General features: G+C 65.3%; 51 protein-coding genes and 6 pseudogenes (1 of these 57 running past the window's edge). 27 read left to right on the forward strand and 30 right to left on the reverse strand.

The annotated features are described in order from the left end of the window. Together IPI67_23845 and IPI67_23850 are read right to left on the reverse strand one after the other, a co-directional pair. On the reverse strand, window positions 1-295 hold a 295-nt coding region (locus tag IPI67_23845; GenBank protein MBK7583218.1), incomplete at its 3' end, for a response regulator. After that, the gene (locus IPI67_23850; GenBank protein ID MBK7583219.1) at window positions 292-1755 is read right to left on the reverse strand and encodes a HAMP domain-containing protein; all 1464 of its coding nucleotides are present in this window, start codon (window positions 1753-1755) and stop codon (window positions 292-294) included. The genes IPI67_23850 and IPI67_23845, both read right to left, overlap by 4 nt. Before the next feature lie 168 nt (window positions 1756-1923). Here IPI67_23850 and IPI67_23855 point away from each other — a divergent pair, with 168 nt between their 5' ends. Continuing rightward, window positions 1924-2706: a hypothetical protein gene (locus IPI67_23855; GenBank protein MBK7583220.1), complete on the forward strand. Its 783-nt coding sequence runs from the start codon at window positions 1924-1926 to the stop codon at window positions 2704-2706. 25 nt (window positions 2707-2731) lie between these two features. On the opposite strand, the gene IPI67_23860 is transcribed toward IPI67_23855, so the two are convergent. After that, window positions 2732-3394, reverse strand: coding sequence for a hypothetical protein (locus IPI67_23860; GenBank protein MBK7583221.1), 663 nt, complete (start codon window positions 3392-3394; stop codon window positions 2732-2734). Window positions 3395-3653: 259 nt separating this feature from the next. Here IPI67_23860 and IPI67_23865 point away from each other — a divergent pair, with 259 nt between their 5' ends. After that, window positions 3654-4187, forward strand: coding sequence for a hypothetical protein (locus tag IPI67_23865; GenBank protein ID MBK7583222.1), 534 nt, complete (start codon window positions 3654-3656; stop codon window positions 4185-4187). On the opposite strand, the pseudogene IPI67_23870 reads toward IPI67_23865, so the two are convergent. From IPI67_23870 to IPI67_23885, 4 genes and pseudogenes are all read right to left on the reverse strand, one after another. After that, window positions 4181-7551, reverse strand: a pseudogene (locus IPI67_23870) (CusA/CzcA family heavy metal efflux RND transporter). The gene IPI67_23865 and the pseudogene IPI67_23870 overlap by 7 nt on opposite strands. Next, on the reverse strand, window positions 7532-7993 hold the full coding sequence (locus IPI67_23875) for a hypothetical protein (protein ID MBK7583223.1): 462 nt from the start codon (window positions 7991-7993) through the stop codon (window positions 7532-7534). Before IPI67_23875 ends, IPI67_23870 begins: the two are co-directional and overlap by 20 nt. After that, a complete protein-coding gene (locus IPI67_23880) occupies window positions 7933-8868 on the reverse strand; it encodes an efflux RND transporter periplasmic adaptor subunit (protein MBK7583224.1) in 936 nt (311 codons plus the stop codon). Before IPI67_23880 ends, IPI67_23875 begins: the two co-directional genes overlap by 61 nt. Window positions 8869-8884: 16 nt before the next feature. Continuing rightward, window positions 8885-10210, reverse strand: coding sequence for a TolC family protein (locus IPI67_23885; GenBank protein ID MBK7583225.1), 1326 nt, complete (start codon window positions 10208-10210; stop codon window positions 8885-8887). Between the two features lie 88 nt (window positions 10211-10298). Between IPI67_23885 and IPI67_23890 the strand changes: the two genes are divergently transcribed. Continuing rightward, the gene (locus IPI67_23890) at window positions 10299-11072 is read left to right on the forward strand and encodes a hypothetical protein (protein MBK7583226.1); all 774 of its coding nucleotides are present in this window, start codon (window positions 10299-10301) and stop codon (window positions 11070-11072) included. Window positions 11073-11088: 16 nt separating this feature from the next. Here IPI67_23890 and IPI67_23895 read toward each other — a convergent pair whose 3' ends face one another. Beyond that, entirely contained in the window at window positions 11089-11955 is an 867-nt protein-coding gene (locus tag IPI67_23895; protein ID MBK7583227.1) for a DUF882 domain-containing protein, read from the reverse strand. Between the two features lie 216 nt (window positions 11956-12171). On the opposite strand from IPI67_23895, the gene IPI67_23900 reads away from it, so the two are divergent. Next, window positions 12172-12627: a hypothetical protein gene (locus tag IPI67_23900; protein MBK7583228.1), complete on the forward strand. Its 456-nt coding sequence runs from the start codon at window positions 12172-12174 to the stop codon at window positions 12625-12627. 113 nt (window positions 12628-12740) lie between these two features. Here the strand turns inward: IPI67_23900 and IPI67_23905 are convergent, their stop codons facing one another. The 3 genes from IPI67_23905 to IPI67_23915 form a co-directional block, all read right to left on the reverse strand. After that, window positions 12741-13394, reverse strand: coding sequence for a hypothetical protein (locus tag IPI67_23905; protein MBK7583229.1), 654 nt, complete (start codon window positions 13392-13394; stop codon window positions 12741-12743). A gap of 71 nt (window positions 13395-13465) precedes the next feature. Continuing rightward, window positions 13466-13684, reverse strand: a complete 219-nt coding sequence (locus IPI67_23910; protein MBK7583230.1) for a hypothetical protein — start codon at window positions 13682-13684, stop codon at window positions 13466-13468. A 4-nt stretch (window positions 13685-13688) separates the two neighbouring features. Further along, window positions 13689-15473 carry a hypothetical protein gene (locus IPI67_23915; protein ID MBK7583231.1) on the reverse strand — a complete coding sequence of 595 codons (1785 nt, stop codon included), beginning with the start codon at window positions 15471-15473 and terminating at the stop codon, window positions 13689-13691. Window positions 15474-15706: 233 nt separating this feature from the next. On the opposite strand from IPI67_23915, the gene IPI67_23920 reads away from it, so the two are divergent. Further along, the gene (locus tag IPI67_23920) at window positions 15707-16240 is read left to right on the forward strand and encodes a hypothetical protein (GenBank protein ID MBK7583232.1); all 534 of its coding nucleotides are present in this window, start codon (window positions 15707-15709) and stop codon (window positions 16238-16240) included. A 140-nt stretch (window positions 16241-16380) separates the two neighbouring features. Further along, window positions 16381-16788, forward strand: a complete 408-nt coding sequence (locus IPI67_23925; protein ID MBK7583233.1) for a TRASH domain-containing protein — start codon at window positions 16381-16383, stop codon at window positions 16786-16788. 132 nt (window positions 16789-16920) lie between these two features. Here the strand turns inward: IPI67_23925 and IPI67_23930 are convergent, their stop codons facing one another. Together IPI67_23930 and IPI67_23935 are read right to left on the reverse strand one after the other, a co-directional pair. Then, entirely contained in the window at window positions 16921-17151 is a 231-nt protein-coding gene (locus IPI67_23930; protein ID MBK7583234.1) for a hypothetical protein, read from the reverse strand. A 482-nt stretch (window positions 17152-17633) separates the two neighbouring features. Then, window positions 17634-18923 (reverse strand): class I SAM-dependent methyltransferase, encoded by a 1290-nt coding sequence (locus tag IPI67_23935; GenBank protein ID MBK7583235.1) that lies wholly within the window; start codon window positions 18921-18923, stop codon window positions 17634-17636. 596 nt (window positions 18924-19519) lie between these two features. On the opposite strand from IPI67_23935, the pseudogene IPI67_23940 reads away from it, so the two are divergent. The 4 genes and pseudogenes from IPI67_23940 (at window position 19520) to IPI67_23955 (ending at window position 23299) form a co-directional block, all read left to right on the forward strand. Continuing rightward, window positions 19520-20883: pseudogene (locus IPI67_23940) on the forward strand (MBL fold metallo-hydrolase). 83 nt (window positions 20884-20966) lie between these two features. Then, entirely contained in the window at window positions 20967-21635 is a 669-nt protein-coding gene (locus IPI67_23945; GenBank protein MBK7583236.1) for a hypothetical protein, read from the forward strand. A gap of 156 nt (window positions 21636-21791) precedes the next feature. After that, a complete protein-coding gene (locus IPI67_23950; GenBank protein ID MBK7583237.1) occupies window positions 21792-22079 on the forward strand; it encodes a hypothetical protein in 288 nt (95 codons plus the stop codon). Between the two features lie 50 nt (window positions 22080-22129). Continuing rightward, a complete protein-coding gene (locus tag IPI67_23955; protein MBK7583238.1) occupies window positions 22130-23299 on the forward strand; it encodes a hypothetical protein in 1170 nt (389 codons plus the stop codon). Between the two features lie 462 nt (window positions 23300-23761). Here IPI67_23955 and IPI67_23960 read toward each other — a convergent pair whose 3' ends face one another. From IPI67_23960 to IPI67_23980, 5 genes and pseudogenes are all read right to left on the reverse strand, one after another. Continuing rightward, the gene (locus IPI67_23960; protein ID MBK7583239.1) at window positions 23762-24223 is read right to left on the reverse strand and encodes a TPM domain-containing protein; all 462 of its coding nucleotides are present in this window, start codon (window positions 24221-24223) and stop codon (window positions 23762-23764) included. A 4-nt stretch (window positions 24224-24227) separates the two neighbouring features. After that, entirely contained in the window at window positions 24228-24938 is a 711-nt protein-coding gene (locus tag IPI67_23965; protein ID MBK7583240.1) for a TPM domain-containing protein, read from the reverse strand. A 16-nt stretch (window positions 24939-24954) separates the two neighbouring features. Further along, window positions 24955-25560 (reverse strand): annotated as a pseudogene (locus IPI67_23970) (LemA family protein). Between the two features lie 35 nt (window positions 25561-25595). Continuing rightward, complete coding sequence (locus tag IPI67_23975) at window positions 25596-26060, reverse strand: universal stress protein (protein MBK7583241.1); 465 nt, start codon at window positions 26058-26060, stop codon at window positions 25596-25598. Further along, window positions 26056-26259 (reverse strand): universal stress protein, encoded by a 204-nt coding sequence (locus IPI67_23980; protein ID MBK7583242.1) that lies wholly within the window; start codon window positions 26257-26259, stop codon window positions 26056-26058. The genes IPI67_23975 and IPI67_23980 overlap by 5 nt, the downstream gene beginning before the upstream one ends. 1037 nt (window positions 26260-27296) lie before the next feature. On the opposite strand from IPI67_23980, the gene IPI67_23985 reads away from it, so the two are divergent. The 12 genes and pseudogenes from IPI67_23985 to IPI67_24040 all read left to right on the forward strand — a co-directional run bounded on the left by IPI67_23985 (window position 27297) and on the right by IPI67_24040 (window position 39980). Continuing rightward, on the forward strand, window positions 27297-27566 hold the full coding sequence (locus IPI67_23985) for a hypothetical protein (protein MBK7583243.1): 270 nt from the start codon (window positions 27297-27299) through the stop codon (window positions 27564-27566). Then, a complete protein-coding gene (locus IPI67_23990; protein MBK7583244.1) occupies window positions 27566-28189 on the forward strand; it encodes an isoprenylcysteine carboxylmethyltransferase family protein in 624 nt (207 codons plus the stop codon). The genes IPI67_23985 and IPI67_23990 overlap by 1 nt, the downstream gene beginning before the upstream one ends. A 211-nt stretch (window positions 28190-28400) precedes the next feature. After that, window positions 28401-29135 (forward strand): DUF998 domain-containing protein, encoded by a 735-nt coding sequence (locus IPI67_23995; protein ID MBK7583245.1) that lies wholly within the window; start codon window positions 28401-28403, stop codon window positions 29133-29135. 95 nt (window positions 29136-29230) lie between these two features. Further along, on the forward strand, window positions 29231-30475 hold the full coding sequence (locus IPI67_24000) for an MFS transporter (protein MBK7583246.1): 1245 nt from the start codon (window positions 29231-29233) through the stop codon (window positions 30473-30475). Beyond that, on the forward strand, window positions 30472-30624 hold the full coding sequence (locus tag IPI67_24005) for a hypothetical protein (GenBank protein MBK7583247.1): 153 nt from the start codon (window positions 30472-30474) through the stop codon (window positions 30622-30624). The genes IPI67_24000 and IPI67_24005 overlap by 4 nt, the downstream gene beginning before the upstream one ends. Further along, window positions 30621-32663 (forward strand): annotated as a pseudogene (locus IPI67_24010) (copper-translocating P-type ATPase). Before IPI67_24005 ends, IPI67_24010 begins: the two are co-directional and overlap by 4 nt. A gap of 535 nt (window positions 32664-33198) precedes the next feature. Further along, complete coding sequence (locus IPI67_24015) at window positions 33199-33720, forward strand: DUF4395 family protein (GenBank protein ID MBK7583248.1); 522 nt, start codon at window positions 33199-33201, stop codon at window positions 33718-33720. Between the two features lie 138 nt (window positions 33721-33858). Further along, window positions 33859-34053: a YHS domain-containing protein gene (locus IPI67_24020; protein ID MBK7583249.1), complete on the forward strand. Its 195-nt coding sequence runs from the start codon at window positions 33859-33861 to the stop codon at window positions 34051-34053. Window positions 34054-34179: 126 nt separating this feature from the next. Further along, a pseudogene (locus IPI67_24025) lies at window positions 34180-36542 on the forward strand (phosphoketolase family protein). A 321-nt stretch (window positions 36543-36863) separates the two neighbouring features. Beyond that, on the forward strand, window positions 36864-38096 hold the full coding sequence (locus tag IPI67_24030) for a glycosidase (protein ID MBK7583250.1): 1233 nt from the start codon (window positions 36864-36866) through the stop codon (window positions 38094-38096). 43 nt (window positions 38097-38139) lie between these two features. Then, window positions 38140-39302, forward strand: a pseudogene (locus tag IPI67_24035) (type II glyceraldehyde-3-phosphate dehydrogenase). Window positions 39303-39569: 267 nt separating this feature from the next. Next, window positions 39570-39980, forward strand: coding sequence for a hypothetical protein (locus IPI67_24040; protein ID MBK7583251.1), 411 nt, complete (start codon window positions 39570-39572; stop codon window positions 39978-39980). A gap of 95 nt (window positions 39981-40075) precedes the next feature. Here the strand turns inward: IPI67_24040 and IPI67_24045 are convergent, their stop codons facing one another. From IPI67_24045 to IPI67_24090, 10 genes are all read right to left on the reverse strand, one after another. Beyond that, window positions 40076-40297, reverse strand: a complete 222-nt coding sequence (locus IPI67_24045) for a hypothetical protein (GenBank protein ID MBK7583252.1) — start codon at window positions 40295-40297, stop codon at window positions 40076-40078. A gap of 61 nt (window positions 40298-40358) precedes the next feature. Further along, window positions 40359-40607, reverse strand: a complete 249-nt coding sequence (locus IPI67_24050) for a hypothetical protein (protein MBK7583253.1) — start codon at window positions 40605-40607, stop codon at window positions 40359-40361. Window positions 40608-40994: 387 nt separating this feature from the next. After that, window positions 40995-42203 carry a hypothetical protein gene (locus IPI67_24055; protein ID MBK7583254.1) on the reverse strand — a complete coding sequence of 403 codons (1209 nt, stop codon included), beginning with the start codon at window positions 42201-42203 and terminating at the stop codon, window positions 40995-40997. 106 nt (window positions 42204-42309) lie between these two features. Beyond that, window positions 42310-42534: a hypothetical protein gene (locus IPI67_24060; GenBank protein MBK7583255.1), complete on the reverse strand. Its 225-nt coding sequence runs from the start codon at window positions 42532-42534 to the stop codon at window positions 42310-42312. A gap of 99 nt (window positions 42535-42633) precedes the next feature. After that, window positions 42634-45912, reverse strand: coding sequence for an efflux RND transporter permease subunit (locus IPI67_24065; GenBank protein ID MBK7583256.1), 3279 nt, complete (start codon window positions 45910-45912; stop codon window positions 42634-42636). Between the two features lie 19 nt (window positions 45913-45931). Then, window positions 45932-47737, reverse strand: coding sequence for an efflux RND transporter periplasmic adaptor subunit (locus tag IPI67_24070; GenBank protein ID MBK7583257.1), 1806 nt, complete (start codon window positions 47735-47737; stop codon window positions 45932-45934). Then, window positions 47734-48714 carry a TolC family protein gene (locus IPI67_24075; protein ID MBK7583258.1) on the reverse strand — a complete coding sequence of 327 codons (981 nt, stop codon included), beginning with the start codon at window positions 48712-48714 and terminating at the stop codon, window positions 47734-47736. The genes IPI67_24070 and IPI67_24075 overlap by 4 nt, the downstream gene beginning before the upstream one ends. A 761-nt stretch (window positions 48715-49475) precedes the next feature. After that, window positions 49476-50750 carry a type II restriction endonuclease gene (locus IPI67_24080; protein MBK7583259.1) on the reverse strand — a complete coding sequence of 425 codons (1275 nt, stop codon included), beginning with the start codon at window positions 50748-50750 and terminating at the stop codon, window positions 49476-49478. Window positions 50751-50823: 73 nt separating this feature from the next. Continuing rightward, on the reverse strand, window positions 50824-51045 hold the full coding sequence (locus IPI67_24085; protein ID MBK7583260.1) for a hypothetical protein: 222 nt from the start codon (window positions 51043-51045) through the stop codon (window positions 50824-50826). 157 nt (window positions 51046-51202) lie between these two features. Continuing rightward, window positions 51203-51670 (reverse strand): hypothetical protein, encoded by a 468-nt coding sequence (locus IPI67_24090; protein ID MBK7583261.1) that lies wholly within the window; start codon window positions 51668-51670, stop codon window positions 51203-51205. A gap of 254 nt (window positions 51671-51924) precedes the next feature. Here IPI67_24090 and IPI67_24095 point away from each other — a divergent pair, with 254 nt between their 5' ends. Further along, window positions 51925-52578, forward strand: coding sequence for a hypothetical protein (locus IPI67_24095; protein ID MBK7583262.1), 654 nt, complete (start codon window positions 51925-51927; stop codon window positions 52576-52578). A 1-nt stretch (window position 52579) separates the two neighbouring features. Here the strand turns inward: IPI67_24095 and IPI67_24100 are convergent, their stop codons facing one another. Continuing rightward, a complete protein-coding gene (locus IPI67_24100) occupies window positions 52580-53482 on the reverse strand; it encodes a hypothetical protein (protein MBK7583263.1) in 903 nt (300 codons plus the stop codon). 501 nt (window positions 53483-53983) lie between these two features. On the opposite strand from IPI67_24100, the gene IPI67_24105 reads away from it, so the two are divergent. The 3 genes from IPI67_24105 to IPI67_24115 all read left to right on the forward strand — a co-directional run bounded on the left by IPI67_24105 (window position 53984) and on the right by IPI67_24115 (window position 56280). Then, window positions 53984-54280, forward strand: coding sequence for a hypothetical protein (locus IPI67_24105; GenBank protein MBK7583264.1), 297 nt, complete (start codon window positions 53984-53986; stop codon window positions 54278-54280). Between the two features lie 150 nt (window positions 54281-54430). Next, window positions 54431-55486, forward strand: coding sequence for a hypothetical protein (locus tag IPI67_24110; protein MBK7583265.1), 1056 nt, complete (start codon window positions 54431-54433; stop codon window positions 55484-55486). A gap of 128 nt (window positions 55487-55614) precedes the next feature. After that, window positions 55615-56280 (forward strand): YHS domain-containing protein, encoded by a 666-nt coding sequence (locus IPI67_24115; GenBank protein MBK7583266.1) that lies wholly within the window; start codon window positions 55615-55617, stop codon window positions 56278-56280. A gap of 230 nt (window positions 56281-56510) precedes the next feature. Here the strand turns inward: IPI67_24115 and IPI67_24120 are convergent, their stop codons facing one another. Then, window positions 56511-56864, reverse strand: a complete 354-nt coding sequence (locus tag IPI67_24120; protein MBK7583267.1) for a hypothetical protein — start codon at window positions 56862-56864, stop codon at window positions 56511-56513. Window positions 56865-57447: 583 nt separating this feature from the next. Here IPI67_24120 and IPI67_24125 point away from each other — a divergent pair. Then, window positions 57448-57671, forward strand: the 5' portion of a protein-coding gene (locus IPI67_24125; protein MBK7583268.1) for a hypothetical protein. Its footprint extends 31 nt past the window's final position; the window shows 224 of its 255 coding nt (coding positions 1-224); its start codon is at window positions 57448-57450; the stop codon falls past the right edge of the window.

The raw sequence follows: 57671 nt of genomic DNA on the forward strand, positions 1-57671 counted from the left end.
CGTAGGCCCCTTCTTTCATGGCCTCGACGGCCTTCTGTACCGAGCCGAACGCCGTCATCAGCACGACCTCGACCTCCGGCTTGGCGCGCTTCAGCTCGCGCAGGACGGTGAATCCGTCGGCGCCCGGCATGCGAATGTCGGTCACGACGACGTCGAACTCGTCGTTCAACGCCAAGGCCAAGGCACGCTCACCGTCGGAGGCAGTCACCAGCGCGAATCGATCTTGAAGAATGCGGCCGAACAGACTGAGGATCGTGTCCTTGTCGTCAGCCACCAGCACTCTCGGCTTGGTCATGCGAGGTCCCCTTCCGTCGGCGAGGCCTCCGGCAAATCGATGTGAACCCGAGTGCCGAGGCCGCGTTCGGATTCGATGGCGATGTCCCCGCCATGTGCGTGGATGATGGCCTGGGTAATCGCGAGGCCGAGCCCTGTGCCGCGGTCTTTGGTCGTGAAGAACGGCTCGAAGACTCGCTCACGGACCGCGTCGTCCATGCCCGGCCCGGCATCCCGGACGTCGAGGCAGACCCGGCCGTCGCGGTTCGACAACTGGACGTCGACACGGTCGGCGCCTGCCTCCCGCGCGTTGTTCAGGAGGTTGGCCAGCACCTCCCGCAGCTGGGTCTGATCGCCTCGTACGAGAGGCGCGCCCGCACACGCGAACTCGACGCCGGTGTGTCCGGCGGTGGATTCACTCAGGCGTTCGACCGACTCCTTGACCAGCAGGGAGAGATCCACCGGCACGCCATCGAAGCGCGGCGGTCGCGCAAGATCGAGCAGCTGCCGAACGATTCGTTGGCACTGCTGGGCCTCGTCCTCGACGATGCGCAGCTCCTCCCCGGCGAGGGCGGTCAGCTCCGAGTTTCTTCGAATGAGCTTCAAATAGCCCAGCATTACGCCCAGCGGGTTGTTGATCTCGTGAGCAACGCCGGCAGCGACCTGCCCTACTGCCGCCAGCTTCTGCGAACGGACCGCGTCGTCTTGGTGGCGCCGCACGTCCGCCGCCATCCGATTGAACGCCTCGGCGAGGTCGGTGAACTCGTCCCCGCCTTCAATCTGGATCCGGGTCGAGAGATCTCCCCTGGCGATGTTCGCGGCGCCTTCGTGCAGCCGCGCCAATCGGCCGCGGATGGACCGCAACATGACGTACCCCAGGACTCCAGCGACGGCGATGGCCAGGACAAAGCAACCAATGAACACGCTGCGCGCTCGATCGCGCATCCCGCGCTCGCGGGCTCGCGCCTCCATGCTGAACCGCTCGAGTTCCTCGTTCAGCCCCTCACTCACCGCGACCACCTTGACGACGATCCTCGTGATCTCGTCGTGCCCGCGCCGCACCGCGGCTGTGTCCTTTGAACCCACGGTGGGGACCACATCAGACTTGAAGATGCGGTTCATCTCTGTGACCAATCGCGCGATCTCGCGAGTTCTCTCTCGCTGATCGTCACCGCGCGCGAATTCCTGAAGTCGCAGCGTCGCGGCGCGAGTATTCTGCACTGCCACCTCGTAGTGGATGAGGTGCGAATGGTCCCGCGCGATGATGGTGTGGGCCTGGTGGATGTACTGTTCACGAATCATTGCGGCGACGGCGTGACCGGCGTGTTTTGTGTCCTCCAGCTCTGCCACCTCCGTCTCCGCTGCGCCGAGGTGCTCGAACGTGGAGAGCGCGACCCAGAGGGCGACCGCAAACAGGGCCAGCACGGCCACGGACGCGGCCGAGAGCCGCGCGGAGGTCCCCGAAACCGTTCCTCGAGTCACCACGCACCACGTTGTGCAACGCTCGTGCCGCCATCCGCGCGGAGAGAGGCGGCAGAAAGCCTCTCAAACCGTGACCGCCAGGGTCACCGTGTGACCGGGCAGGTCACGTTCGGAGCACCACCGGCGCGGCGTTCGCTGTTGGTACGGCACGTGCTCCCTGCCCAAGTCATGGCAGCCATGACCTCTTCCGGGCTCACTACCGCCGTTCTTTCTCGTGTCTACCGGCCGCTCACTCGGCGGGCAGCCAAGGAAATCCTCGAGGGCCGCGCATGGGATCTCGCCGGGCAGGCTAGACGCCGATGGCTGTCGTCCGACGTCGACGAGTTCCTCCGTGCAGCGTGGGAGCGCGTGGAGGAGCTGCTTCCCGGCGCAGAGCTCGAGCGGCTGCCCAACCTCGGTAATCGCCACAACGTCTTTTTGGCCGTGGTGACGACCGCGGCCTACCAAGCGCTGTGTGCTCAGGGGATGTCTCGAGACTACGCAGCCACGCTGATCGCGGACCTTGGTTTCAAGATCTACTCGCGCATGCTGGCAATGGCTGCGTTGAGACTTGACGGTCGGACGCTCGGAGCGCGCGCGCGCATGAGCCGCGCCCTCCGAGGTCTGCTCCGGTTCCCGTTCAGCGCGCCCGGCGCTCCGGGATACGCAGTCCGAGCTTGGGAGGACGCAGACGGGTTCCACACCCACTGGACACACTGTCCGCCCCAGTCCTTCGTGCGCCGGTTGATCGAACGCGACGGTGATCATGGGGGAGCTCGATGCGTTCTACCGGTCCTGGTGCCTCTACGACTGGCCGGGCGCCGACATCCTCGCCGCCGATGGGCTCGCCGGCCACTATTCGCGCCCGCACACGCTCTCGAGAGGCGACGCGGTCTGCGATATGTGCTGGAAAGCCTGACTCTCGGCGCATCGAGCTGCCAGCTGGTGGGTCGGCCATTGGGTCACCTGTGACTGAGTTGCTCACATTCCGCTGCCGTTACTTCTTCTGGTGCGCGTGAGCACGAACTCGGATTTGCTCTGCCTCCTTGGCATTGTTACTGGTCAAGACCACGCTCTTTCCGTCCTTCGAAACCGCCACTTCCAGGCCGGGAACGTAGGACGGGCAAGCACCCATGTGCTCGAAGTGCTGCGAGCGGCCGAACGCATGGTGGCATCGGATGTGATCCGCCACGGCCTGGGCGGAGGTCCCGTTCGCCAGCACCACGGCGGCGCCATTGGGCACGTCCTTCACTTCGGTGACGACCGAGAGCAGCGGACAGACCGCACGGGTGGCAGGGCGGAACCGCTTGCACTCCGCTTCCTCGAAGGATTCCAGCGCTTTTGCGGCGGCCAGGTGCTCCGCGGCGTGTTCGCGCTGTTCCTCGGCGTGCCCGAGGTGGATGGCCGTGGGGTTGTATTCGCTGTCTTCGTAGTCCGCCAGCGCAAGTCCCGAGTTCCCTGACGCCCGGATGGCGCCGGTGCGTGGCTCACTCGCGTTCGGGTCGTAGCGCGCTTCGTGTGCGCCGGCCTGGGACTCGTCGTGTTGCGCGTGCTCACGGTGCTCGGCGGCACTCATGTCGTCGGGGCGTGTGCCGGGATTGGACGCGCAGGCAGTGAGGATGAAGAGCACGAAGATGGATGAGCGGGTGATGTTCGACATGCTCTGCCGTCATTCAAGTGGCGTGCCAGGCGGACGGGTGGTTGGCATGGGCGTTGCCAGCGAACCCCCCATGCGTCTCGCTCAGCATGCTCCCCTCACACTCCTCTTCCTGGCCTGTGCTTGCTCACCAGCGCCCGAGCCGCAAGCTCCCCCGTCAGCCCGCTCCCGGCAAATCCAAGAGCACGAGCGGGCCTCCGTCGAATCCGAAAACGCTGCTACGTCGCATGCTGCCGAATTCGACCCGACGGCTGCGCTAAAGATGCGCGACTGCCCCAGCGCGCCTGGCGGGGTCTGCTGGGATTCCGTCTCGAACCCTACCGCCTGGCACGCTGCCGAGACCGAACGCCTGCGGCGATTGGCGCAGGAACACCGGGCGGCTGCGGAGGCACTTCGGACGGCGGAAGAACGAGCGTGCGACGGGATCCCAGTCGCGGATCGCGACGAGAGTCCTTTTGCCCATCGGGGTGACATTCTCCAAGTGGAACCGCTGTATCGAACGACCGCTGGGGCGGCGCGCAGCCTCGCCGGCGCCCGAGTGGTCTTCCGCCGAGTGCCGGGAATGACGGTGGAGTGGCTGCGGGTCCTCGTGGACTGCCACCTTGCGCGCAACGTCGCGGCCGGGCACGAGATGCCGGAGATGCCGAACTGCCCCCTCGTCCCGAAAGGGGTCAGTGCCCATGTCGAGTCCGTGCCGAGTGGCTTCGCCGTTTCCGTCAGCGTCGCCGACGAAGCGACGGCGAAGGAAGTGCTCCGAAGGGCCCAAGCACCCAGCGCGTCGCCCGACGCTCAGTGACTCTCACCTTCCTCGGGAAGCTCGGTCTCCTCGGGGGGCGCAGGTGCTTCTTCAGGGGGCGCCGGCGCTTCTTCGGGCTGCTCGGCAGGCGCAGGAGGTTGTTCTCGAGTGTCTGGCGCCGGCGCTTCTTCGGGCTGCTCGGCAGGCGCAGGAGGTTGTTCTCGAGTGTCTGGCGCCGGCGCTCCTTCGGGCTGCTCGGCGGGCGCAGGAGGTTGTTCTCGAGTGTCTGGCGCCGGTGGCGTAGCTGGCGCTGCGGCCGGCTCCGGTGGTTCGCGTCGGACACGCGTGATCAGTGAGTACACGACGGGAAGGACGAACAAGGTGAGGAGCGTCGTCGACACCATCCCGCCGATCATGGGTGCGGCGATGCGTTTCATGACGGAGGCGCCGGTGCCATGACTCCACATGATGGGCAGGAGACCAAAGGTGATGGCACAGACCGTCATCATCAACGGCCGAACCCGCGCAGCAGAACCGCGCAAAATGGCCTCACGAATGCCCTCCCGTGTGTCGGGCAGGTCACCCTCTTGGCCGGCGCGCAGCGCCTGTTTCATGTACAGAAGCATGACCACGCCGGTCTCGGCTGCGACCCCGGTGAGGGCGATGAACCCGACGCCGACGGCGACGCTGAGGTCGTAATGCAGCGTCCACAAGAGCCACAGACCACCGGCAGACGCCAGCGGCAGGCCCAGCATGATGAGCACCGACTCCTTGAGGGAACCGAAGTTGAGAAACAGCAAGAGAAAGACAATCAGCAGTGTAACGGGGACGATCACGCGCAGGCGGCTCGCAGCGCGCTGCATGTACTCGAATTGTCCACTCCAGATCAGACGATAGCCCGGGGCGAGCTGCACTTCCTTGTCGACGACCTTCTGGGCGCGGGCAACGTAGCCGCCGATGTCGCTGTCGGTGACGTCGACGTAGATCCACGCGCTCGGCCGCGCGCCTTCGGACTTGATGACCGGGGGCCCTTTCACGAACTTCAGGCTCGCGAGCTGTCCGAGCGGAACCGAATGCCCCATCGGTGATTGCACGAGCACGCTCTTCAGGCCCTCCATCGACTGCCTGAGCTCACGAGGGTATCGCACGTTGATCGGGTAACGCTCCAACCCTCCACAGTGTGCCCCACGTTCATGCCGCCGATGGCCGACGAGATCACGTTTTGGATCTCTGAGACGTGAATCCCATAGCGCGCGGCGGCGATGCGATTGATGTCGATGTCGAGAAAATAGCCCCCGGTGACGCGCTCCGCGTAGACGGAGGCGGTGCCCGGCACGTTTCGCAGCTTGGCCTCCACGTCCTCCGCGACCTTGGCCAGCACCTCCAGGTCGGGCCCCACGATCTTGATCCCAACCGGAGTCTTGATGCCGGTCGCGAGCATGTCGATCCGGGTCTTGATCGGCATCGTCCAAGCGTTCGTCACGCCCGGAAAACGGATCGCGGCGTCCAGCTCTTTGACGAGCTTTTCTGGAGTCATGCCTGGCCGCCACTGGTCCTCTGGTTTGAGCTGGATGATGCTCTCGACCATGCTGAGGGGCGCCGGATCGGTGGCGGTAGTGGCACGGCCCGCCTTGCCGAAGACGTGCTCGACCTCGGGGAAGCTCTTGATGATCTGGTTGGTCTGCTGAACGACCTGCTTGGCTTTGGTCGTCGAGATCCCCGGCATCATCGACGGCATGTAGACGAGATCGCCTTCGTAGAGCGGAGGCATGAACTCGCTGCCCAGTCGGGTGAGGGGCCACGCACTCCCGAGCAGGACCACGAGTGCCACGAGCAGCGTGGTCTTGGGGTGCCAGAGACACCAGCGCACCGACGGGCGGTAGAGGAATGACAGCGCGCGGTTGAGCGGGTTGGCCGACTCGGGCCGAATGCGCCCCCGCACCAGGGCGCCCATCAACACCGGCACGATCGTCACGCTCAGAACGGCCGCCGCCAGCATCGAGTACGTCTTGGTGTACGCCAGGGGCTTGAACAGGCGTCCTTCTTGCGCCTCGAGGGCGAACACCGGGAGGAAGCTGAAGGCGATGATCAAGAGCGAAAAGAACAAAGAGGGCCCGACCTCTTTCGCCGCTCGGGCCGCGATGTCCCAACGGCTCTCCCCCGGCGCAGCGCGCTCGATGTGCTTGTGCATGTTTTCGATCATCACGATGGCCGCGTCGACCATCGCGCCGATGGCGATGGCGATTCCACCCAGGCTCATGATGTCGGCCGTGATGCCCTGGGCGCGCATGATCGAGAACGCCAGCAGAATGCCGGCGGGGAGCGTGAAAATCGCCACGAAGGCGCTTCGGAAATGGAACAAGAACAAAATGCAGATCAGCCCGACCACCAGGCACTCCTCGAGGATCTTCTCCTGCAGTGTCCTGACGGCACGCTGAATGAGGCCGGAGCGATCGTAGGCAGGAACGAGCTTCACGCCTGCGGGCAACGTCTTCTGTAGTGCGTCGAGCTTGGTCTTCACGTTCTCGAGCACGCTCATCGCGTTCTCGCCGTAACGCATGATGACGATTCCGCCGACCACTTCCCCCTCGCCGTCCCAATCGGTGACGCCACGACGCAGCTCCGGGCCGATGGCGACACTCGCCACGTCCTCGATCCGCACGGGAACGTGGTCTGCACCAACGCTGAGCGGAATGCTACGCAGGTCGTCCAGCGTCTTCACGTAGCCCTTGCCGCGGACCATGTACTCGGTCTCGGCAAGCTCGATGACCCTGCCTCCGACGTCCTGGTTGCTCTGTTTGATGGCGGTGCGAACGGCGTCGATCGACAAGTTGAACGCTTCGAGCTTCTGCGGGTCGACCGTGACCTGATACTGACGCACGAAGCCGCCAACGCTCGCCACCTCGGCAATCCCCGGCACTTGCTGCAGCTCGTAGCGGATTTGCCAATCCTGGATCGAGCGGAGCTGCGCGAGGTCGTGGCGATCACTCTGCAATGTGTACTCGTAGATCCAGCCGACCCCGGTCGCGTCCGGCCCGAGCGCCGGGCTGACGTCACTCGGTAAGCGGTCCCGAACGTAGTTCAGGTACTCGAGCACACGGCTGCGCGCCCAGTACATGTCTGTCCCGTCCTCGAAGATGATGTAGACGAACGAGAGGCCGAAGAACGAGTAGCCGCGCACCACCTTGGCCTTCGGAACCGAGAGCATCGTGGTGGTCAGCGGGTAGGTGACCTGGTCCTCGACGACCTGCGGTGACTGCCCGGGATACTCGGTGAAGATCACCACTTGCACGTCGGAGAGGTCGGGGATCGCGTCCAGCGGAGTGGTCGATACCGCGTAGGCGCCACCGCCCAGTGCGATCAGCGTCAGGAGGACGACGAGAAAGCGATGTTTGACCGAGAGCTCAATGAGTCTTCCCAGCATCGTCGCTCGCTTTCATCGAGGGTCCGTCGTTGTGTGCGTCGCCCGCGTCGGCCGAGTCATGTCCGGCGTCGCTCATCGAGTGGGCCATCCCCTTCATATCCGGAGCAGCGGGTTTCACGTTGGAGCCGAGCATCTTCTTGACCGCCTCCTTGAGGCGACTCTCGCTGTCGAGGAGGAACTGCCCGCTCACGACCAGCTTCTCTCCTTCCTTCAGGCCCGAAAGGATCTCGTAATTCTCCTCACCTTGTGTGCCGAGTTCGACCTCTCGGCCCTCGAAACGGCCCGGACCGGTCATCACGAACGCAATGTTGCGCTCGCCGCTGCGGATGATGGCCTCGAGGGGAGCGAGCAGCGTGTTCTTGCTGGGAGCCGTGTGGATCCTCACCGTCGCGAACATGCCCGGCTTGAGCTCGACGTTCGGGTTCGGCAAGAGGAGCCGCACCTCGACGGTGCGCGACTTCTGATCGAGCGAGGGTAGACGTAATCGACCTTGGCCGACAGCACCTTGCCGGGCATGTAGTCGAACTCGATCGTCGCATCTTGGCCGACGTAGACCCAGGGGGCGTCGAACTCGTAGACGTTGGCGATCACCCAGAGCGCGTTCAGATCCCCGATGGTGAACAGGTTCTCGCCGGTGCGAGCGAACATGCCCTCGAGCGCCCGTTTGTGGATGACGTACCCACTCCGCGGCGCAGAGAGGGTGATGGTCCGGCTGCTCGTCCCCGCTCCTCGATCTTGTTGACGAAACGCTTGGAAATGTCGAACTGCTCGAGCCGACGTCGAGCCGCGTCGTTGAGGTGCTCCGCATGCGGCCCGTTCGCGGTGCTCTTGGTGATCTGCAGGAACTCCTCCTGACTCGCGACGAGCTCGCGGCTGTACACGGCCAGCAGCGGTGCGCCCTTCTTGACGAATTGACCCGTTTCGTCCACCCAGAGTTTCTCGATCCAGCCGTCGAACTTCATGTTGACGGTCGAGATCCGGGACTCGTCGTAATCCACACGCCCGAGGGCGCGCACGAGGCGGTCGAGTTTGCCCCGCTTCACCGGCGCGATGCGTACGCCCATCCGTTGTACGGTCGCCCCGTCGACGCTGATGGTGTTCAGATCGGCGGCGGGGTCGCCTTCGTACACGGCGACGAGGTCCATGCCCATCGAGTCCTTGCCCGGGTTCGCCGAGACGAACGACGGATCCATGCTCGAGCGGTAGAACACGATCTTCCCCCCAGCCGGGGCCGAAACCGCAGGCGCCGAGTGCTCCCCTTCGTGCGCCGGCGGTGACTTGTCGCAGGCGCCGGTTGCCAGGAGCAAGAGCAAACAGCTCGAGAAGTGGCGAATCATGGCAGTCGTTCTCCGGGCTTGATGCCGATCAGCGCACGCAACACATCCAGCCGCTCGGCGCGCTCCGCGAGCAGGCGTTCGTATTCGAGGCGGGCATCGAGCTGCGCTGCCCAATTCTGGAGTACCGAGACGAGCTCGACCTTGGCAAACACGTAGTCCTCGATGCTGGCATCGAGGGCCTGGTCGGCCTCCGGGATCAGCTCTTTCTCGTGAATACCGACCTCCTTGCCCAGCCGCTCGATGGCATCCACCTGCTGTTCAACCTCTGTCTTGACGTCGAGCGCCAGCGAACGCGTGGCAGCTCGGGCCTCGTCGAGTCGATGACGTTCCTCTCGTACCCGAGCGGACTGTTTGGTCTCGGACCAGATGGGCAGCGTTCCACCGAAGCTGATGACCCCCATGTCCGCCCCCTCGGTCGGATCGCCCTTGGCCGCGAAGCGCAGCCGATACCCGACCGACACCATGAAGTCCGGCAGGCGATCTTGCTTCGCTTCGCGGATTCGATTCGCACTCACGCGCTCGCGCGCGCTGCTCACTGCGAGATCCGGGTTCTTCTCGCGCGCCATGCGCGCGAGCTTGCGCCGGTCGAGTTTCGCCACGACGAGGGGCGGTCCTCTGGTGGGACCCAGATCGCCGGTCGGCGAGCGGCCTACGGCGGCGAGTAGTTCACGCTGCGCCGAGCGAACCGCCTGCCGGCGGCGTTCCACGAGCGCGCGCACGCGGCTGTGAGCGACCTGGCTTTGCAGTGCGTCTTGCTGGGCGGCCTGCGCGACGGAGAATCGGGCGTGGACGGCGTTGGCGAGAGCGTTGATCGCGTGCTCGCTCTCGCCGGTGATCAGCTCGGCTCGCTCCGCGAAGTGCAGGCGCCAATACGCGCGGCTCACGCCAAACGCGACGGCGAGGCGCGTGGCTGCCAGCTCCTTTTCGGAGACTGAGATGTCAGCCCGAGCAACGTCGCCGCGGCGGCGCAGCTTGCCTGGGTAGGGCAGGGTCTGCGAGAGGGTGAACAGTACGCCGGTCATGGCGCTCGCGTTCAGCCGCGGGTCGTCGAACGGAACGTTCTGGAGCGAGCCCATCAACACGGGATCCGGCAGGCTCTCCATGCGTGAGGGGATCTCTCGTCGGGCTCTGACTGCGGCCTTTGCCTTGGAAGTTCGCGGGTGTCGTTCCATGGCTTCGTCCACCAGCACGCTCAGCGATGGCGCGTCGGGTTTTGCTCCCGTCGCCTTCGGCGGCTCGGCGAGGGCAACACTCGGCAAGAGCCAGAGCGCGCCGCAGACCATGAGCAGCGCCAGTTCAGCGGGCTTCGGTGTCGCGGGCATGCCGACACCACAACGCAAGCTCTGTGCCGGGCTCGGACACTGGTGTCACTGTGGCGGCTCGGATCGTGCAGACGATCGGAGGACTGCCATGAGTGACACTCCGTTGCCTCGCCGCGATCGGTGGTTTCCCGTTCTGCTGGTGCTGGTCGCGTCGACGTCGGCGCGGGCGCAGGTTCGAGCCCCCGCTCCGCGCGGGCCCGCCTTGGCGCCGCAACCCGAACGTCCTGCGGATGACCCGCGCGACTCATCGTCGGCGCACCCTCGCCGCCAGCCCGTCGAGTTGCACTTGCTGGCGGGCTTCGGCAGCGCCATCTGCGCCGATAAACAGCCCGATAGCGAGTGCGCCGCGGCCGGTGGGACGGCGTTTGCGCTCGCTGGGGCCTGGCGTTTCCATGACCACTTCAGCTTGGGTCTCGAGATGGCCATCTGGAGCTTCTGGCCTCGGGACTCGTGGCGGGGAAAGCTCGGCACCGAGGCCTCTGACGCGAAGTTCAGCTCGACCTACCTCGCCCCGTTCGCGCGCTGGTATTGGGTCGAGCCGAGCAAGCTCAATCCGTACCTGCAGGGCGGCTTCGGGGTCGGCAAGCTGACCACCGAAGCCAAGAATGACAGTGGCGTCTACGCCTACTCGGCGAAGGGGCTGGCGTTCCCGGTTGCGGTCGGTGCGGACTGGCAGCTCTCGGAGTTCTTCCGATTCGGTGTGCAGCTTGGCGCCTACCTCCATGTGTCAACCCAGGTTTGCGAGACGAGCATGGGCAGCGAGAGCTGCCGTAGTCCCGGCAAGAACTCCGAGGGCAAGCGTGAAGGATTAGCCCTGCCCTGGCGCGCGGTCGCTGTAGGAACGTTTGCGTTCGGCGGTTGAGCCGAGCCTGCTGGCGTCAACCGTGGCGCCGCCACGCGAGCCCACCGCTCTCGAGCACGCCGGGCCACGCATCGACGTATTCAGCTCGTTCGCCGGGCCCTGACACATCGATCCAGACGGCGTGCCCAGTGCCGGGCGGCCGGACGTCGATGTGAACGAACAAACTGTTCGGATAGAAGCCGCATGCGGCGTCGATGAACCTGCGGCACTCGCGGAATAGTTCCTCATTCGGCACGCCCGCGACGCTGATGTCGAGCGCTCGCCCCTGTCGGTGGCGACTCGTCGCGCGATCCCGGCGATAACCGCTGTAGATCGTGATGACGCGCCCGGGAAATCGGTCCGCGAGGCGTTGGGTCATCCACAGCAGCCTCGGGCGCAAGAGCTTCACTCCGTCCACCCACTCGTCGTCCACCTCGCGCTCCAAAACCGGAGTGAGCGGGAGAGGGAGCAGCGGGCGAGCCGCGCCCTCCTCCCGCGCGAGGATACTCACTCGATCCAGCGCATCGGGCGCGATGCCTCCGTTGCAGTCCAAGAGCCGGAGTGTGTCGTGTTCGTTACCGCGCCGCAGTGAGACGGGCTTTGGGGTGTCAGCATCACAACCTCGAGCCAGCTCGAGGGGAAAATCTGCTGTCGCCGACCGCCAAGGTGAAAACCCGAAACGCTCACCCGAGGGGCGAAGATACGGTTGCAACAGCGACGCGGGCTGAGACAAGGCCAAGCCCGCCGGATCAACGGACAGGCTCAGCGCGTTCCACGCCTGGTTTGGGGCCAACGCGGCGAGCAAGAGCAGCGCTCCAACGGTCAGGATGACCTCGCAGTGGCTTGTGTCCTCAGCGTCACGAGCGGGAGTTTCAGCACCGTCGGTCTCATGCCCCCTCGACACTGCAGACGCTGTGCCAGAACTAAGCTCGTTTCGGATGGGCGTCTGGCGCATGCAAGGGTGAAAAGAACCTGTGACGGTGGCGCGCGGATGCGACCGATCTGGTCACTTCGCGAGCGCGAATCTGCGTTCCGGCGGCGGCTTTCGAGCGCTTTCGACGAGCCCCCCCGATGGTCTGATGGTTGCAGACCAACGCTGCAGCAACCCGGAGGAAAGCTGATGAAAACGGTAGAACCGAGGTCCCATGCCTGGCTGATCGTGCTGGAGGACGGCGCGAAGTGGCCGGCTTGGGTCGATGAACATCGTGTCGATGAGGACACCGCGGTGATCGTCCAGCAGCCCGGACAGAGACAGCACTCGCTCATCCAGCGAGTGCGCGAGCTCTCCGTCGAGCTCGCTACGAGCGGACGCTCCGTCACCCGCGCGGTTCTTGCGGTGGGAAGCGCGGCCCCTGTCGGGCAGTGGGCCCGCAGGTCAGAGCTTTCGCGTGCGATGCTCCAGACGGTGAGCCGAGGAACGGGTGCTCTCGTCATCGTTGCCGATGACCCGATCCCTCGCGAGCGGCACGAACTCTTGGCGTTCTGCGGGTCACTGGCCAGGATGCCAGTCGCGGCCGGTATTGCAGTACTGCTGGAGCTGGAGGCACAGGAGGCGCCGGAGCGCCGCTCGGCGTGAGCCGCGGGGCTGCGGCCGCTCATTTCTGTGACCCAGGCGGTCATGTGGTGACCGAACCGGCCACACCGCGGCGTCCGTGCCGCACGGCGACAGGTCGCGCTTCCGCAGGTGCCTCACCGACGGCTGCTGCGTGCGATGTTCAGTTCCAATCGCCCCCGCAGCGCCGAAGCGTCCTTCCTCACGTCGGAGGGGGCCCCGCGCTCGGCCCGGCGCAGGGCGGGGAGCGCCGCAGGGTGCTCGACCATCAATACCGCTCTCGCGATTGCCGTCCGGAGCTGGGCGTTCCCGCGCGAAAAGCCCCGGGCCAGGGCCGTCGCAGCCGCTTCACGAATGGCGTCAGCCTGTTTGGCGTCGAGCCTCGAGGCGGCAATCGCCCAGCTGGAGCCCACATAACCAAGAGCGCGGGCCGTTGTCACTGCCAGCGCATCGTCGATGGGCTCGGCGAGCACGCTCGCCAACCTCTCCGCCACATCCAGCGAGCGGCAGTGTCCAAGCCCCGCAATGGCCTCGGCGCGCCTCGGCTCGCCCGCGCGGACGTGTGACAGGAGCAGAGCTCTGTCGCGCGCGCGGCAGAGCATCCCGAGGCCGGCCGCAGCGCTGCCCACGAAGCGGGCATCTTGGGCTCGCGTGAAGACCGCCTCCAGGACCGGCCCTGCTCGCGGGTCGCGGGCAAAAGCAACGGCCTGAAGCAGACCATCCCCGAGAGCGATCTTTTGTGCGTCATCGAGGCCAAGCGTGTCCGCGCGCCACGCGACCATCTCGAGCATCGGCAGCAATGCTTCTCGACCCAAACGCATGAATGCCCGCGCGGCAGTCGGTTGGTTGTTCCTCGACTTCATCATGCCCGCACTGCGGAAAGTGTCGACAGCGCGAGCCGCTCGGAACATGGCGGGGTTGCGGGCTCGTGCGCGCGCAATTTCGGCTTCAGACTGGCGCGGGAGGCCGGGTCCAGAGCGGCCGGCGTGAGGACGACGCCCTCGGCCCGCGCGTGACGTGCGGTCGCTGCCGCACCGACGACGAGCAGAGCACCGAACAGGAGCTTCGTGAACTTGTTCATGCAATCACATTCCCTGGTCTTGGTTGGCGGCGTCCCACCACTTGGGTTCAGCAGGCGTTGGCAGGGCGCTCCAATTGCTGGCACAATGAACGTCGCCCAAGAGCACGTGGTAGTTCCACGAATCTGCGAACCGCACGTCCAGGCCATTCCCGTCGGAGCCCAGCTTCATCGCGGGATCCTCGAGGCGCGCGAGTAGCTCCTTGGCGAACACGTCCTCCCCACCGACCATTGGCCCGAAGGTCTGCGCGAACACCGCCGTGTTGCCGTTGGCGATCACTCTGATGTTCGCCGTGTCCGGCAAGTAAGCAATCTTGCCGCCGTCGATCTCCTCGTAAAACACCGGCACTTCGACGAAGTCCTCCTCAGTCAGCCCAGCCCGCTCCGCGAGCGTTGCGTGCATCTCCTCGATGTGCAGCTGTGCCTCTTGATTCCAGCCCATCATGGTGGCGTCACCCAGCACTTCCGCGACCGTCGTCTGCCACTGCTTCGCCTCGAAATCGACTTTGCCCTCGAAGATGGGGGCGTCGCCGTGCCCCTCGGCCTGCCACTTCTCGAACAGGGTTTTGCAGAGCGCTGGTGAGTTCTGGATCATCTTGAAGCCGCGCGGCGTCGCGGCACGCACTGCCCCGTAGACTTCGTCCATGTGCCCGACGACGAGCCAGCTGGTATCCAGGTAGATCGGTGGCTGCACCTGTTGGGCTGCGTAGAAATCCCGCGTGCTCTGCTTGATCCCCGCTCCGAGCAAGAGGCGCCCCGCTGGCGCTGCAGGATATGGCGGAAGCGCTTCGTGGTTTCCGTGAGAGTCGTAGGTGCTTCCCGTGCCGAGCTCCGTGGCCTCGTCGAACAGTACGGCCACGGCGCGTTCTGGCCCGAGCATGTGCTTTTTCAAGAAGGCCAGCGGCAGATGGTCCGGATTCTCGTCGCGGCCCCAGGGGCGCGGATTGAAGACTTTCATGACGTGACCACCACCGTCTTTTGCGGGCATCCCGGTCCAGCCTGTCTGGAACCAATCCTCGAACCAGATGTCGGCCGACCCGTCCACATAGCTGTCAGGTACTAGCTGAACAGTCAGCCCCGCCCCCTCCACCGCATCGGTCATCGTCGCCACGAAGTCGGGAGAAAAGTCGCTGAAGTACACCGTGTCGAAGGGGCGCAAGTTGTGGTTCATCAACCACGGCGCGGCACGCAGCTGCACCGTGTCCTCTCCGATCGGCCCTGCAGCATCGCTGACCGAGAACGTGAGCGTGGCAAGCCCCTGCCAGTCTTGGTTTTCGGACCGTACGAAGTCCCTGCCCTCGATGCCAAGCTCAACCCCGGCCTGTAGGTCAGCGGTCGACAGCGACAGCGGCTGATTCGTGTCGATCGAGACCCAGCCCGCCGGAGTTCGCTGGAAAACCCGCACGAACCCCCGAGCTGCCAGGTCGAGCTCGACCGTTCCGCTCGCCGTCTGCGACGCCGCAGGCCAGGGCCGCGCGATGACTCGCGCCAGATCCAACTCGTCGGCGGGGCCATTCACCAGCTCGTCCTGGTTGTCCGCAATACCGTCGCCGTCGTCGTCGTCCAAGTTGATCAGAAATACTGCGCCGCTATCCCTGCTCCAGGTCTCTTCACCCGCTTGTTCGCTCGGGTCATCGAGGTCCACGATGCCGTTGCGGTTGTTGTCGGAGAGGAGGTCGACGACCGGCGCCGCGGGTTGCCGCGAGGGCGATCCGGTATCCCCACAGGCCCAGAGCGCGAAGCAAGTCACAACCAGTGTTGCGCGACAGAGCGCACAGGAGTTCTTTTTCATCAGGATCCCGTCCAGCCGATGACGCGCCCCGCAGTGCACACGGCGTACCGTTGCTCTGCGAGCCAAAATCAGTGCGTGCGGGTGTGGCTGCCGTGACCAATTCGGTCAGGCGTGATCTCTTGCGTCACGTTCCTGGCAATCACCGTTGGGCGTGCGCAATGTTTGCATGCACAATCTCGACAAAGGAGACGTCCAATCCGCATCCGTACCAACGTGTCAGAAAGGACGGAGTCATGCTGTTCCGAATCGTTTTGTTCTCGTTGTTGGTCTTGCCCTTCGCGGGGTGCCACATGTCGAGCTGGGATGCTGAGCATGGCTGTTCAGCGAACGGAATGTGCGGCGGCAACGGCACCAGCGTCGACGGCTGCGATTCGGATGGAGCCTGCGCGTCGAACGAACGTTGCAGCCGGGAAGGGCGTTGTGTTCAGAGCAATCCGACGAACGCGTGCACGAGCGACGCCCAGTGCGCGCAGGGCAGCTACTGCGATCCAAGCCAGAACCGCTGCGAAATCGGGACTCTCTGCGACGCCGAGAGTGATTGTGGCGAAGGCTTCAACTGCAATCTCGCGCACGCAACGTGCGAGCCCGCAGCTGCTCCGACCTGTGGCGAGCTTGGAACAGAGGCGGAGTGTGTCGGGCGTAGCGACTGCGTCACGGTGTATGCCGGAGTGAACTGCTCGTGTGGCGCGGACTGCACGTGCAAAGGTGGTGAGGCAGGGTGCGTCTGCCAGAGCTTCGAGTTCTTCCGCTGTGCACCGGCGTCCTGATTGCGCCTCCCAACGCCGAACTTGGGCGATACCCAACGCCGCGTTCAAACTGGCCCGCGACGCGGCCTTCTTCGCCACGCGCCGGGCGTACGACACGATTGGCCCGTCGCTGTGGAACGATGGTTGCTTTAGCCGCCAGCATGATCAAGTCGTGGATGGTTCTCCTTGCGGCGATGGTGGTGGCGGGTTGCGAAAGACCCGAGAGCGGGTCCGGGACGAGCAGCTCGGGCTCGACCACTCAGACGCTGCTCGAGCGTGTCGAATCCAAGAAGGTATGCATGGTCAACAATCGGTACATGGGTCAAGACCAGACCGCTGTCGTCGTGGACGACAAGACCTACTACGGTTGCTGCCCCGGATGTGAGAAGCGACTGAAAGAAGAACCGGCAGTCCGTAGCGCGACCGATCCCGTCAGCGGCCATCGCGTCGACAAAGCCAGCGCCGTCATCGGCAAGCGCAAGACCGGGGGCGACGAAAATGTACTCTACTTCGAGAGCGACGAGACCTTCACGACGTTTGGCAGCAAAGAGAACCGCGGCGGACGATGAAGTGATGCACCAGGCGGCGCCCACTGCCCACCGCAAGGAGTGAATTGCGCCCCGTCACGGCGCGGGATGTTTCGCCGGATTTTGAGCCGGATCATCGCGGGGGCTCGGTTGTGGCGCCGGGTCCTGGGGGGCTCAGCGGGCGGCTGCTGCACGCGCGCGGCGGCGGACCTCGCCGACGATCTGCGGATCGCTGCTGCGGATCCGGATGGACCGGCCGTCACTGCTGAGTTCGACGCGGATCCCCGGGAGTCGGAACGGGCAGGCCGAGTCTTGGAAGTGCTCTGCCCGCGCGAGCGCCTGCTGGCAACGCGCTGAAGCAAGGAGCTGGTCGAGCGGGCGCCCGTCGACGAAGCGCAGTTGCACGCCGACGGAGGTATCTTCGACGATGGCCGATTTGCGGTCCAGCGGGCAAGACGCTCTGCTTCCCGGAAGTATCCCGGCGCACTCGGCTTTCACTCCGTCCTCGAGCACTTGGGCGGCATGAGAGTGCTGTCGGGCTCGGTCGCGGTTCTCCAGTGCTTGGTCCCTGTGTCGGATTATACTCTCTGTTTGCGTTACCCACCGTGGGGCTCCCCAGCGCGGGATTGTCGGCGTTGATGGCAGGCACGCTCGGAAAGCCATAACTCGTTGGGGCGCTGGCGTGCGCGTTCGGGTCGTAGTTGGCTTCGTGCTGCGCCGCCGTCCGGGCATCCGCCTGAGCTTTCGCCCTGTGCGCCTCGAGCGACATGTCGTCCGGTTGGGTCCCAGAGCTCGCGGCACCACACGCTGTGATGCCCAGTGATGTCATGCTGAATAGGACGGCGAATGATTGGCGCATCTGGTTGGCTCCCGCGCTTGGTCCCAGATTACGGAGCACGAAACGTGCCGCTAGTGCGACGCTTCAAGTCATGTTCGTCGGTCCCAGTCCCGCGCTGGCGCGCGAAATTCGGCCGCAACCGCCCCCGTGCGTCGGGTTTCTCGGCGAGAACTTGGTGGACGTTGATCACCCCGTCGTTGAAGGCTCGGGCACAGCCCGCAAGGTAGACCTCCCAGATCCTGAGCAGCCGTTCGGAAACGAAATTTGCGGCGTTGCCCCGCCTCTTCCTGAACCGTTCGAACCACTCGCGTAGCGTAAGGGCGTAGTGCTGGCCGAGGGCTTGAACATCCAGAATTTCGAATCCGGCATCCTCCATTTCCGACTGCAGGCGAGCCGCGGAAACAAGTTCGCCCCCGGGGAATACGTGGCGGAAGATGAATGCGCCGCCGGCGTTTCTCTCGATGCCTGGTCGCCTGCTGGTCCCCTGGCTCAGAAAGAGCCCACCAGCGCGTAACGCTCCGTGGATGGCGCCCAGGTACGCAGGCAGCTGGGCCAGGCCGACATGTTCGTACATTTCAATCGAGCTGATCTTGTCGTACCTCGCTCGTGGCAGATCGGCGTAGTGGCAACGCTCGACGGTTACGCGCTCGCCAAGGTCGGCCGCGGTCACGCGAGAACGCACCTCGTCCGCCTGATTCGCCGACAAGGTGATACCGTGCGCGCGGACTCCATGCCGCTGTGCGGCCCAAATCAAGAGCGCTCCCCAACCGCAACCGACGTCGAGCAGCCGTTCACCAGGGCGCAGAGCGAGCTTTTTGCAAATCAGATCGAGTTTGCGCTCCTGGGCCTGCTCGAGGCTCTGCTCCGCGTGGGAAAGGTAGGCGCATGAGTACACCCGCTTGTCGTCGAGGAACGCTCGGAACAGCTCTTGGGGGAGATCGTAGTGCGCCTGGACATTCTCCCAATCGCGCGCGACAGGGTGCTGCGAGGGCACCTCGACGAGCTTCGGCGCGAGCCTCTCGCCGTGAGCGTCGGAGTCGGAGTCGCGAAGGTATGTGGCAAGCCCCGCGGCTTCCCAGAGATCTCCCTCGATGTTCAAGCGCCCGTCCACGTAAGCCTCGGCAAACTGCGCCGGATCCTTGGAACCAAAGCAGCCGCGAAACGTTTCGGGGTCCGTGAATGCGAGGGTGAAGTCGCGACGACCGCTCCAGGATACTTCCTGGCCGTTCCACAGTCGGACGGCGAAGTTGTGCGTCGGATGATCTCGGAAAACGGGCTCCAGCATGGCGCGGGCATCGCGGAGCTCGATGCCCGGGGGAGAGCGTGGTGTGGGCAGCATGTCTACCAGGGGTAGCAACGGCCGTGCCGCCGTGTTCGCGCATCCGTGCACGAGCAACGGTGTGGTATTCGGCCGGGCCATCGCCGCGGGAGGAGCTTGCTCCGACTCCGTCAGGGCGACGACGAGCGAGCCAAGCTAACAGCGCGGTGAAGGGAATGTGGCCGCAAATGCGGCACGCGAATTGCACCGTGTTGCAGCATGTTGTCGAACAGTCATCTATTGCGCTGGAGCGCGCGTTTCGTGCTCTTCAGTTTCGGTGTCGTGACGGCGGTACTGGCCGTCGTTGCGCATTGGGGTCACTTGCAAAGCGCGCTGCCGTGGCTCTTGCTCGCAGCGCTGCTCGCCGCGCCGTGGTTAGCGCGCGGAGTTGAGCGCTGGCGTGCACAGACGTGACCTGAGCGGTCACCGCGTGGTCGTAGCGGTCACGCGGTCGCTGGGAGATCTGTCGCGAAGCGGGCCGGAAGCCGCCCTGCGCCGCGGTCTCTCGAGCTCCGTGCCGAGACACGGCGATCTCCTTTGCGGCACGGCGATTGCTCCCAGAATGATCGAGGTCCTTTTCCACCAACGTGCACTCCACCGCTCGCGTAAGGAGAAACATGACCACCACGATCACATTTCACGGGGCCGCGGAGACGGTCACCGGGTCCCGCTACCTGGTCGAGACCGCTGACGCGCGGGTGCTCGTCGATTGCGGCCTGTTTCAGGGCTACAAGAAGCTCCGCGAACGCAACTGGAGCGTTCCAGAGTTCGATCCAGCGTCACTCGACGCAGTCGTATTGACGCATGCACACATCGACCACACCGGGTACGTGCCGAGGCTCTGCAACTTGGGCTACGCGGGCAAGGTTCATTGCACTCGGGGCACGCGCGATCTCCTGCAGTTGCTGCTGCCCGATTCGGGATACTTGCAAGAGGCAGATGCGAGACGTGCCAACAAGTATGGCTACACCCGGCATCTCCCGGCTGAGCCGCTCTACACGCGCGCGGATGCAGAGCGCAGTCTGAATCAGCTCGTTCCCCATGCCTATTACGAGTCGGCCGAGGTAGCGCGAGGTGTGTCGGCAAAGTTCACTCGTGCCGGCCACATCCTCGGCTCGGCATGCCTCGAGCTACGGATCGACGACCGAACGATCGCCTTCACCGGCGACGTCGGACGCCCGGTCGATCCCATCATGAAGCCTGCCGACCCCCTCGGCCCAATGGATTTCCTCGTCACCGAGTCCACCTACGGGGACCGGCGGCATCCTGCCGAAGACGTCTCGGGTGAGGTGGAGCGGATTGTGAACGAGACGGTGGCCAAGGGCGGCGTCATCTTGGTGCCTGCATTCGCCGTCGGTCGGGCGCAGCACCTGTTGCACATCGTGGCGGAGCTCAAAGCGGCGCGGCGCATCCCGGATCTCCCCGTGTTTCTCGACAGCCCGATGGCGATCAGCGCGACCGGGATCTTCTGCCACCACAAACAAGACCACCGACTCTCAGGCGACCAGTGCCACCTGATGTGCGAGGCCGCTCAGTACTCTCGCACTCCCGACGACTCGAAGGCCATCGATCGGCGTTCGACCCGGCGATCGTGATCTCGGCGAGCGGCATGGCGACGGGCGGCCGCATCCTGCATCACTTGCGGCGCTTTCTGCCGGACCACAGGAACGCCGTTCTCATCGTGGGTTATCAGGCGGCGGGAACGCGAGGGCGCGCGCTGGTCGACGGGACCGACGAAGTCAAGATTCACGGACAGTACGTCCCCGTTCGAGCCGGCGTGGTTCAAGTCCACGGCCTCTCCGCGCATGCGGACTACCGTGAGATGCTCGACTGGTTCCGGGCGAGTGAGTTGTCACCACGGCGCGTCTTCGTGACCCACGGCGAGCCAGCAGCGGCCGAGGCTTTCCGGCGCCGCCTGAGGGACACCTTCCAGTGGGAAGCGTTGGTTCCGGAAATGGGAGAGCGGGTTGAATTGGCATAGCCCAAGCGCGAACCATTGGGGTTCCGGCTTGCGAGGAGTGTGACGATCGCGGTTACACGGTTCGCCCTGCGATGCTCTATTTCATGGTCCGATCGCGGCATGGTGTTTGCAAACTCGCTCACTCCGCCATGGCCTATCTCCACCACCTTGTAATCCACTTTGCGATCGCGCTCGCGATCGTTGGCGTGCCGTGCTGGCTGATCGCCTGGCGCAAGCAAGGCAGCTGGCTGCCCGCAGCGCGCGGTCTCGCGTACACCGCCGCAGCGGCGAGCGTGGTGGCAGCGGCGAGCGGGCTTCTGTCCGCGGCGCATGTGATTGAAATGGGTGGCGACCCGGAGCGGATCGCGACGCACAGAAATCTCGCGTTGGTCGCCGCGGGAATCATGGTCGTGGCGGCGAGCCTCGTTTGGCGACAGGAGCGGCATTCTGGAAAGCGGTGGTTGGTGACTGGTGTTTTTTCGCTGGCCGCCGTCAGCCTGGCCGTCGCGTCGCATTTTGGGGCAGACATGCTGCACCCGGGTCTGGCGCCCTGGTCCAACGTACCCCACCATCACGGCCCTTCGTCCGACGGTCAGCACCCACATCCAGACGAGCACACCGCAGGGGGAGTTCCACTGGTGACTGCGCCGGCGATGCCCAGCGTTCCTGTCGCGCCGGTCGGAGCGATCGCGAGCGCAGCGGGCCAGCCGGCCGCGACGAACCCCGCGGCTCCAGCGGGCAGCCCGCACGATCACTCTCAGCACAAGCACTGACACTCGACCTCCCGATGGGCAACCGCCGGTGTCGTCCCCGCCTCGAAATCCGGACGCGGAGCCGCGGCGCTGCACAGGTTCCCGGCGGCCGGACCGACGCAGAAATCCGCCGAGCTGCTGGTCTACACGGTCGTCATCGCCGCCATCTTTGCCGCCGTGTTCGATCTGTCTCGCATCGCCTCGATGTGCGCGATCTTCTACCTGATGATGGACATCACCATTCACTGGGGTGTCCTGAGGCACCTGCACGAGGACGTGGGCGCCAACCGTGCTGTCCTCGGCGCTGCGATTGGCCTCGATACGATCGCCTTGGGGGCATTCCTGCTCGTGAAGGGGGCGACCGATCCGCTGATCGTTGCGGTCAGCCTCGTCACGATCGTGGTCGTCACTGCGCTCGAGCGGTTCTACCCGCGCAGACTGCGCCCGACGGGTGAGCAAAAATGAGACGGCGGGCGCGGGCAGAACTGGCACGAGCGTTGCGTCCAAGTTCGCCGTTGTCCGACGCGATCCACATCTCTGGCGCCGGCCCCGCAGGCCTGGCTGCTGCGATCACCATCGCCCGCGCTGGCGGGCGGGCCGTGGTCCACGAGCGCCAGACCGGCGTCGGCATGCGATTTCATGGCGACTACCAGGGTATCGAGAACTGGACGCGCGACGGTGACGTTCTCGAGGAGCTCGCCGGCATCGGGATCGAGCCGACGTTCGACGCCGCACCGTTTCGGGAGCTCGTCCTGTTCGGACCAAAGGGTCGACAGCGGTCGGTACGCTCCAGTACGCCGCTCTTCTATCTGGTGAAGCGAGGAAAGGAACCGGGGACGCTCGACGCATCCCTCGCCGAGCAGGCCGTCCGGCTCGGGGCCGAGCTCCGACTCTCCGATCGGGTTCGCACCCTCGAAGACGGCGGGATCGTCGCGGAGGGGCCGCGCTCGACGGACGCCATAGCGGTTGGCTACGTGTTCGAGACGTCGGCGGCGGACGGCGCCTACGGGGTCGTGTCGGACGAGCTCGCTCCAAAGGGGTACGCGTATCTCATCGTGCATGCTGGGCGCGGCACGCTCGCGACCGTGCTGTTCGAGGACTTCCATTCGGAGCGCACCTATCTCGAGCGCACCGTCGAGTTCTACAAATCCCATGTCGGGATCCCGATGACGGGTGCCCGGCGGTTTGGCGGTCGGGCCAACGCTCACCTCCCCGGCCGCGCGACGCGAGGCAAGCTCCTCTATGTCGGGGAAGCCGCTGGATTTCAGGATGCACTCTGGGGATTCGGCATGCGCTACGCGATGCTCTCGGGTCACCTCGCAGGGCGCGCGCTCGTCGATGCAAGCCCGGCTGCATACGATTCTGCCTGGGAAGCGCGGCTCGGCGGACTTCTGAAGACGTCGATCGTCAATCGCTACGTCGTCAGTCACATCGGAAACTTCGGCTACTCCGTGGCGCTGGCCCTGGCGGGCCGGTCTTCGGATCTGAGATCCTGGCTCCACCGGCTGTACGCCCCTTCGTGGTGGAAACGCAGGCTATTTCCCCTGGCGCAGCGCTGGGCGAGATTGAAACCTCCGCCGGCCGCGTGTGTTCTCGAAGGCTGCACGTGCACTTGGTGCCGTTGTCAGCACGATAGCGTGGGTGACAGCGTGAGCGGTGGGGCGTTCCACGCCGAAACACCGTGAGCAGGAGCGACGACCCAAGCCGCCGGCGTTGGCGCGAATGCCGCAAGTGTGGCGCGCATCTCGTGGGAAGCAGCACCGCGGCCAGGCCTGGCCTGAACTGCTGACGTTCCGCGCAGCGCCGGCACGCGCGTTCGTCCGCAACGCGGATTGCTGGCTCGACGAGTCAGCGCGACCCGAGAAGTGATTTGGAGCGGCCTCGTTACCTGGTCACATTACCCGCGGACTGGCGGCCTGATAAATTCCGACGATCGCCGCGATCACGACCGCCACGGCGAATGCGATCCACAGCCAAGTCGTCCAGTTCGGCCGCAGCGTCGGCGGACGCGGAATGGCGAGGGGTGCATATTTTTCGTATTACGGGTGCCATGATGAGTCTCCTGAGCAAAGGGCTCATGCATTGGGCGTGCCTCGGCAGCGGCCCGTGAGCCGTGCAAAGGTCGGCATGGCGCGCAGCCGCGTAGGTCAGGATGACGAAAGGCGTGCAATGTCGACTTCATCGGGTAACTCGTTCCGAGCGTGCTCATGGTCGTACGGGAAATGTTCGGCCAGTTGTTCTCCGGCTCTGGTGACGCCTGCTACGAGTCCTGAGGTGAAGTCGCCACGACGGAAATGGTCCGACAAGGAGGAAGCAATCTCTTCCCAGAACTCTTGACCCACTCGAGCATGGACCCCGCCGTCGCCGAGTACGACGAAGGCGCGGCGGGACGGCACCACGAAGAACAGCACACCGTTTCGATGCTGGGTCTTGTTCATGCCCAGACGAACGAACGCACGCTCGGCTGCTCGCTCCACGTTTCCCCAGAACCACGGCGCGAGCGAAACGCGGATTTCGCCGGAGGTCTGCCGCTCCGCAATCACGATGGCGCGCTCGATGCGCCCGGTGTCGAGGAGCTTGCGGATCTTCTTGCGTGTCAGCCAGAGCATCGTCTCACCATGAACCTCTCGCGCCTCCGCCCCCCGATCTTCCGCCCCCGCCCCCGAATCCACCCGCTCCGCCCCCGCCGCGGCCGGCCATCACGAAGAGCAGGCCCAGGGCGAGCCTCGGATTGGTAAAGAGCAGCAGCAGGAAGGCAGCGGCCAAAATTAGGTATAGAACGATCTGGCCAGGGCCGGGACCTTGGGGACTCCGTGGAGCACTGCCGTCCTCGACGAAGGGCGCGCCCTCGATCGCTTCGAGCAATGCGTCGACTCCGGTTTGCAATGCGTCGTCGGCTTGTCCCGCGCGAAGCTTCGGGATCATGACCTCGTTGATGACGCGGGATGCGACCGCGTCGGGGACCCGCGCTTCGAGCGCGTAGCCGACCTCGATTGCGATGCGACGGTCCTCCGCGAGCACCGCGACCAGAAGGCCGTCATCCTTGCCCTTTCGTCCGAGGCCCCAAGCTTTGAACGTGCTCACCGCAAAGTCCTCCAGCGGTGTCGAAGCGAGCGTCGTTCCGATCCACACGGCCACCTGATGGCCGGTCTGTCGCTCGTAAGCAGCCAGCCTCCTGTCGAGGGTGCCTCGGGCTGCGGGCGAGAGGAGACCCGCCGTGTCGGTGACCCAGCTCTTCGGACGGACAGGGATCAGACCATCGCCAGCGAAAGCAGTGGCGGCGAGGGTGAGCAGCACCAGCGCGGGTAGCAAGCGCTGGAGCACTCGCACCAATTGCGCGCTAGAAGGCAACCTTCGGTGGCTTTTCAGCACCGGAGTCGGCACGGAAGTAGCCCTTTTCTTGGAAACGGGTGCTGAACGCCGACGCGATGAGCATCGTAGGGAAGCTGTTGCGCTCCGAGTTGAACGCTTATGCCGCTTCGTTGAATCGCATTCGCTCGACCGTGATGCGGTTCTCCGTGCCCTCGAGTTGCGCCTGCAAATCGCGGAAGTTTTGCGTGGCCTTCAAGTCGGGATAGCGCTCGACGACCACCAGCAAGCGAGCCAGCGCCGAGGACAGCTGAGATTGCGCCTCCTGAAACTTCTGTAGAGCCGCTGGACTGTCTGCGGCGATAGGTCCGCCCCCTGAGGCCTGTTGCGCAAGAGTGCGCGCCTGGGTGACGGCCGTGAACGTCTCCTTTTCGAAGGAGGCCGCGCCCTTCACCGTTTCGACGAGATTCGGCACCAGATCTAGGCGGCGCTGATAGACATTCTCCACCTGCGCCCACTGCGACCGCACTCCTTGATCGAGGCGGACCAGGCGGTTATAGGTGGAAACCGAGCATCCGACTGGGAGTAAGATGGCGACCGCGACGAGCGCGAGCGCGATGAGTCGTTTCTTCGGCATGGGTTGGCTTTCCGGTGTTGCGGCGGTTCGAGAGATCACGGCGCTCGAATCAGAAAGCTCGACTGATGTGAACGCGGCGCGCCCTTGTAGTGATACGTGTGGCGGCGCTCGTGATGCTCGCGGTGCTGCTCGCACCAGAATTCCTCGCCGTTGGTCGCGCGCCGGGTTTCCAGGCAGCGCGGGCACGGGGGCTCGATCTTCGGGATGCTTGCGTCCGGTGGTCGCACGACGAGAACGGCGCACGGCGCAAGCCGGACCGTCCCCTCCGCTACGGAGCCCAGCAAGTACCTCTGGGCCCCGCGCCGGCCGTGCGTGCCGACGACCACGAGCTCGGCTTCGACATCGGACGCGAGCTGGGCGATCGCCTCGGCCGCGCGGTTCGATCGAAGATGCGTCGTCAACTGCTCGAACGGCACAGGGGAAGCGTGTGTCTCGCACCACCGCTTCACGACGGCTTGGACATGCTCGTGCAAATCCGCCGACAGCCGATCCAGGTCAATGACCGCCGCCCCGCCGGCTCGGCCCGAGCCCGTACGAGCTCGCCACTGTCGCGGTTTCGACGTGTACTACGTGCATGTGTGCTCGGTCGTGGCCCATCGCGAGCTCGCAGGCCCTCTCGAGGGCGAGGTCGCCGAGCTCCGAGTAGTCAACGCCGACGACCACGGCGTACGGCATCGTGTGTTTCTGTTTGCTGTTCATGGGGATCTCCTGTGACGATGATGTGGGCCGCATCAAGCCGTGGGCGCTTCCGCGCCTGATTCGCGCGCTCGCGGCTGGCAGATTGCGGCCAGCGTGGTCACGACCTCCCGGTCGACGCCATTCCGCTTTTTGGATCGCCCCACCAGCGGACAGCGAAATTGCAGGTGGAGTGACTCCGCAACGGGCGTTCGGTCCTTTCGCGCGTGTCGCTGGGCTCGTGGCTCAGACGCTTTCGGATCGCTTGGAACACGAGCGCGAGACTGCAATCGCCATGCCGTGGCCAGATACGAGCGACCCGTGTGCGACGCTCGTGGGAAGCCGAAGCAAACGCTCTCCGCCGGTCCGCGTTTCGCGAGCCAGAGCACTGCGCGCGCGCGTGCGCGTACCGCGGCGTGACCGCGCGTGTCACGCGGAACGTGAGGGGGAGTCAGGTAGCGCCAGATCGATTCGTGCAGGCCTGTTTGCGGAGACCGCGGGCCATGCCTGGGAAGAAAGTGGGCTGCGGCTTCGGGTCCGTCTCCGACTTGGCAGGACACGTCGTGCCTTCCGGGCTTTTCCGGCGGACTTGCAGGGCGTTCACGTGCATCGGCTGCGAGAGCTCTGCAAGCCGGTCGTGAGCTGTCGAGGGCGGACGAGCTCCATTGGCGCCAGCCACGCCATGGCGGGATCGGTCACGCCGTGACCGATCGGATCACTTCCCGTCCACCGCCGGACGTCGCCGTCCACACAAAACGTCCGTAGGCTCGTGGCGGCGATGGGCAAGACCCGATGAGGCGCCGTGAGTGCGCTTTCATCCTTCAGGCCTCGAATCAGATTGGAGGGACGCTTCCCTCATCTTTGATGGACGGGTTCTGCCCTCAATTCGCGTCCATTTCCGCCACAGTGTGGCGGGGGCGCGCTCCCGCCCCGGTGACACCTCATGGGCTGGCGCGACTGTCGCCGCGACCAGCGCGAACTTCGCACGAAGTCCGACCCGGTCGGTCATCTCGGCAGTAGCGTCGGATCGATTCGTGCACGCCCGCTCGGGAGGTAGGGCCATGCCGCAGGACAAGCACAACGATGATGGCGCGATACGCCCGCTGCGCCTCGCGGCCACTGCGCGCCGCATGCCCGAGATGCCCGCCCAGGGTGCCGGCGCCGTGATGGAAAGCCACGCCGCGCCCGAGGGCGGCTTGGTCGTCTCGAGCGCGGACCCGCGGGCGATGTTCACGATGGTCGACAACCCAGCCGTCGAACCGGTCGCTGGAGAAGCCGACGAGCGACTCCGCCGAGTCATCGACCCGATGGGTGGAAAGGAGGCGGTCTGATGCATGTCGGAATGTGGGGCCTCGCGGCCATCGTCACCGTGATCGCTTCGTGGCTGATGTACCGCTACCTGGCGCCGCAGAGCTGGAAGGAATGGACGCGCGCGGGCGTGCTTCAGGCGTTCATCATCGCCTTCTACGCGGAGATGTACGGCTTTCCGCTGACCATCTATTTCCTCGCTCGGTTCTTCGGGCTCGACCTCGCTTGGACCAAGGGCGGCAACCTGTGGGCACAGCTCTTCGGGACGCCGGTGGCGCACATCGTCGCCATGGTGCTCGGCTACGCCGTCGTGTTCAGCGGAGCAACGCTGGTCGCCGATGGCTGGCGCCGGATCCATCGCGCCTGGCGCGAACAAAATCTCATGACGGACGGTGTTTACGCGCGCATGCGCCACCCGCAATACACGGGCCTATTCCTCATCGTCTTCGGAGAAGGCGTCGTGCACTGGCCGACGATCGTCTCCGTCGCCGCGTTCCCGATCATCGTCCTCGCGTACACGCTGCTCGCCCGAAAAGAGGAGCGACAGATGCTCGCGAACTTTGGCGACGAGTACCGCGAGTACCAGCGGCGCGTCCCGATGTTCATCCCCGACTCGATAGGCGGGCAGCACCCGCAGGAGGCCTGACATGAGCGCGGAAACCATCACCATCATCAGCGGCCTCGCCCTGCTGGCCGTCTTTGCTCTAGTCGGCTGGAACCTCCGGCGCAACGCGCGCGGCGAGCAGACAGACCGAAAGAGTCCAAGCCATGACCGACGGTGAGGGAGCAGCCATGGCCAGCACGCGCAACGTTGTCGTCGTCGCGCCCTACGGCTTGCGTACGCAGGAGCACGCGGCATGACCAGCCGCGTACTGGCTGCGCCCCCGACCCCCGCCTCCGGGCAGGCAGCCGGCGGCACCTTCGCCGTGGGCAGTCCTCGAGCACGCATTGTGACCAGCGGGCTTGCCGGGCTGCTGGGCGCATCGCTGTTCGCGGCATCGATCGTCTCCTTGCAGGTCGTCCGCCCCGACGTCGACTGGGCACGCGACTACGTGAGCGACTTGGCGAATGGACACTTCGGATGGGTGTTCATCTCCGCCACCCTCGCGCACGGCCTGGGCAACCTCGCGACGAGCGTGGGGCTTCACCTTTCGCTCGAGCGCAGTCTACTCCGAACCTGGGCGGTCTTTATCTTCCGTGTCGGCGCCGCAGGCATCATGGTGGGTGCCGTCGTCACGACCGATGCACCGGGAGCAGCTCCGACCACCGCCGGACTCGTCCATGGTGCCATCGCGACCGGATCCTTCGTGTTGCAACTGCTCGCGGTGTTGCTGTTCTCAGCCGAATTTGCGCGTCAACCCCATTGGCGCGGACGGAGACGCTGGTCCTTCGTGCTGGCGATGCTCGCGGCGGTGGCGCTGGTTGTTTTTTTCGCCTCCGTTCGCCTTCGTTACATGACGGGGCTCGCCGAGCGCCTGGCGCTGGGGACGCCGCTAGCGTGGGAGCTCTGGGCCGCATATCAGCTCAGCCGTTGGGTAGCGACCCCACGCCGACCGCTCGTCACGAGCAAACAAGCGGAGAACGTGACATGACCCGAGAATCGATACAGTCGGTTCTCGAGCTCCACCCTTCAGCACGGCGACGCGCTCGGCGACGGGACATGAAGCCAGCGCGAGGGCCTCCGGGGATGACGCGCAAGCTCTTTGCGCTGTCGCTTTCAATCGCCCTGGCGATGTCCGGCGTCGGGATCATTTTACCCGTCGTGCCCTCCCACATCGAGCGCCTGGGGCTCGCCAGCGCATCGACCGCACAAGTGGCGTTGCACGTCAGCCTGTTGGCGGCTGGTTACGCGCTCATGTACTTGCTTTTTGCGCCCCTCTGGGGCCGTCTCTCGGATTCGCTCGGCAGGCGGCCACTTCTGGTGATCGGGCTCACCGGATTCGCAATCGGGCAAGCGCTCTGTGGTTTCGCTACCTCGCTGGCGGTCGTGTACGCGATTCGCCTGGGAACCGGCATCGTCTCGGCAGCGATCATCCCCGCCGCCTTCGCTTTCGTGGCCGACACGACCAACGAGGAGCAACGAACGCGCGGTATGGCGCAGTTGAGCGCGGCAGGCGGCATCGGTTTCGTGATCGGCCCGGCCCTCGGCGGGCTCCTGGGCGGCATCCACCTCCCCACCAGTGGGCTGCCCGTCGCGGACTTCTCGCTGCCCTTCTTCGCCGCCTCAGGTTGCGCTCTGCTCGCGCTCCTCACGCTGCGCTGGGTCAAAGAGCCGGTGGTCCCCGCGACCGCGCAGCCGCCGGGCTCCGTGGCGTGGATCGGCCTCACCCGCCGGATCGGGCTGCCCTTGGCAGTGGCAATGGCCGGACAAGTCGCCGTCGCGCTCTTCGAAACCACGTTCGCCCTTCACGCACGCACTGACCTCGGCATGAGCCTAGTCGAGATCGGGACAGTGTTCATGATGTGCGGCCTGATGATGCTCGTGGTCCAGCTCGGCGCGGTCGCTCGCCTCGCACGCCGTTTTGGCGAAGTGCATCTCGCCTCGGCGGCCCTCGCGCTCATGGGGCTGAGCCTGACCCTCTTGGCTTCGGCGCACAGCACCGCCACCGTGTTTGCGCTGGTCGCCTCGTATGGGATCGGAATGGGGCTGCTCACGCCGGCCGTGTCGGCGCTCGTGTCGAGGCGCGGCGGCGCACATGCGGGGGCCGCACTGGGACTCGAAAGCGGTGCCAAGAGCCTGGGTCAGATCGCTGGCCCAGTCCTCGGCGGTGTGCTCTTCGGCGCCTCCGTGGCCATTCCTTTCTGGCTCGCCAGCGGACTGCTCCTCGGCCTCGCCCCTGTCTTCGCATGGAGCGGTCGACGCACGCTCGAACCCCCGAGCGGTCGGGCGGCGAAAGGCAAGCTCGTGTTGCTCAAGCAGGAGGCGAGATGAACGTCGCCGTCACACTCTCTCCGCGGGACTACGACGTCGTGCTGTTCGATCTAGACGGTGAGGTCCTCGAAATTAACGACCCGCGTCGATTGAACGACGACGCCACCGACGTCGGCACGCATAGAGATTCGACAGGAGACACCCCATGAAAGAACACGAACACACCGCCAACCAGGAACCGGCAGCAAAACCGGTGCCCGGCGAGGTGGCCAAGGACGAGGGCTCCAAGCCTCCGGCACACCATGCCCATCATGCCCACATGGCGGCGGACTTTCGAAAGCGGTTCTGGATCTCGCTGGTCGTGACCCTGCCGATCCTCGTGCTCTCGCCGATGCTTCAATCGCTGGTGGGCCTGCGAGAAGCCATCCGGTTTCCCGGCGACATGTACGTGCTGTTCGGTCTCTCTTCGGCAGTCTTCGTATACGGCGGCTGGCCGTTCCTCAAGGGCTTTGGTGAGGAGATCAAAGCCCGCCGGCCCGGAATGAAGACTCTCATCTCCGTCGCCATCGCCACCGCGTACATCTACAGCAGCGCCGTGGTGTTCGGGCTGACCGGCAAGATGTTTTTCTGGGAGCTCGCCTCCCTGATCGACATCATGCTCGTCGGGCACTGGATCGAGATGAAGTCCCGTGATGGGGGCTTCGCGGGCGCTCGAGGAGCTGGCGAAACTCATGCCCTCCGATGCGCACAAGCTCATGCCCGACGGCAGCGTGAAGGATGTGCCGCTCGGCGAGCTTTCGGTGGACGACAAGGTCCTCATCAAACCTGGCGAGAAGATCCCCGCGGACGGTCTGATCGTGGCCGGCGAGAAGTCCGGTCGACGAGGCCATGCTGACCGGCGAATCGACCCCTGTCGCCAAGAAGACCGGCGGCAAGGTGATCGGCGGGGCCATCAACGGGGAAGGCTCGCTCACTGTCGCGGTCAAGGGCACCGGCAAGGACTCGTTTCTGTCGCAGGTCATCGACCTCGTCAAACAGGCCCAGGAAAGCAAGTCGAGGACCCAGGACCTCGCCAACACCGCGGCGATGTGGCTCACCATCGTGGCGCTGGGGGGCGGAGTTCTCACCTTCCTGATCTGGAAGGTCCTGATGGGCAGGGAGTTCGCGTTCGCCATCGAACGCACCGTGACCGTGATGGTCATCGCCTGCCCGCATGCACTCGGTCTCGCTGTGCCGCTGGTGGTGGCCGTCTCCACGGCCCTCGCGGCGAAGCACGGCCTGCTCATCCGGAGTCGAGCTGCATTCGAGGCCGCCAGGAAGCTCGGGGCCATCATCTTCGACAAGACCGGCACGCTCACCGAGGGCCGATTCGGAGTGACCGACACGCTGATCCTGGACGAAGACATCACCGAAGAAGCGCTGCGCAGCTACGCGGCTTCCGTGGATGCAAACTCCGAGCATCCCATCGCCAAGGCCATCGCCGCCGCTTCGGAGAAGAAGCTGCCCGTCGAAGGCTTCAAGAGCCTCACCGGAAAGGGCGCAGAGGGCCGGGTCGACGGCAAGGACATCAAGGTGGTCAGTCCTGGCTACCTGCGCGAACAAAACATCGAGCTCAACGACAAGCGCATCGAGCCCCTCCAAGCGCAAGGCAAGACGGTCGTGTTCGTCCTCGTGGACGGGAAGTTAAAAGGGGGCGATCGCGCTCGCCGACATCGTTCGACCCGAAGCGAAGCAGGCCATCACTCTGCTCAAGGCGCGGGGCATCCGCTGCCTGATGCTGACGGGCGACAACAAGGCGACGGCGAAATGGGTCTCGGAGCAGATCGGGCTGGATGAATACTTTGCCGAGGTCCTGCCCCAGGACAAGGCCGCCAAAGTGAAAGAAGTCCAGGCTCGGGGCGTCCTCGTGGCCATGACCGGCGACGGCGTGAACGATGCTCCGGCGCTCGCGCAGGCTGACTTGGGCATCGCCATTGGAGCCGGCTCCGATGTGGCGGTCGAGACTGCCGATGTGATTCTGGTGAGGAGCAATCCGCAGGATGTCGTCGCGATCCTGGAGCTCTCCCGCGCGACGTACCGGAAGATGATTCAGAACTTGCTCTGGGCAACCGGCTACAACGTCGTCGCCCTTCCGCTCGCGGCCGGTGCCCTTTACGCCTGGGGCGTGTTGCTCACTCCCGCGCTCGGCGCGGTGTTCATGTCCGCGAGCACGGTGATCGTGGCCATCAACGCGCGAATGCTGAAGCTGAAGACCGGGCCGAAGCCTCCAGACAAAACCGAACTCCCAGTCGAGCAAAAACCCGCGTCCAGCGCCGAAGCCAAGGCCGAGCCCAAGCCGGAAGCCGAAGCCAAGACCAAGCCGGAAGCCAAGGCCGAACCCAAGCCGGAAGCCGAAGCCGAGGCCAAGACCAAGCCGGAAGCCAAGGCCGAACCCAAGCCGGAAGCCAAGGCCGAACACAAGCCGGAAGCCGAGGCCGAGGCCAAGCGCAAGCCGGAAGCCAAGGCCGAGCCCAAACCCGAAGCCGATACCGATGCATCGCAGCCGCCTGTTGCGCCGCGGGTCGTTCAGCGAGTCCACGAGCTCTACGAGGCGCTAGGGCGCGAGGACGTTCGCGCGGTCCAAGCGTGGGAGGACTCGAAGCGGGAGAGTCAAAAGACTGAAGCCAAAGCTGACGCCAATCGCGAAGGCGCCAACCCCAAACCTGGAAGCCAACCTTGACCGACACACCAACGTCGGGGATCGCTGGGTCCGTCGAGTCAGGCGCGCCGGAGGCAGTTCTACCATGACCCAGATCCGGGCAGTCACACTCAGAAACCTGGACAAGCAGGGATTCGCCGGTCTCGATGATGTCGCCAAATCCCGTCAGGCGTGGCCGCTACGGTTCACACCCGCGGTGAGCGTCAGCCTGATCGTGATCGGGCTGGCCCTTCAGTCACCGTGGTGGCTGGCGGGCATTGCGCTGGTGGCGCTGAGTGGCGCGCTGCTGCCGAGAGGCATGCTGATCGACACGCTCTACAACATCGGCGTGCGGCATCTGTTCCGTGCGCCCCCGTTGCCTCCGACGCCGAAACCCCGTCAGTTCTCCTACCTCATCTCGACCGCGTTCTTGAGCGCCTCGGCCGTGCTCTTCTACGCCGGGTTGCCGGTGCTGGGCTCCGTGGTGGGTGGGTCAGTAGCCATCGCTGGCACCGTCCTTGCCACGACGCATTGGTGTCTCGGCTCCTTCTACTACCGGCTGATCTTCCGCGCGAGAATGCCAAGACTGAAGACCGGGCGGCAGCCGGCAGCCGAAACGAAACACTGAAGCCAAAGCTGAGCCCGAACCCGAACCCGAGCCCAAACCCGAAGGAGCCAACCTTGACCGACACACCAAGGTGAGAACTGAAACTCGAGCGAACGCGGTTACGACGGCTACGACGAACTACGAAACAACGAAAGAGGCATGACCATGAATCAAACGACCACAACCATGACCAAAGACCCTGTGTGCGGAATGACCGTGGACCCATCGACGGCTCTCCACGCCGAGCGCGATGGGAATACGTTCCACTTCTGCGGCGAGCACTGTCGGGAAAAGTTCTTGTCCACCGCGGCCAGTGCCAAACCGGAGAACAAGTCTGGAGGCTGCTGTAGCTGAGCGCGAGGCGACGATGACGCGATTGTCGGCGTAATGGCGGACAATCCGTGCCCGGCGCGCGACCGAGACCGAACGGCCGCGCGCCCGGCAGGCTGCACTCTCGGGACGACCAGGAACGTGGAACGCATGAAGACCAACACACTGACTCCGGAGCTGCTCGACACGATGGACGCCTACTGGCGCGCCGCCAACTACCTATCGGTGGGCCAGATCTACCTGTTCGACAATCCGCTGCTCACGCGACCGCTGACGCTCGCCGACGTGAAACACATGCTGCTCGGACACTGGGGCACGGCCCCGGGCCAGAACTTCATCTACGTGCACCTGAATCGGATCATCAACAAATACGACCTCGACATGATCTACGTCTCCGGCCCCGGGCACGGCGGTCCGGCGGTCGTTGCCAACACCTACCTTGAAGGCACGTACAGCGAGGTCTATCCGGACATCAGTCAGGATGAGATCGGGCTGCAGAAGCTCTTTCTTCAGTTTTCGTTTCCCGGAGGCATTCCCAGCCACGCGTCACCGGAGTGCCCGGGTTCGATCCATGAGGGAGGTGAACCGGATATTCGCTCAGCCATTCGTTCGGGGCCGTGTTCGACAATCCCGAACTCGTCGTCGCCTGCGTCGTCGGCGACGGCGAGGCCGAGACGGGACCGCTCGCGACGGCGTGGCATTCCAACAAGTTTCTCCACCCCGCCTCCGACGGCGCCGTGCTGCCGATCCTGCACCTCAACGGCTACAAGATCGCCAACCCGACGATCCTCGCCCGCATCGGCCGCGAGGAGTTGGAGCAGCTGTTCCGCGGCTACGGCTGGACACCCCTGTTCGTCGAGGGTGACGAGCCGGCGCTGATGCACGAGGCGATGGCCGGTGCGCTCGACACGGCGGTCGAGCAGATCAAGAGCATTCAGCACAACGCCCGGGTCGAGGGAGATCTTACCCGCCCGCGCTGGCCGATGATCATCCTCGAGTCACCCAAGGGCTGGACGGGCCCCGGGGTAGTTGATGGTCTGCAGGTGGAAGGCAGCTTTCGGGCGCATCAGGTTCCGCTCCACCCACGAGCCCAACCCGAACACCTCGAGCTGCTCGATGCCTGGCTCAGGAGCTACCGGCCAGAGGAGCTCTTCGATGAGCGCGGCCGCTTGAAACAGGAGTTGGCCGAGCTTGCGCCGAAGGGTGAACGACGGATGGGTGCCAATCCGCACGCCAACGGCGGCGCGCTCCTCCACGATCTGCGCATGCCGGATTTCCGCGAGTACGCGGCCGACGTGCCCGCGCCCGGGGTGCGAGGCGTCGGTGACACGCGTGTACTCGGGCCGTTCCTTCGCGATGTGGCGAAACTAAATGGCGAGCAGCGAAACTTTCGGGTCTTCGGACCGGACGAGACGCTCTCCAACGGCCTCGGAGCCCTGTTCGAGGCGACCAATCGTCAATGGGACGCCGCGACCCTGCCGAACGATGAGTTTCTGGCGCGAGCCGGGCGCGTCCTCGACTCGATGCTCAGCGAGCACCAGTGCGAGGGCTGGCTCGAGGGCTACCTGCTCACCGGGCGGCACGGAGTCTTCAATTGCTACGAGGCTTTCATCCACATCGTCGACTCGATGTTCAATCAACACGCCAAGTGGCTGAAGATTACGGCGCATCTGCCGTGGCGACGCAAGATCGCCTCGCTGAACTACCTACTTGCCTCGCACGTCTGGCGCCAGGATCACAACGGCTTCACGCACCAGGATCCCGGCTTCGTCGACCTCGTCATGAACAAGAAGGCGGAGGTAGTGCGAGCCTACTTTCCGCCGGACGCCAACTGCCTGTTGTCGGTGATGGACCACTGCCTGCGCAGCCGCCATTACGTGAACCTCGTCATCGCGGGCAAGCACCCGGCCCCGCAGTGGCTGACGATGGACGCCGCCATCAAGCACTGCACGGCGGGCATCGGTGTCTGGCAGTGGGCATCGAACGACGAAGGCGCTCTACCCGACGTGGTCATGGTCTGCTGCGGCGATGTGCCCACGCTGGAGACGCTCGCCGCCGTCTCCATCATGCGCGAGCACCTCCCCGACCTGAAAGTCCGCGTGGTCAACGTCGTCGACCTCATGAGGCTACAGCCGCAGTCCGAGCACCCGCACGGGCTCAGCGACGCCGACTTCGATGAGCTCTTCACCAAGGACAGGCCGGTCATCTTCGCCTTCCATGCCTATCCGTGGTTGATCCACCGGCTCACCTACCGCCGCACCAACCACGAGAACATCCACGTCCGCGGCTACAAAGAGGAGGGCACCATCACCACGCCCTTCGACATGACCGTGCTGAACGACATGGACCGCTTCCATCTCGTCATGGACGTCATTGACCGCGTGCCGCAAACCGGCGCCGGACCGAGCGCCCTGAAGCGGCAGCTCCAGGAAAAGTTGATCGAGCACAGGCGATACATCAACAAGAACGGCCAGGACCTGCCGGAAATTCGCGACTGGACGTGGCGGTCATGATCGACGAACCCCCCACCGTCAATGTCGGCGCCGTCGTCGCGCAGGCGGGATCGACCAGGAGACGGCCATGACCATCCATATCCAGGTCCTCGGCCCGGTCGATACCGTGACCGGATCCTCCTCGTCGAGATCGACTGGGCGCGCGTCTCGTCGACTGCGGCCCGTTCCAGGGCGACAAGAAGCTCGTCCGGGGGAGTTGGAACGAACCGATGTTCCGTGCGTCGGCGCTCGACGCCGTCGCGCTGACCTACGCCCACTTGCTGAAGGCAAAGCGTGGGCGGGGCGCGTCGGACACACGACGCTCGGCGAGAACGGGGCGCGATGAGCGGCTTTCAGTTGCACCGCTTTGGGCAGATCATGGAGCCGGAGCCGGGCAATCAGCTCGAGATCGAGGGCGTCCTGAATCCGGCGGCCGTTCGTGGCCCAGATGGTCACCTGTATCTCTTCCCCCGGCTTGTCGCGCGGGGCAATTATTCGCGCATCGGCATCGTCCGCGTGCGGTTCAATCAAGCCGGCGATCCGGCAGGCGTAGAGCGACTCGGCATTGCTCTCGAGCCGGAGGCTGATTACGAGCTGCGAGCGGACGGTGGCGGCGGTTGCGAGGATCCGCGCGTCACCTTTGTGGAACAGCTGCGGCTTTACGTCATGACCTACACGGCGCTCTCGCCCATCGGTCCAAGGATCGCCCTCGCCATATCGGAGGATTTGTTTCACTGGAAGCGACTGGGGCTCGCAACCTTTTCTCCGTATCGCGGCATCGATTTCGTCCACGTGGACAACAAGGACGCGAGCCTCTTCCCGCTCGCCATTCCCAATCACGCCGGGAAAATGCAGCTGGCGATCCTGCATCGGCCCCTCTTCCCCGGCACCCTTCCCGAGGAGACCGCCTGCCGGGATGCGTCCCGGGTGGTGGATCTCGATCACGAGAGCATCTGGATTTCCTACTGCCCCATGGCCCTGGATGGCACTGAGGCGCATCAGTTTGGCCTGTTCAACTCACATCACCGGCTCGCGACTCCGGTGTCGCCTTGGGAGATGCTGAAGATCGGCGGTGGCGCTCCGCCCATCCTCACTCGTCATGGCTGGCTGATCGTTTACCACGGCGTGAGCGAAGTGCCCGAGCCACGAGGTGACGAACGCTCTCTGTGCTACTCGGCTGGGGTGATGGTGCTCTCGAAGGAGCATCCGCGCGTGCTCCTTTATCGATCGGAGGAGCCGGTGTTGGCGCCCTTGCTGCCGCAAGAGCGGCGGGGAGCGGTCTCCAACGTCGTCTTCCCCACCGGCATCGACCAGCGCCTCGATCTCGGCTTGCCGGATCGCATCGACATCTACTACGGGATGGCCGACAACCGGATCGGCGCGGCTCGCCTCGACGTGCCCGAACGCCTGCCGTCAGGGGCACCCGCCGATCGCCCGGCCAACCATGAAAAGCAACACGGATCTGGCGGAGGAGAGCAACGCGGGGTGACCCCGGCGTTCGCGAAGACGAGCACGTCTTGCTGCTCGCCCGGGGAGGCCGGCAGAGGAAGCCACCCCGATATTGCCACGGGCTGAACGGCAACATCGAACCAGGCAGAAACCCAGATCGGAGGACTCCATGACACGAAGAGTACGCGCCGGTATCAACGGTTACGGGGTCATCGGTAAACGCGCCAGGACGCGGTAGCACTCCAGGACGACATGGAGCTCGTGGGGGTTGCGGACGTGGTCCACGACTACCGCATCCGCGTTGCCGTGGAGCGGGGTTATTCGGTGTTCGCAGCGGATCTCGATCGACGCCCCGAGATGGAAGCGGCCGGCATCCCGGTCGTGGGGACGCTCGATGACCTGATCGCTCGCGCGGAGATCATCGTGGACTGCACGCCGAAGCGGGTTGGCGCCGAGAACCGTGAGCGCTACCGAGCCGCCGGCGTGAAAGCGGTCTGGCAGGGAGGTGAGAAGCACGAGGTGGCCGGCTACTCGTTCGTGGCGCAGGTGAACTATGCCGGCGCTCTCGATCGCGACTCCGCCCGCGTCGTCTCGTGCAACACGACGGCGCTCTCCCGGGTGATGGGCGCGCTCCATTCCCGTGGCTGGGTCAAACGCGCCCGGGCGGTTCTCTTCCGCCGGGCAACGGATCCGTGGGAGTCGCACGTCAACGGCATCATCAACACCGTCATTCCCGAGACCAAAGTTCCGAGCCACCAGGGGCCTGATCTGCAGACGGTCATCCCCGACCTCGACATCACGACGCTCGCGGGCGCGGGCGCGCACAACCTGAGCCACATTCATTTCGCGATGGTGGAAACGACGCGCCCGGTCAGCATGGACGAGCTTCGCGACGCGCTATGGGATGCGCCGCGCATCGCGTTCGTCCGGGCCTCGGAGGGGCTGGTCGCCCTGAACTCCGTGATCGAGCTCATGCGCGACCTCGGCCGACCTCGCAGCGACCTGTGGGAGGTCGCCGTGTGGGAGGATGCCCTGGCCGTCGATGAGCGGGAGATCTACCTGACGTTTCAGGTGCACAATGAGGCCATCACCATCCCCGAGAACATCGACTGCATTCGCGCCCTCACAGGGCTCGAGAAGAACGCCGACCGCTCGATCGAGAAGACCGACGCCGCGCTCGGCGTGACCAAAACATTCTTGCCGAGCACGACGACGCCCATTCCGCACCTGGCGGGCCCAGACGTCCGACACCCGGCGATCGAACGGGTCGTCGCGGGTCACGCGGAGCTCCGCGGCACTGACTCGAAGGTCGACGGCGAGCCGGAGCAATGATGTCGCGCTCGGGGGCCCCGGCGCTCGGCGGCGGCGGTCCGCGGCCCTGGGAGACCCGATTCGCATGGGTGCTCCGGGCACTCCTCGTCGGCACCGCGGTGGGCCACGTCGTGCAAGGCAAGTACCTGTACGCATTGCTCTGCGTGGCGGTGATCGCGGTGCTCGTCGCTCCGCCGCTGCTCGCACGGACGAGCCTCGGGAACATACCGGTCGAGCTCGAGCTCGCAGCGCTGTGGGGTGCGGTCAGCGACATGACCCCTTGGCCGCATGGCGGGCCTCTACGCGGGGACGATCTGGTTCGACAAGGTGCTCCACTTCGGCAACTCGCTACTCGTCGGCCTCTTGGCCTTCCTCATCGTCTACGCCCTCCACTTCACGGGTAGGCTTCAGATCTCTTCGGTGGCCAACGCCGTTGTCATCCTCCTCTTGGCGCTCGGCATGGGTGCCCTATGGGAGATCGCCGAGTACGTCGCCGACTTGGCGTTTCATCAGGGATCTCAGGGATCACCGGCGATGAACCCGCTCGACGACACGATGTGGGACCTCATCCTCGACGGCGCCGGCGGTGCACTCGGCGGACTACTCGGCTCGGTGTACATGCGCCTGTCCAAACGCACGGCCCGCCGGATCGTGGCCTTCGCTCAGGTCGTTCCTCGTGGCGAGCGGCCCGCAGGGTAGGGCGACGCGGCCGCCATGAGCGCGTGAGAAAATCAAACTGCCGGCGTGGCCTCGCGCCGCCTCGCCCGCACCCGCCGATCGAGTCATCACGGTCTTCAGAGCCTGAATTTCGCTGGGCTCAGGTCATATTTCTTCAGCAATCGATACAGGGTTGCGCGTGGCAACCGTGCCTCGTGAGCAGTCGCGGCCACGTCTCCTTCGAGCGCGCGGAGCAGGTTGGTCAGGTACTCGCGCTCGAACGCCTGAACGCGTTGCTCACGCAGCTCGACCAGCCCGCCGGATTCCAGCGCGGCGGTGCTCGCCGCACCGAGCGCCACTCGGGACAGCCGCCTTGCGGCTCCCTGCAGGTTCGGGCTGTCGGGCCGTCGGTCCGCGAGATCACTTGGCACCGTGGTGGTGGCCGACTGGGCCTTCTTCCAGGTGCAGCTTCACGCGCGCAGTGTCGGACTTGCCGTCTTTTTCCAAGCGCAGCGTGACCAGCGCATGGTCGCGGGAAATTTCAGGCCCTTTGCCCTGAAAGTGGTCCCCTTCGGACTCCAAACGAACCTCGGGATAGCCTGGGATCGCCAAACTCAAGCGCGCGCTCATGCCTTCGATGCTCGCAATCGCGTCGTGCTTGTCGAGCACCCAAAGCCTGAAATTTCCGGCCTTGATGGCCGAGACGCGGACTTGGCCGGATGCGGTAGCCGCCGTAACCCCCTCGTGGGGCGCTTCCTTCGCGGGAGCGGCGTCGCTCCCCGTCGTGCTCGGCGCTGGGGCTTCAGCCGCGGGCTGGGGTGCCGAAACCTCCGGCGGGCTGACGACCGCTTGTGCGCTCGCACTCGCTGTGTCCGTGGAGCCAATCTTGGTTTCTTGTCTGTCGCACGCGCACGCGCACGCGCACGCCGCCGCGAGCAGGACGAGGGTCGTGGAGAATCGGCACATCATCGTGGTTGTCCGCAAGGAGCCCGCTGCCCCTTTCGGGGGTCGATAGCCGGACTGCGTCGCGTGCTGGCAGGCGGTCTGGGGTCACGCCTACGTCGGGTCAATACGCCGCACGGCGGAGGTGAGAAGGTCGGTGAAGTACGCCTTCCCGTCCGGGCCGATGGTGATCCCAGCAAGTGTTCCCGGCGGGAGACCGGTGTCCAGCTTGCGCACGATGACGCCCGACGTGTCCAGCGCGTAGATCCAGCTCGTCGCATTGTCGGTCACGAACAACAAACCCTCGTGAAACGCGATGCCACTCGGCGCGACGAGAGTCCCGGGTGGCATGACGTCCACCACGTCCACTCCGTCCTCGTAGTCGTGGACGGCAACCGGATCGTAAACGGGAAACTCGCCACCAAACACCGGTGTGGCGGTCGTATCGAGGCGGGCCACTCGGCCGTTTCCGGAGTCTGCGAGGTACAAGATGTCACCGGCAGCATCGAAGACCATGTGGCTGGGCACCTCGGGTAGTCTCGCGACTTCGCCGAGGGCGTAACGGTAGATCTCGCCGTCCGAGTGGTCCGCTCCGCCCGGTTCGTGGGGCTGCCGAAAATCGTACTTGTCGATCGAGCCGACGTCGCCGTTGAACACCCAGAAGATGGCGTCGCGCTGGTGAGCGATGCCCATGCTGAACGGTGAGGCGTGAAGCATGTCCAGGTGGGAGCCATTCTGCCCGGGGAGCTGTTTGGCGAAGATCGCGGGATCCGACGACCACCAAGTTGGGCCGATGTAACTTTGCGGGTCGTCTTCCAGGTTTCCGGTGCGTGCCTCGGCGGAGGTCGCGAACGTGCCTTCGGTGCCGAACGCCAACGCCGTTGGGCGGCGCATGAAGTGCGCAGCATTCGGATCTTGCTTCCACTCCGCTTCCGGCGCGGGGCCCGTCGCACCTCGGACGATGGCCACGCTGCCCCGGAGTGAGGCGCACCCGGTCTTGTCCGTGCTCGAGCACGGGTCGCCCTGGTAGGGGTTGCGGAGCAGAACCCAGAGCTCGTCGCGCGTCGGATGAAAGGCCAGATCCGTCGCGCTGCGCGGGACAGGGGACTCGTAGACCACTGTCAATTGCACCGACGACGGCGATTCGTCTCCGGTTCCGATGGGCGCCCCTGGAACGTTCGGCTTGCCCGCGACGCCAGCGGCGCCGCCGGTGTTCGCGCCTGCGGTTCCGCCCGTCCCGCCGCCGCTTGTGTTGCTGCCGTTCGTCGAGCAGGAGATGGCCAAGATCGAGAGCGCCCCAAGGGTGATTGCAGCAACGCGCATCCGGCGGCTCTAGCATGGAGACCCCAAGGCGTCCCTGTCGCGCAACGCGAGCGCGACTGCTGAAGCGCCCCCGGCGCGCCCCACGCGCACGCTCTACCTCTCCCGTTTACTCGGGAACGTGAGGCGTTGCGCCGCCGCCCGCGTCCTCGTGCATGTCCATCTTCTCTCCGCCACACCCATGCCCGGCCTTGCATTGGTGCTTCCCCTCAGCCGGACTGGGCTCTGCGGGCGCCGCCGCTTCCGGCGCGGGCGATCCACCGCAGTTCGAGAGCAGGCCAGCAATCAATCCAGCCTGCACCAAGCGGCCAATCTGAGACTTCGGCTGTTGCATGCCTCGTCGCTACCACTGCCCACACAACCTGGCAATGCAGGGTCGGCGGCCGAATCGAGTGTGACGGACGCGGTCACGCCACGTCTCTCGTGCTCGCCCTCAAACCGCAGGTGCAGTGACCGTGGGGTGCGGTTCGAGGTGTCGCTTCTTCCAGAGAAAGTACACCGCAGGGTACACGAGGAGCTCCATCAGAAACGAGGTCACGAGCCCGCCAATCATCGGCGCCGCGATGCGCTTCATCAGATCGGCGCCCGTGCCGGTGGACCACATGATCGGCAGCAAACCAATCATCGCGGCGCAGACCGTCATTGCCTTGGGACGGACACGCTTGACCGCGCCGTGGATGATCGCCTCGACCAGCTCTTCGCGTGTCTTCAGCAGCCCCTTGGCCTTGTGCTCGTCATGCGACAGGTCCAGGAACAGCAGCATGAAAACACCGGTCTCAGCATCGAGCCCCATCAGCGCGATCATGCCCACCCAGACGGCGATGGACACGTTGTAGCCGAGGCCCCAGAGCATCCACACCGCACCGATCGCCGAGAACGGCACCGCGAGCATGACGATCAGCGTTTTGACCGTCGACTTCGTGTTCAGGTAGAGCAGCGCGAAAATCAACACCAGCGTGAGCGGAAGGATCAGTTTCATTCGCTCCTTGACGCGCAGCATGTTTTCGTACTGACCGCTCCAGATCATGTTGTAGCCAGTGGGCAGGGACACGCCGGCCGCCACCGCCTTTTTGGCCTCGCTCACGTATCCCCCGACGTCGTATTTCGACGTGTCGAAGTCGACATACACGTAGCCCGCGAGGAGCCCGTTCTCGTCGCGGATCATCGCGGGACCGTTGGCCAACTTCACGTCGGCGATCTCGCTCATCGGGATCTGGCCGGAACCGCTGGGGAGGGGAAGCAGCACCCGCCGCAGGCTGGTGAGATCCTCGCGGAAGTCCCGGGCGTAGCGCACGTTGATTCCGTAGCGCTCGCGCCCCTCGACGGTGATGGACTGGTTGTCCCCACCGACCGCCGTCATGACCATCATGTTCGCGTCGTCCACACTCATCCCATAGCGCGCGAGCTGATCGCGCTTGAGCACGAAATCGACGAAATAGCCCCCTGCTACCCGCTCGGCATACACACTGCGGGTGCCCGGCAGCTTTTTGATCACACCCTCGACCTCCTGCGCCACGCGTTCGATCGTGCCGAGATCGGCGCCGCTCACCTTGATGCCGATGGGCGTACGGATGCCGGTCGAGAGCATGTCCAGTCGGCCCTTGATGGGCATGGTCCAGGCGTTGGAGATGCCCGGAAGCTGAAGCGCGGCGTTCATCTCGTTCTCCAACTCCTCCTGAGAGATACGATCGCGCCAGAACGGACGCAGCACTGGTTTCAGCCACTTGGGCGCCCAACTCGAATACCAGCGCGGCTTTTCCCGCCACTCAACCTCGGGCTTCAGAATGATGGTCGTCTCCATCATGGTGAACGGAGCCGGATCGGTCGAGCTGTCGGCGCGCCCTGCCTTGCCGAACACGCGTTTGACCTCCGGAAAACGCATCAAGATCTTGTCCTGCACTTGCAGCGCCTTTTGCGCCTCGGCCACTGACATTCCAGGCTCGACGGCTGACGGCATGTAGAGGATCGTGCCCTCGCGCAGCGGTGGCATGAACTCCGAACCCAGCTGGAGGTACACCGGAATCGACGTGAGGATCGCCGCCAGCGCGAGACCGATGGTCAGACGCGGGTACTTCAAGACCCACCGACAAGGCCGCTCGTACAGGCGGTGCAGCACTCGCGAGATGGGATGTTTCTCCTCCGAGTAGTATTTGCCGACGAGCATCCGGTTAGCCAGTCCGGCCAGCCAGCGCGGACGAAAAGTGAAGTCGTCGATTCGGGCGAACATCATGCGCATCGCTGGGTCGAGCGTGATGGCGAGGAACGCCGCGATGGCCATGGCCAGGTTCTTCGAGTACGCAAGCGGCCGGAAGAGTCGCCCCTCCTGATCCACGAGCGTGAACACTGGCATGAACGCGACGGCGATCACCAACAGAGAAAAGAATACGCCTGGGCCGACCTCGAGCAGCGCGTCCAGTCGCACATGGTGGAAGCTGCCCTGCTTGCCGTCCTGTATCCAATGGTAGATTTTGTTGTAAGCGTTCTCCACCTCGACGATTGCCCCGTCCACCAGCACACCGATGGAGATGGCGATGCCTGCCAAGGACATGAGGTTTGCGTTCAACCCCATCGCGTACATCGGGATGAACGCCAGGGCGACCGAGACCGGAATGGTCACGATGGGAATGACCGCGGACGGAATGTGCCAGAGGAAGATCAGGATGATGATGGAGACGACTATGATCTCCTCGATCAGCTTCTCCTCGACCGTGGTGATCGCCGCCTCGATCAGCTCGGAGCGGTCGTAGGTCGTCACGACCTCGACGCCCTTGGGCAACGACGGCTTCAGATCGTCGAGTTTTGCCTTCACGCGGTTGATGACGTTCAGCGCATTTTCTCCTGAACGCATCACGACGATCCCGCCCACGACGTCACCCTGGCCGTCCAGGTCGGCGATACCGCGACGCAGCTCCGGACCGAGCGCCACCTTGGCAACGTCCTTGACCAAAACCGGGGTCCCGCCCTCGGCCCGGAGCACGAGGCGCTCGATGTCGTCGATCTTTTTGACGTAGCCGCGACCGCGGACCATGTACTCGCGGCCGCTGATCTCGACCAGCCGGCCGCCAACGTCGTTGTTGCCGCTTCTGACCGCGTCGATCACCGCCTCGAGCGGCAGTTTGTATGCAGCGAGCGCGTTGGGATCCACGGTCACCTGGTACTGGCGCACCTGCCCGCCGACCGTGGCTACCTCGGAGACACCCGGTACGCTTTGGACGGCGTAGCGCAGGTACCAGTCCTGGTACGAGCGGAGCTCGTCCAGCGAGTGCTGGCCGGTCTTGTCTACGAGTGCATACTGGAAGACCCAGCCGACGCTGGAGGCGTCCGGACCCAGCTCGGTTTTCACGTCGCGCGGCAGCTGGGGTGTGATCTTGGAGAGGTATTCGAGCACGCGCGAGCGAGCCCAGTACATGTCCGTGCCGTCCTCGAAGATCACGTACACGTAGCTGAAGCCGAAATCGGAGAAGCCGCGAATGGCCTTTACTTTGGGAGCGCCCAGCAAGGACGTAATGATCGGGTATGTGACTTGATCTTCGATGATGTCGGGGCTGCGGTCCCACTTCGAGTAGACGATGACCTGCGTGTCGGACAGGTCCGGCAGCGCGTCGAGCGGGATGCTTCGCATCGACCACACCGAACCGACGAGGGCTACCAGCACGGCCGCTACGACCAGGTACTTGTTCTCCGCCGAGAAACGGATGATGGCTTTGATCATGGCCCGCGGTGCTCCGGCGTCATTCGGCCTTGTGTTCGCTGGGCGTGAGGAACATGCCGCACTTGGGACAGCGCGACGGCTTGGTGTCCGTGACCTCGGCGTGCATCGGGCACGAATACTGCGGAGGCTGCTCCGCGGTGGCCTTCGGGCGCGCTGGGACTCGCTGGGGCGCAGGGGCGGCTCGGCTGCTCGTTGGCGTGGGCACGGCGACCGATGGGGCGGCACTCGGCATCGGGGCCACCGACGCGGTGGCGGCCGGCGCGGACAAAGCGGCGAGCGAGGCCCGGAGTCGTGACTCGGAGTCGACCAAGAAGTTCGCGCGGACCACTACCTTCTCCCCTTCGGTGAGACCGGAGAGGACCTCGACGCCACTGCCGTCAGAATCGCCGAGGGAGACCTGGCGTGGCTCGAACCTGCCGGCTTGCAGCGCGACGAACACCACCTTCCGGCTGCCCGAATCGATCACCGCGTCTTCGGGGATCCGTAGGCCGTCCCGCTCGGCGTTCTCGAGCACGACTTCGCCGAACATCGCCGGCTTGAGATCCCCGTTTGCGTTGGCGAACTCCAGGCGAAGCTTCACGGTGCGCGTGACCGGATCGAGCACCGGATCCAAGAAGGTCGCGCTGCCCTCGAAGACCCGGTTTGGGTACGCCTTCAGCGTGAGTTTGGCTTGCATGCCGAGTTTGACGCGATGCAGATCGCTCTCGTAGATATCCGCCAGCACCCACACACGCGACAGATCCGCGATCTCGTAGGGCATGGCGCCTTCGTCGAGCTTCATGCCCTCGACGACGTCTTTCTTGATGACGACGCCCGCGATCGGTGAGTGAAACGTGAGCGTCTTCAGGGGCTTCCCTTCTTGCTCGAGGCGCCGGATCGCGGACTTCGGGACGTCCCAGAGCTCCAGCTTTCGCCGGGATGCCGCGATCAATCCGGCGCTGTCGACGGAGAAGGCCGAGGCGGCGCCCTGCGACTTCCGGGTGGACAGGGCGATCCGATACTCTTCTTGGGCAGCGAGGAGCTCGGGGCTGTACCCGGTGAAGAGAGCGGCGCCCTTCCGCACCGGCTTGCCGACGAAGTCGACGTAGACCCTCTCGACGTAGACCGGAACTTTGACGTTGACATGCCGCACCCGCGTTTCGTCGGTCGCGACCCGCCCGACCGTGCGAAAGCTGCCACTCACTTTGCCGCGCGTGACGGCCACGGTCTTGAGTCCGATGAGCTGCTGCCGCGAAGGGTCGATGTCGACCGTGGCGAGCCCCTCGACCGACGGCGCGTCGTTGGCAACGTCGTCGTCCGCGTAGACCGGAATGAAGTCCATGCCCATCTCGTCCTTTCGGGGCACGGGTGAGGTCTGTTTTGGATCCATCGGGGAGCGGTAGAACTTGATCGTCTTGTTCCCGGAGGCGGCCGCAGAGCCTGCGGGGCCCATCTTCACCAGTTTCATGCCGCAAATCGGGCAGTCCCCCGGATGGTCCTGCACGATGGTCGGGTGCATCGGACACTGGTACTGCGCCGTGGTCGCATCATCCGATGCGTCCGAAGCGTGAGGGCGGTGCGCGATGAAGTAGCCGCCAACACCCGCCACGGCAGCCGAGAGCAGCGCAACGAGTATCAGGCTGAACCAGCCGAAGGTCCGCGGCGGGCGCGGGCTGCCCGCAGCCACCGGAGGGGGAGGCGGGGGCTCGGGAGGGACGGGCTCGCGCGGCGCAGCGTCCGGCGCGGCAGCCTCGGGCTTCGCAGCCTCGCGGGGAAGGGAAGGCTCGCGTGGCGCGTCGGGGTCCGGCGGCTCGGTTCCTGGTGCGGCAGGAGGCGGAGTGCTCATCGCCCCCTCGTTTCCATCGTGGCGAATGGAACGCGGCCGAGCGTACGGTCCAACCTCGCGCGCCGCTTGCCGAGCTCAGCGACAGCGGCGTGGAGTGACAGCTCGGCATCTCGTAGGTTTCGCTCGCCGTCCACGACCGCCAGGAAGCTCGTTCGCCCGGGCGCGAAGTCGGCGCGTGCCGCCGTCACCTGCGCTCTGGCGACGGGCAGCACTCTCCCCTCCAGGATCTTCACGACCCGGATGGTCTCGACTAGACGCTGGCGCGCTACGCTCACCTCGACGCGGATGCGGTCCATCAGTCTCGCGCCCTCCGCTCGCACCTCCGCTATGCGCGCCTCCGCCTCGTCCAGCGCTCCACCGCGCCGCCCGCGTTGCAGCGGGATAGGCGCCGAAATGCCCAGCATCAACCGACTGTCGGGCATGACCATGGTGTTGTACGAGGCCATCAGCGTGAAGTCCGGGTAGTACTCCCGCTCCGCATAGCGTGAGAGAGATTCGGCGGACCGCACTCGTGCGCGCAGCGCATGGAGCTCCGGGCTCGCAGCGAGCGCGATACGGATTAACTCCGCCTCCGAGGGAGGCGCCTCCAGACTCAGCGCGAAAGCGCTCGCGGGCGGCGGCAGGGGTTCGTTCGGGTTGCGGTGCAAGAGTCCGTTTAGGCTCGCGATGATGGCCCCGCGATCCGAGCCCAGCGTCGCGTCCTGCTCGACGAGCCGTGAGAGCTCCACCTCCGCTTGCAGCGGATCCTGGAGCGACGCCCGACCCACCGAGAGCAGAGCCTCGGCGTTGCTCTTGAGCTCTTGCAGCAGATGCTGATGGTGCTCGTTCACCTCCAACGAGCGGTGGACCAGATAGTAGTCGTCGAAGAGCAGCGAAGCCTCGAGCGCGGTCTCGGCTCCGTGGCGCGCACGTCGTGTCGAGCCGCATCGCTCTCGCGCTCGGCGCCCTCGCCGAGGCTGGCGCGCTTTCCGGGCCAAGGGAATCGCTGACTCAGTTGCACGGTCTGTCCGAACGTGCCCGTGCCGATGGTCCCGGGAGCGAACCCGTACGCGAGCTCCGGGTCGTCGAGGGCAGACACCTGCGCGCGGCGCGCGCGAGCTGCGCGCAGAGCTTGCCGGCGAGCCACGATCTCCGGATTGCGCGCGATTACTGCTCGAATCAGCGCCGCACGCGAGAGAACGCGGCCGCTGTCGGGTCGTGGTCCCGCCGCCGCGCCGCCCTCGCTTTGTTTGGCCGCGTCGCCGCTACTCGAAGCAGACGACCCAGGCTCGGCCGCCCACTGCGCTGGTTCGGGTGTTGCGGGCGGCGCCTCGGTCAGCTCGCCTGCTGAAAGCGACGGGCTCCGGCCATCGGCAGCGTGGCGGGTCGGAACGCACGCCACGATCAGAGCACAAATACCCAGCGATAGAGCCCGAAGGCGACGACACGTGTTGACCATTCGGAGATGCTCTGCGAACCCGCGTTGTGCAAGCGGCGGACCAGCACTCACGAGAACGCGGGCTCGGCCGCATGACCCGCGGTGTCCTCCGCGGCGAGCGGGCTGGCATTTGCGGGCAAGCCACGCGAATGTGGACAGAACTCGGATTCCGAGGTCCGCTGCGCGCCGCGAGCGCGACCCGCGGAGGTTGTCCAGGGCGGCGTCAGCGGGCTTGAAATGTGACTGAACAGGTCATACCGAGACCGTTTGGGTCACGCGGTGACCTGGTGCGGGAAAGTTGGACGACGCACCCGGTTACGCTCAGACGATGACCCGCGAGACGGCTTCGATCGCCTTGAGCCCGGCGCCGAAGCGTGCCATCGCCTCCCGGTTCTTTTCGAGCTCGCTGTACGGAAGATATCGGACGTGCAGATCTGCGACGCGACGAAACGCTGGCCGCAGGAGCTGCGCTCGCACCTCGTCCTCGCGGCTGTCCGGGGCCACCAGATACAACGAGTGCGTCGCGTCTCCGGAGCCGCCCAGCGCCAGATCCAGCAGCCGCACGATGCCCGAGTAAATCGACGTCGTGTGCTCGACTTCGAAGGCAGCCCGCACCTTTCCGGACTCCGGATCCAGCCACAACACGTCGATCAGTCGCACGGCGTCAGCGCCGGGCGTGCCCATCACCTCCGGCGACAAGGCCTCCAGGCAACCGTCACCCAACCTGCCGCCCCCAAACGGCCGATTGCGATCGTTCGACGCAATCCATACGTCGAACGCGAGCGCGCGGCCCAGGTCGCGCAGCCATCCCTGCACTTCGGTGTGGGTGCGATCGCTCTGGCTGGCTGCTGCGTGGGTCCTGCGCTCCCGAGCCGTCTCCTCGCGAACTTTCGCCAGGTCGGCCTCCCAGGCTTTCCTTGCGGCTTCGTCGCCGTCCCGCGGAGGTGGCGCGTAGCGCCCGGCCCCGACATCGAACAACAAACCGCCGACCGCGCCGAGGTCATTGGACAGCAGAGCGCGATATTCGGTGTTCAACCGGAGAACTCCCGCTCGCATCGCCAGGTACTCCTGCCACGAGCCGAGCTTCACGCGTGCTCCCGTCAGGGCGTTGTAGCCCTTGACGATCGCGGTGTTGAACGGAGGCATCTCGGTGGGGTGCAGGAAGTAGAGGAGATTCGCGACAGCCGGACCGAGCCCCTTGATCCGCTTGTGGTCGAGTTGCTGAATGGCCAGCACCAAAGCGTCGCCGCCCGAGCAACAGACGCAGGTCGACAAAAAAGCACCGAAAGCTCGCTGGTTATCGGGTGACTCGTAGATGTCCGGGATCCGCAGCTTGGGCTTCCACAGGAACGCGTGGTCGGCGCCACGAAAAATCTGGCGCTGCTCTGCAATCGAGCCGACGACCGTCTCGAGTGAAGAGCCCCGGTACGCGTTGCCGAAGGTCCCCGTCTCGATTTCGCGCACGACCTCAGCAATCCCGCGGCGGATCGAGCGGAAGTTCTTCAGCCGCTCCTCCCACAGGAACCAGCCAAGGTACGCGCCGGACGGATCTTGGCGCCAGCGTTCGATCAGCGCGCGGAGCGGCGGTGCGGACACGACCGCAGAGTAATCGCCTTTCTCCCGCCGTGCTGGGTGGGCGCAGACGGTGCCGGGCCCGGCATGCGAGGAGTCAGTGATGGTCGTGTCCGCCGGACGACTTCTCGGGTTTCTCCGGCTTCTCGGGCCGCTCCGACTTTTCTGATTTCTCGGCTCTCTCGACCGGCTCCCGGGCGGCTCGTTCCCTTGGATCGACGCGGTCATGGTCGCCGGCGTTTTTTGCGCCAGAGCCGCCTCCGCAGGCAGTGGCAAGCGCGGTGGCGAGCAAGGCCATTGCCCAGATCGATTGTTTCATGGTCGTTCTCTCCGTCGTGTCGGGACGCCCGACGCGACGGCACACGCAAGTGCCGTACCGACAACGTGCGCGGGCACACACGTTGGGGCAACGCTGCGTTGCCCTCGGCCCGGCGTGACCGCCGCGGTCACGCCAGCGCAAAAGGCGGGCCCATCGATCACACCCCGCGCCGCCGGGAGATCCCGAGGCCTTGCAGATTGGCCACGAGTCGTCGGAGACACTCGTCCTCACAGTCGTCGAGCTCTGAGCTGTAGTCGGTGCGATGGCGCACTTCGATCACGAGCTCCACTTCGCCAGCTGCCCCCGTCGAGCCGTAGTAGTGGAGTGAGTGATCGAAGGGGCGCACGACGAAGCGGGCTCCCCACTTGGCGCGGGGGAGTGACGCGTGGGCCAGCTCGCCCAGGTCGCTCCAGATCGCCTGGCACTTCGTACAACCGGGCTGCAGCATTCGCACGCCGACGGGATAGAGACCAATGAGCGACACGTCGTAGCCGATCGTTCGTCCGCCACCGGAGGTCGGAATTCGAGCGGGCCAGACCTCGTACACGACCGAGTGCTCGGCGACGATCCTGGTGAGCCGTTGTTTCCTCTGTGGGTGGAGCTGTGCCGAGCAGTCGTCGTTCATGGGGTTCTATCCTGCGTTCCGCTCGCGAGACGGAGCTTCTTCGCGTCCACTCCGAATGAGCAGATTCCGTGCCGCCGATGACGTGCTCGGCCGGCTCTGCGTCCCCGCGAGCTCGCGGGGCGCTTGGCACGAGCATTGCGACGCCAAAGCCGAGACGAAAGGAAACAGCCATGTTCCAGCGATCAGCAATGGGTGTGATGGTGGGTGTGTTCTTGGTTGGCTGCGCATCGACACCAGGCGCGGGCGCGCACGACATGAGCGCGGTCGAGCATGCGGCGCAGGCTGATCGGGAAGAGAAAGCCGCGCGTGCCCACGAAGAGCGCTACGACCCGGGCGCTTCGACCAACAAGAACGGATGCTCCGACCCCGCCGTACGTGAGCCATTCGACGTATGTTGGGGCTGGGTTGCCAACCCGACCGAGCAGCATCTCGCACAGGCGGAGCTCCACCGTAAACATGCCGCCGACCATCGGGCCGCGTCCGACGCGCTGCGCCGTGCCGAAGCCCAATCGTGCGCCGGCCTCGCAGTTGGTGATCGCGACGTGAGTCCGTTCGCCCATACCGAGGACATCGCGGGCGTCGAGAGACTCACTGTTCCGGATCTGGCCGGCGACACCGCAGCGGACGCGGACAAGACGGTTGGCGCGGTGATTACGTTTCGCGCCGTGTCGGGGATGACGGCGGAGTGGCTTCAGCGTGTCATCGACTGCCATCTCGCGCGCAACGCAGCCCTCGGTCATGTTGCGCCCGAAATGCCGGATTGCCCGCTGGTTCTCCGGGGCGTTTCGGCCAAAGTGGCATCAACCGGCGTCGGGTTCGCCGTCAGTGTGCAGGCCGCCGATCGCGCGACGGCCAGGGAAGTCCTCGCCCGCGCCGAGCGACTGGCGAGCGCCGCGAAGAGGCGCTGAGTTACGACGTATCTTCGTCGAGTGCCCGACTTCTCACGCTGTCGCTCTCAGCGTCGTGCTGGCACCGGCACCAGGTGCACGCGCAACCTTCGACCACACACGCCGCCACCGGAGGCTTCAGTCGTGCCCATCGGCGTGCCAGCGGAAACAGGCTGAGCTTCCACCACGACGGGGCGTAAAGCCGGTGAAGCCAGGATCTCAGATCGGAGGAGCGCGCCGCGAGCGCGAGCGCCACCAAGTAGCCCAGCTTCCCGACGTGATTGACGATGTAGCGATTGACGACCGAAGTCCTCAGAAGGCCGCCGAGCCGCGCTTCCCAGGCAGGGTCGTAGGCGGCCGGGTCTGCATCGACGAGTGCGCGCCCCGCCAGGTGACCCGAGAGCATCGCGTAGCGCATCCCGAAGCCCCAGAGTGCATCCTGGAATCCGGCTGCCTCCCCGACATAGAGGAGCTTGCCTCGTGTCGCCTGGCAGGGGACATGGGCGTTCGCCCGACCCCCAAAGCGCCTGACATCCGTCATCGGGATCCCAACATGGGATTTGTAGAACTCGACGGTGCGCTCGAGATAGGTGCGCTCCGAGTGAAAGTCCTCGAACAGCACGGTCGCGAGCGTGCCACGCCCGGCATGCACGATGAGATAGGCGTAGCCCTTTGGGGCGAGCTCGTCCGACACGACCCCGTAGGCGCCATCCGCCGCCGATGTCTCGAACACGTACCCGACCGCTATGGCGTCCGTCGAGCGCGGACCCTCGGCGACGATACCTCCTGCTTCGAGAGTGCGAACTCGATCCGAGAATCGAAGCTCGGCCCCGAGCCGGACGGCCTGCTCGGCGAGGGACGCGTCGAGCGTCCCCGGTCCCGTCCCGCGTTTCACCAGATAAAGCAGCGGCGTGCTGGAGCGCACTGATCGCTGTCGACCCCTCGGCCCGAACAGCACGAGCTCCCGGAACGGTGCGGCGTCGAACTCCGGCTCGATCCCGATGCCGGCGAGGCTCTTCGAGAACGTCGCCGTCGTGGGTCCAGTTCTCGATACCCTGGTAGTCGCCGTGAAATCGCATCCCGACGCCCGGTTGGCGCTCGTGGACCACGGCCCGCCCGCCCGCGCGAGCGATGGTGATCGCGGCGGCCAGTCCCGCAGGCCCGGCACCGGAGATGTGGATCGCGTCGGACATCGGACGGGTCGTCAGCAACGAGCGTGCCCGCGACCGATTTCGGTCTGGAGCACGTGAAACGAGCCTCGAGGTGACCCGCGACGTCACGGGCGTGACTCGTCGAGTCACACCGAGCGGCTGCGGGCGCGAAGGGTCCCTCCGATTTCGCCTGCGGGCTTCGGTGCCGCCGCTGGCTGGCGCGGACTTCGACTTGGTACGACGAGTGCAGAGTGTATCCCTGAAAGGAAAAACCCATGAAGCTAGACGTCAAGGCGCTCACCCTCGCAACGGCGCTGGTCACGGCCTCGCTCTACGCCCTTTGCGCGATAGTTGTCGCACTGTTTCCGGGACCGAGCCTCGCGATGTTCGCCGCCATCATGCACGCGAACCTTGGGACCTTGTCCTGGGCCATGGACATCGGCACGGTGGGCACGGGGCTGGTCTGCACGACAGCTCTCGCATCCCTCATCGTCTATGCCGTTGGCTGGACCTACAATCGGCTGAGCGAGCGCGGAGCACTGCGCGACGGCCGTGCCCTCCCACAGAGTTGAATTGCCCGGCCGCAGCGCGTGACCACGGCGACCACCGTGTGACCGAGTCCGTCACGAGGCGAGGGTGTGTCATGACGGCTGTCATGCGGATGAACGATCACCCGGGCACGGCTCGCCATCGTTCACTATAGAGCGCGGCGGAGGTAGCTCATGCAGCGCGTTGGTGTCGGGTTCGTGTTGACCTTGTCGTTGGCTGTTGCGGGGTGTGGCGGCGGAGAGGACGAGGGCTCGTCGGTCGGAGCGAAGCGCGACCATATCTTCGTTGCGGACGAGGACAGCGGCGGCGTGTCGGTGATCGAAGAGGGCACCAACGCCCTGGTAGCGACGCTTCCGCTGCCGATGAGCTCGGGCATGTACATGCCGCACAACGTCCAGGCTGCCCCCGATGGTAAGAGTGTCTGGGTGGTAGCCCCGCCGATGACGGAAGGCGGAATGGAGAAGGCTTTCGTGATCGACCCTGAGACCAACCAGTTCGTGGGTGACATCGAGCTCGGAACGGAGCTTCACGTAGCTCACGTCGTGCTCGACCCAAGCTCGACTCGGGCTTACATCAGCGCGAACGAAGGCAATGCCGTGCTCGAGCTCGACGCGGTGTCGAGGAAGGTGTTGCGCACCATCGATCTGGGCGCCGATCGCGGGCCGCACGGCATGCGCTGGTGCCGCGACCGGCTCTGGGTTGCGAACATGAAGGCGAAGAGCCTGGCGGCCGTGGAGCCCGTCGCCGGGTCCGTCACCGAGGTCGACGTCGGCGGCGTCGCCGTCCAGACCGCCTGTGTGCCCGGTGGTAAGTACGTGTTCGTTTCGCTCTACGACACCAAAGAGGTCGTGCGTTATGAAATCGACACCCAGAAACTGACGCGCATCGCCTTGCCAGCCGAGGCGCAAGGGCCGGTCCAGCTCTACCCGTCGCCCGATTCGAAGACCGTTTGGGTCTGCGACCAGGGTCTCCTGCTCGGGAGGCCGGCATCGAATCGTCTGTACGCGGTGGACGTCGACGCTGCGAAGGTAGTCGGGACCATACAGGTGGGTCAGGGCGCGCATGGGATTGTGCTCAGCGATGACGGCGGGCTGGCGTACGTCACCAACGTCTCCGATGACTCCGTGTCGGTGGTCGACACCGCGAAGATGGAGGCGGTTGCGACCATCGCGGTGGGAACGAAGCCCAACGGGATCTCGCACTGGCATCGGAGCGGCGCGATGCCGTGAGCAAGCCGCGGCGCGCGATCGGCGGCCGAAGAGGGTTCGGTCGACCCTGAACCCGGTGAACGGCTCGAGCAGGCCCGAACGCGGCCGTCCGCTCATGGCACGGTCGGTGCTAGCTTTGGTCGGCGAAGATGAGTCAGGAGCCGGTACTCGGAATCCTCTTCGCCGACCTCGCCGGCTACACGGCCTTGACCGAGGCGCACGGAGACGACGACGCCGCGAACGTGGCGGAGCGATTCTATGCGCTCACTCGTCAGAGCTTGCGGGGTTCCACCCGGTTCGTGAAGCCCATCGGCGACGCGGTGATGTTGGCCGGGCCAGAGCCGGCGCACCTCTTGGACTCACTCCTCTGTCTTCGCACCGCCATGGAGGGCGAGCCGGACTATCCGGAGATGCGAGCGGGCATCCACCTTGGACCAGTGGTGGAGCGCTCGGGCGACCTGTTCGGCTCGACTGTGAACGTGGCGGCTCGCTTGGCGGCCTACGGTCGCTCGGGGCAGGTGTTGTGCAGTCGGCGATTCCGCGAGGCGTTGGGCGAGCGCTCCGACGTGCTGATGGTTTCGCTCGGAGCGGTCCGGTTCAAGAACGTACTGGAACCCATCCAGGCGTTCGAGATCGTCGCGGCGTTCGGTCCACCGAGTGTTTCCCAGATCGATCCCGTGTGTCGCATGCGGGTCGATCCCATGAACGACGCCTTCACCAGTGACGTCTCTGGGCGCACGCTTCGGTTTTGTTCGGCGGCGTGCCAGGCGGCGTTCTTGGCCTCCCCCGAGCTGTATCGAGTGAGCGGCGACTGACGCATCGCGCCTCAGCGTTTTCGCCGCTCACGCCACCAGCGCCCCGCCCGAAGCACCCAGAGGCCGAGCCCGCTGAGCACCGTGGCAACCGCCAGGAGGGCCGCGAAGCGAATCAGCTAGTGGTTGAAGCCGTCGCGCTCGCGGTAGTCCATGATGTGGAGCGACCACAGAAAATCGTCGACTCGCCAGAGATCGCTGCGACGCGCTGATACTTCCCCCGTCGAGGCGTCCTAGACGAACGTATGCGCTTCGTCGTCCATCTCGACGCGCCACGCAGGCAGCGGTTTCCCTCGAAACTCCACCGACTTCGTCTCGAGCCGCTGTGCGTCGCGCACTGCCGGTGAGCCGGGCTGATCGCGTCGGGCGGTGGCTTCCGCTTCCTGGCGCGTGACTTCGGCGGGCTCACCGCTCTCGGCACAGAGCCGCACCGAATGCTGCTTGGTCCGTACCAACCAGAATTGGCCCGCTGGAGAGGCGCGGAGCTCGAGGCCGATCGGAGAAACGGCACCCGCTCGGGCTGCTCGAGCGAGCGCCTCCGACGGCGGCAACAGCTTGCCGGCTTCCATGGTCTGAAGCCGATTCATTCGCCCACTCATACCGCGAAGTCGTCCGCGCTCCGTGATCGCTGACGTCACGCCGCGATCCAATGTGACCTTTCCGGTCACCCCAGCGAGGGATCGGACAAGCTGGGGCGCTCCCGGCTTCCCGCCGCAACTCCGACCATCGGGGCTGGATTCGCTTGGTATGAGCGGTTGTGATGGGTGAGTCGCACAGCGGGCCGGGAAGCGCCCCGTTCTTTCCCGAGCAACGGCTGTGCCGAGGCTCGCGTCCGTCTGCCGGGCACAGTGTGTGCTTCGCGGTAGCCGCGCCCGCTGGCGCAGATGGGAGACGGAAGTGGTCATGCAACGATGGAAGCTTCGGCCAATCGCGCACTGCGAAGAGGGACACCCTCTTTAGTCCCGAGCAAGACTTGAAAAGGCTCCGCGGGCCGGGCGCTCGGAGGCGCGCCGGTCCGCGGCGGGGGCAATGATGGGAGGCGGCGAGGCGAACCCGACGACTTGCGTGCGCGAAAAGCACGCCCTGGTCTCGGCTCGCTCGTCGCCGGAACTGGACGCCGCGCTGACTTCGCGCGGGACCTCGGCATGGCAGTTGCAAATCTCGACGAACATGAAAACACGACTCGTGATCCTGATGTTCGGATCCATCTCGACCCTGGCGCTGGTGGCGGCGTGTGAAAAGACGACCTCCGCTGGTCCGCAGCAAGAAGCCCATGCTGCCGAGCCTCACGCCGCAGACCCCGCTGGCGCCACGACGTACGCCTGCCCCATGCATCCCGAGGTGACTGACACTCGACCCTCGAGCTGCTCGAAGTGCGGGATGAAGCTGCTGCC

The sequence above is a fragment of the Myxococcales bacterium genome, assembly GCA_016706225.1.
GTDB lineage: Bacteria > Myxococcota_A > Polyangia > Polyangiales > Polyangiaceae > JADJKB01.

What these genes read in the sequence shown, in the direction of transcription:
- IPI67_24110 (MBK7583265.1), top strand. Translation starts at nt 54,431, where the DNA reads ATGCAGCGCGTTGGTGTCGGGTTCGTGTTGACCTTGTCGTTGGCTGTT.
- IPI67_23985 (MBK7583243.1), top strand. Translation starts at nt 27,297, where the DNA reads ATGCCGCAGGACAAGCACAACGATGATGGCGCGATACGCCCGCTGCGC.
- IPI67_24090 (MBK7583261.1), bottom strand. Translation starts at nt 51,670, where the DNA reads ATGAACGACGACTGCTCGGCACAGCTCCACCCACAGAGGAAACAACGG.
- IPI67_23925 (MBK7583233.1), top strand. Translation starts at nt 16,381, where the DNA reads ATGATCAAGTCGTGGATGGTTCTCCTTGCGGCGATGGTGGTGGCGGGT.
- IPI67_23915 (MBK7583231.1), bottom strand. Translation starts at nt 15,473, where the DNA reads ATGAAAAAGAACTCCTGTGCGCTCTGTCGCGCAACACTGGTTGTGACT.
- IPI67_24070 (MBK7583257.1), bottom strand. Translation starts at nt 47,737, where the DNA reads ATGAGCACTCCGCCTCCTGCCGCACCAGGAACCGAGCCGCCGGACCCC.
- IPI67_23890 (MBK7583226.1), top strand. Translation starts at nt 10,299, where the DNA reads ATGAGTGACACTCCGTTGCCTCGCCGCGATCGGTGGTTTCCCGTTCTG.
- IPI67_23990 (MBK7583244.1), top strand. Translation starts at nt 27,566, where the DNA reads ATGCATGTCGGAATGTGGGGCCTCGCGGCCATCGTCACCGTGATCGCT.
- IPI67_23920 (MBK7583232.1), top strand. Translation starts at nt 15,707, where the DNA reads ATGCTGTTCCGAATCGTTTTGTTCTCGTTGTTGGTCTTGCCCTTCGCG.
- IPI67_23905 (MBK7583229.1), bottom strand. Translation starts at nt 13,394, where the DNA reads ATGCTCGAGATGGTCGCGTGGCGCGCGGACACGCTTGGCCTCGATGAC.
- IPI67_24000 (MBK7583246.1), top strand. Translation starts at nt 29,231, where the DNA reads ATGACGCGCAAGCTCTTTGCGCTGTCGCTTTCAATCGCCCTGGCGATG.
- IPI67_23980 (MBK7583242.1), bottom strand. Translation starts at nt 26,259, where the DNA reads ATGAACAGCAAACAGAAACACACGATGCCGTACGCCGTGGTCGTCGGC.
- IPI67_23945 (MBK7583236.1), top strand. Translation starts at nt 20,967, where the DNA reads ATGGTCCGATCGCGGCATGGTGTTTGCAAACTCGCTCACTCCGCCATG.
- IPI67_24095 (MBK7583262.1), top strand. Translation starts at nt 51,925, where the DNA reads ATGAGCGCGGTCGAGCATGCGGCGCAGGCTGATCGGGAAGAGAAAGCC.
- IPI67_24030 (MBK7583250.1), top strand. Translation starts at nt 36,864, where the DNA reads ATGAGCGGCTTTCAGTTGCACCGCTTTGGGCAGATCATGGAGCCGGAG.
- IPI67_23885 (MBK7583225.1), bottom strand. Translation starts at nt 10,210, where the DNA reads ATGCCCGCGACACCGAAGCCCGCTGAACTGGCGCTGCTCATGGTCTGC.
- IPI67_23960 (MBK7583239.1), bottom strand. Translation starts at nt 24,223, where the DNA reads ATGCTCTGGCTGACACGCAAGAAGATCCGCAAGCTCCTCGACACCGGG.
- IPI67_24065 (MBK7583256.1), bottom strand. Translation starts at nt 45,912, where the DNA reads ATGATCAAAGCCATCATCCGTTTCTCGGCGGAGAACAAGTACCTGGTC.
- IPI67_24005 (MBK7583247.1), top strand. Translation starts at nt 30,472, where the DNA reads ATGAACGTCGCCGTCACACTCTCTCCGCGGGACTACGACGTCGTGCTG.
- IPI67_23995 (MBK7583245.1), top strand. Translation starts at nt 28,401, where the DNA reads ATGACCAGCCGCGTACTGGCTGCGCCCCCGACCCCCGCCTCCGGGCAG.
- IPI67_24120 (MBK7583267.1), bottom strand. Translation starts at nt 56,864, where the DNA reads ATGAATCGGCTTCAGACCATGGAAGCCGGCAAGCTGTTGCCGCCGTCG.
- IPI67_24060 (MBK7583255.1), bottom strand. Translation starts at nt 42,534, where the DNA reads ATGCAACAGCCGAAGTCTCAGATTGGCCGCTTGGTGCAGGCTGGATTG.
- IPI67_24040 (MBK7583251.1), top strand. Translation starts at nt 39,570, where the DNA reads ATGGCGGGCCTCTACGCGGGGACGATCTGGTTCGACAAGGTGCTCCAC.
- IPI67_24015 (MBK7583248.1), top strand. Translation starts at nt 33,199, where the DNA reads ATGACCCAGATCCGGGCAGTCACACTCAGAAACCTGGACAAGCAGGGA.
- IPI67_23910 (MBK7583230.1), bottom strand. Translation starts at nt 13,684, where the DNA reads ATGAACAAGTTCACGAAGCTCCTGTTCGGTGCTCTGCTCGTCGTCGGT.
- IPI67_24055 (MBK7583254.1), bottom strand. Translation starts at nt 42,203, where the DNA reads ATGCGCGTTGCTGCAATCACCCTTGGGGCGCTCTCGATCTTGGCCATC.
- IPI67_23865 (MBK7583222.1), top strand. Translation starts at nt 3,654, where the DNA reads ATGCGCGACTGCCCCAGCGCGCCTGGCGGGGTCTGCTGGGATTCCGTC.
- IPI67_23860 (MBK7583221.1), bottom strand. Translation starts at nt 3,394, where the DNA reads ATGTCGAACATCACCCGCTCATCCATCTTCGTGCTCTTCATCCTCACT.
- IPI67_24115 (MBK7583266.1), top strand. Translation starts at nt 55,615, where the DNA reads ATGAGTCAGGAGCCGGTACTCGGAATCCTCTTCGCCGACCTCGCCGGC.
- IPI67_24105 (MBK7583264.1), top strand. Translation starts at nt 53,984, where the DNA reads ATGAAGCTAGACGTCAAGGCGCTCACCCTCGCAACGGCGCTGGTCACG.
- IPI67_24020 (MBK7583249.1), top strand. Translation starts at nt 33,859, where the DNA reads ATGACCATGAATCAAACGACCACAACCATGACCAAAGACCCTGTGTGC.
- IPI67_23900 (MBK7583228.1), top strand. Translation starts at nt 12,172, where the DNA reads ATGAAAACGGTAGAACCGAGGTCCCATGCCTGGCTGATCGTGCTGGAG.
- IPI67_24085 (MBK7583260.1), bottom strand. Translation starts at nt 51,045, where the DNA reads ATGAAACAATCGATCTGGGCAATGGCCTTGCTCGCCACCGCGCTTGCC.
- IPI67_23855 (MBK7583220.1), top strand. Translation starts at nt 1,924, where the DNA reads ATGGCAGCCATGACCTCTTCCGGGCTCACTACCGCCGTTCTTTCTCGT.
- IPI67_23935 (MBK7583235.1), bottom strand. Translation starts at nt 18,923, where the DNA reads ATGCTGCCCACACCACGCTCTCCCCCGGGCATCGAGCTCCGCGATGCC.